43 protein-coding genes, 1 rRNA gene, 1 other RNA gene and 1 pseudogene (1 of these 46 running past the window's edge) are annotated in these 57671 nt (G+C 42.5%); 35 read left to right on the top strand and 11 right to left on the bottom strand.

The features are described 5' to 3' along the window. A partial coding sequence (locus CH376_RS05750; RefSeq protein ID WP_100787943.1) for a sensor histidine kinase occupies positions 1-1569 on the bottom strand: 1569 nt, incomplete at its 3' end. An 18-nt stretch (positions 1570-1587) separates the two neighbouring features. On the opposite strand from CH376_RS05750, the gene rsgA reads away from it, so the two are divergent. The 5 genes from rsgA (at position 1588) to CH376_RS05775 (ending at position 10260) form a co-directional block, all read left to right on the top strand. Then, positions 1588-2544, top strand: a complete 957-nt coding sequence (rsgA, locus tag CH376_RS05755) for a ribosome small subunit-dependent GTPase A (RefSeq protein WP_100787944.1) — start codon at positions 1588-1590, stop codon at positions 2542-2544. Further along, the gene (locus CH376_RS05760; protein WP_100787945.1) at positions 2541-3848 is read left to right on the top strand and encodes a hypothetical protein; all 1308 of its coding nucleotides are present in this window, start codon (positions 2541-2543) and stop codon (positions 3846-3848) included. The genes rsgA and CH376_RS05760 overlap by 4 nt, the downstream gene beginning before the upstream one ends. Positions 3849-3968: 120 nt before the next feature. Next, positions 3969-4898 (top strand): FecR family protein, encoded by a 930-nt coding sequence (locus tag CH376_RS05765; RefSeq protein WP_100787946.1) that lies wholly within the window; start codon positions 3969-3971, stop codon positions 4896-4898. A gap of 152 nt (positions 4899-5050) precedes the next feature. Further along, a complete protein-coding gene (locus tag CH376_RS05770) occupies positions 5051-6670 on the top strand; it encodes an LIC10124 family lipoprotein (RefSeq protein WP_100788016.1) in 1620 nt (539 codons plus the stop codon). Continuing rightward, positions 6667-10260 carry a tetratricopeptide repeat protein gene (locus tag CH376_RS05775; RefSeq protein WP_100787947.1) on the top strand — a complete coding sequence of 1198 codons (3594 nt, stop codon included), beginning with the start codon at positions 6667-6669 and terminating at the stop codon, positions 10258-10260. Before CH376_RS05770 ends, CH376_RS05775 begins: the two co-directional genes overlap by 4 nt. A 15-nt stretch (positions 10261-10275) precedes the next feature. Here CH376_RS05775 and trmB read toward each other — a convergent pair whose 3' ends face one another. Next, on the bottom strand, positions 10276-10929 hold the full coding sequence (gene trmB, locus CH376_RS05780; protein ID WP_100787948.1) for a tRNA (guanine(46)-N(7))-methyltransferase TrmB: 654 nt from the start codon (positions 10927-10929) through the stop codon (positions 10276-10278). Positions 10930-10978: 49 nt separating this feature from the next. On the opposite strand from trmB, the gene CH376_RS05785 reads away from it, so the two are divergent. From CH376_RS05785 to CH376_RS05795, 3 genes are all read left to right on the top strand, one after another. After that, positions 10979-11917 (top strand): MBL fold metallo-hydrolase, encoded by a 939-nt coding sequence (locus tag CH376_RS05785; protein ID WP_100787949.1) that lies wholly within the window; start codon positions 10979-10981, stop codon positions 11915-11917. A gap of 128 nt (positions 11918-12045) precedes the next feature. Continuing rightward, positions 12046-12396: a PilZ domain-containing protein gene (locus CH376_RS05790; protein WP_100787950.1), complete on the top strand. Its 351-nt coding sequence runs from the start codon at positions 12046-12048 to the stop codon at positions 12394-12396. Between the two features lie 117 nt (positions 12397-12513). Then, the gene (locus CH376_RS05795) at positions 12514-13191 is read left to right on the top strand and encodes a hypothetical protein (protein ID WP_100787951.1); all 678 of its coding nucleotides are present in this window, start codon (positions 12514-12516) and stop codon (positions 13189-13191) included. Positions 13192-13199: 8 nt separating this feature from the next. Here the strand turns inward: CH376_RS05795 and yihA are convergent, their stop codons facing one another. The 3 genes and pseudogenes from yihA to CH376_RS05810 form a co-directional block, all read right to left on the bottom strand. Continuing rightward, positions 13200-13865: a ribosome biogenesis GTP-binding protein YihA/YsxC gene (yihA, locus tag CH376_RS05800; RefSeq protein ID WP_100787952.1), complete on the bottom strand. Its 666-nt coding sequence runs from the start codon at positions 13863-13865 to the stop codon at positions 13200-13202. Continuing rightward, positions 13862-15162, bottom strand: a pseudogene (gene tilS / locus CH376_RS05805) (tRNA lysidine(34) synthetase TilS). The gene yihA and the pseudogene tilS overlap by 4 nt, the downstream one beginning before the upstream one ends. A gap of 20 nt (positions 15163-15182) precedes the next feature. Beyond that, positions 15183-17129, bottom strand: coding sequence for a GAF domain-containing SpoIIE family protein phosphatase (locus tag CH376_RS05810; protein ID WP_338066228.1), 1947 nt, complete (start codon positions 17127-17129; stop codon positions 15183-15185). Between the two features lie 287 nt (positions 17130-17416). On the opposite strand from CH376_RS05810, the gene CH376_RS05815 reads away from it, so the two are divergent. Beyond that, a complete protein-coding gene (locus tag CH376_RS05815; protein WP_165783620.1) occupies positions 17417-19459 on the top strand; it encodes a sigma-54-dependent Fis family transcriptional regulator in 2043 nt (680 codons plus the stop codon). 519 nt (positions 19460-19978) lie between these two features. Further along, positions 19979-21202: a DUF3095 domain-containing protein gene (locus CH376_RS05830; RefSeq protein ID WP_100787957.1), complete on the top strand. Its 1224-nt coding sequence runs from the start codon at positions 19979-19981 to the stop codon at positions 21200-21202. Here CH376_RS05830 and CH376_RS05835 read toward each other — a convergent pair. Beyond that, positions 21191-21589, bottom strand: coding sequence for an SET domain-containing protein (locus CH376_RS05835; RefSeq protein WP_100787958.1), 399 nt, complete (start codon positions 21587-21589; stop codon positions 21191-21193). The two genes, CH376_RS05830 and CH376_RS05835, sit on opposite strands and share 12 nt — an antisense overlap. Before the next feature lie 54 nt (positions 21590-21643). Continuing rightward, positions 21644-23473, bottom strand: a complete 1830-nt coding sequence (locus tag CH376_RS05840; protein ID WP_100787959.1) for an ABC transporter ATP-binding protein — start codon at positions 23471-23473, stop codon at positions 21644-21646. 182 nt (positions 23474-23655) lie between these two features. On the opposite strand from CH376_RS05840, the gene CH376_RS05845 reads away from it, so the two are divergent. The 6 genes from CH376_RS05845 to CH376_RS05870 all read left to right on the top strand — a co-directional run bounded on the left by CH376_RS05845 (position 23656) and on the right by CH376_RS05870 (position 31074). Next, positions 23656-24270 carry an ACT domain-containing protein gene (locus tag CH376_RS05845; protein WP_100787960.1) on the top strand — a complete coding sequence of 205 codons (615 nt, stop codon included), beginning with the start codon at positions 23656-23658 and terminating at the stop codon, positions 24268-24270. Between the two features lie 159 nt (positions 24271-24429). Next, positions 24430-25899, top strand: a complete 1470-nt coding sequence (locus CH376_RS05850) for an HD-GYP domain-containing protein (RefSeq protein ID WP_100787961.1) — start codon at positions 24430-24432, stop codon at positions 25897-25899. Between the two features lie 344 nt (positions 25900-26243). Beyond that, on the top strand, positions 26244-27725 hold the full coding sequence (locus CH376_RS05855; protein WP_100787962.1) for an HD-GYP domain-containing protein: 1482 nt from the start codon (positions 26244-26246) through the stop codon (positions 27723-27725). A gap of 65 nt (positions 27726-27790) precedes the next feature. Continuing rightward, positions 27791-28933, top strand: a complete 1143-nt coding sequence (gene aroC / locus CH376_RS05860; protein ID WP_100787963.1) for a chorismate synthase — start codon at positions 27791-27793, stop codon at positions 28931-28933. A gap of 166 nt (positions 28934-29099) precedes the next feature. Then, complete coding sequence (locus CH376_RS05865) at positions 29100-30560, top strand: NADH-quinone oxidoreductase subunit G (protein WP_100787964.1); 1461 nt, start codon at positions 29100-29102, stop codon at positions 30558-30560. Continuing rightward, positions 30547-31074: a NuoI/complex I 23 kDa subunit family protein gene (locus CH376_RS05870; RefSeq protein ID WP_100787965.1), complete on the top strand. Its 528-nt coding sequence runs from the start codon at positions 30547-30549 to the stop codon at positions 31072-31074. The genes CH376_RS05865 and CH376_RS05870 overlap by 14 nt, the downstream gene beginning before the upstream one ends. 64 nt (positions 31075-31138) lie before the next feature. Here the strand turns inward: CH376_RS05870 and CH376_RS05875 are convergent, their stop codons facing one another. Then, the gene (locus CH376_RS05875; RefSeq protein ID WP_100787966.1) at positions 31139-31387 is read right to left on the bottom strand and encodes a DUF433 domain-containing protein; all 249 of its coding nucleotides are present in this window, start codon (positions 31385-31387) and stop codon (positions 31139-31141) included. 633 nt (positions 31388-32020) lie between these two features. Between CH376_RS05875 and CH376_RS05880 the strand changes: the two genes are divergently transcribed. The 3 genes from CH376_RS05880 to CH376_RS05890 all read left to right on the top strand — a co-directional run bounded on the left by CH376_RS05880 (position 32021) and on the right by CH376_RS05890 (position 34914). Continuing rightward, the gene (locus CH376_RS05880) at positions 32021-32545 is read left to right on the top strand and encodes an RNA polymerase sigma factor (protein WP_100787967.1); all 525 of its coding nucleotides are present in this window, start codon (positions 32021-32023) and stop codon (positions 32543-32545) included. A gap of 9 nt (positions 32546-32554) precedes the next feature. Continuing rightward, positions 32555-33925 carry an LIMLP_03685 family anti-sigma factor gene (gene rsx / locus CH376_RS05885; protein WP_100787968.1) on the top strand — a complete coding sequence of 457 codons (1371 nt, stop codon included), beginning with the start codon at positions 32555-32557 and terminating at the stop codon, positions 33923-33925. A gap of 89 nt (positions 33926-34014) precedes the next feature. After that, positions 34015-34914 (top strand): hypothetical protein, encoded by a 900-nt coding sequence (locus CH376_RS05890; RefSeq protein WP_100787969.1) that lies wholly within the window; start codon positions 34015-34017, stop codon positions 34912-34914. A 36-nt stretch (positions 34915-34950) separates the two neighbouring features. On the opposite strand, the gene CH376_RS05895 is transcribed toward CH376_RS05890, so the two are convergent. Next, on the bottom strand, positions 34951-35172 hold the full coding sequence (locus CH376_RS05895) for a hypothetical protein (protein WP_100787970.1): 222 nt from the start codon (positions 35170-35172) through the stop codon (positions 34951-34953). Positions 35173-35344: 172 nt separating this feature from the next. On the opposite strand from CH376_RS05895, the gene ssrA reads away from it, so the two are divergent. Together ssrA and CH376_RS05905 are read left to right on the top strand one after the other, a co-directional pair. Continuing rightward, positions 35345-35695, top strand: a transfer-messenger RNA (tmRNA) gene (gene ssrA, locus CH376_RS05900). Positions 35696-36051: 356 nt separating this feature from the next. Next, the gene (locus tag CH376_RS05905) at positions 36052-36702 is read left to right on the top strand and encodes a DsbA family oxidoreductase (protein WP_100787971.1); all 651 of its coding nucleotides are present in this window, start codon (positions 36052-36054) and stop codon (positions 36700-36702) included. Between the two features lie 21 nt (positions 36703-36723). On the opposite strand, the gene CH376_RS05910 is transcribed toward CH376_RS05905, so the two are convergent. Continuing rightward, complete coding sequence (locus CH376_RS05910; RefSeq protein WP_100787972.1) at positions 36724-38616, bottom strand: adenylate/guanylate cyclase domain-containing protein; 1893 nt, start codon at positions 38614-38616, stop codon at positions 36724-36726. A gap of 194 nt (positions 38617-38810) precedes the next feature. On the opposite strand from CH376_RS05910, the gene CH376_RS05915 reads away from it, so the two are divergent. The 14 genes from CH376_RS05915 (at position 38811) to fumC (ending at position 57200) form a co-directional block, all read left to right on the top strand. After that, on the top strand, positions 38811-40064 hold the full coding sequence (locus CH376_RS05915) for a valine--pyruvate transaminase (protein WP_100788017.1): 1254 nt from the start codon (positions 38811-38813) through the stop codon (positions 40062-40064). Between the two features lie 89 nt (positions 40065-40153). Then, a complete protein-coding gene (locus CH376_RS05920) occupies positions 40154-42493 on the top strand; it encodes a hypothetical protein (RefSeq protein ID WP_100787973.1) in 2340 nt (779 codons plus the stop codon). Between the two features lie 191 nt (positions 42494-42684). After that, the gene (locus CH376_RS05925) at positions 42685-44511 is read left to right on the top strand and encodes an FG-GAP-like repeat-containing protein (RefSeq protein ID WP_100787974.1); all 1827 of its coding nucleotides are present in this window, start codon (positions 42685-42687) and stop codon (positions 44509-44511) included. 210 nt (positions 44512-44721) lie between these two features. Further along, positions 44722-47073, top strand: coding sequence for an LA_2272/LA_2273 family lipoprotein (locus CH376_RS05930; RefSeq protein ID WP_125232014.1), 2352 nt, complete (start codon positions 44722-44724; stop codon positions 47071-47073). A gap of 79 nt (positions 47074-47152) precedes the next feature. After that, a 5S ribosomal RNA gene (rrf, locus tag CH376_RS05935) occupies positions 47153-47269 on the top strand. 239 nt (positions 47270-47508) lie between these two features. Then, positions 47509-47670, top strand: coding sequence for a 50S ribosomal protein L34 (rpmH, locus tag CH376_RS05940; RefSeq protein ID WP_100787976.1), 162 nt, complete (start codon positions 47509-47511; stop codon positions 47668-47670). 40 nt (positions 47671-47710) lie between these two features. Then, positions 47711-48001 carry a ribonuclease P protein component gene (rnpA, locus tag CH376_RS05945; RefSeq protein ID WP_243398241.1) on the top strand — a complete coding sequence of 97 codons (291 nt, stop codon included), beginning with the start codon at positions 47711-47713 and terminating at the stop codon, positions 47999-48001. Beyond that, positions 47998-48228, top strand: a complete 231-nt coding sequence (yidD, locus tag CH376_RS05950; protein WP_083244018.1) for a membrane protein insertion efficiency factor YidD — start codon at positions 47998-48000, stop codon at positions 48226-48228. The genes rnpA and yidD overlap by 4 nt, the downstream gene beginning before the upstream one ends. Beyond that, complete coding sequence (gene yidC / locus CH376_RS05955; RefSeq protein WP_100788018.1) at positions 48228-50111, top strand: membrane protein insertase YidC; 1884 nt, start codon at positions 48228-48230, stop codon at positions 50109-50111. The genes yidD and yidC overlap by 1 nt, the downstream gene beginning before the upstream one ends. Positions 50112-50144: 33 nt before the next feature. Next, positions 50145-50855: an RNA-binding cell elongation regulator Jag/EloR gene (jag, locus tag CH376_RS05960; protein ID WP_100787978.1), complete on the top strand. Its 711-nt coding sequence runs from the start codon at positions 50145-50147 to the stop codon at positions 50853-50855. Further along, a complete protein-coding gene (gene mnmE / locus CH376_RS05965) occupies positions 50848-52218 on the top strand; it encodes a tRNA uridine-5-carboxymethylaminomethyl(34) synthesis GTPase MnmE (RefSeq protein ID WP_100787979.1) in 1371 nt (456 codons plus the stop codon). The genes jag and mnmE overlap by 8 nt, the downstream gene beginning before the upstream one ends. Before the next feature lie 47 nt (positions 52219-52265). Further along, the gene (locus tag CH376_RS05970; RefSeq protein ID WP_100787980.1) at positions 52266-53528 is read left to right on the top strand and encodes a malic enzyme-like NAD(P)-binding protein; all 1263 of its coding nucleotides are present in this window, start codon (positions 52266-52268) and stop codon (positions 53526-53528) included. A gap of 101 nt (positions 53529-53629) precedes the next feature. After that, entirely contained in the window at positions 53630-55705 is a 2076-nt protein-coding gene (locus tag CH376_RS05975; protein WP_100787981.1) for a hypothetical protein, read from the top strand. 100 nt (positions 55706-55805) lie between these two features. Further along, positions 55806-57200, top strand: a complete 1395-nt coding sequence (gene fumC, locus CH376_RS05980; protein ID WP_100787982.1) for a class II fumarate hydratase — start codon at positions 55806-55808, stop codon at positions 57198-57200. 429 nt (positions 57201-57629) lie between these two features. On the opposite strand, the gene CH376_RS05990 is transcribed toward fumC, so the two are convergent. Continuing rightward, positions 57630-57671, bottom strand: partial view of a hypothetical protein gene (locus tag CH376_RS05990; protein WP_100788019.1) — the final stretch only. 399 nt of this gene lie beyond the right edge of the window; 42 of the gene's 441 nt are visible here — the last part of the coding sequence; its start codon lies off the right edge, out of view; the stop codon is at positions 57630-57632.

A 57671-nucleotide genomic window follows, 5' to 3' on the forward strand; every position in this document is an offset into this window, starting at 1 on the left:
ATCGCCCGATGGAAACACCGAGATTTCGATTTTTCCATCGCCTTTAAGCGCTTGAATCGCGTTCTGAATCAAGTTGGTCCAAACTTGATTCAGCTCGTCTTGATTACAGACAACCGCCGGAATTTCGGAAAAATTCCGGACGACCTCGATTCCGTATTTCAACTGATTATGAAGAATGACTAACGTTGTTTCCAGACCTTCGGTGATATTTGCCGGAGACAACGTTTTGGATTGATCCAAGTGAGAATACGACTTCAGCGCCTTTACGATCCTAACCACGTTCCGTATCGCATAACGTATGTTTTTGATGTTTCTATTGATATGAGTCGCGTTCTTGAGCATCAAGTAGCCGCGGTCGTCTTCACCCATAATCACTTTATAGATATATTTTCTTTCTTCGCCGACTTGATTTTCGATGATAAAATTCGAAAGTTCCGAGGAAATCGAATCACTGAAGTTCATTCTTTTCATCTCTTCGCGGAGTTGATTTTTCAAACGAAATTTTTCCCTCGAATCCAGTTCGGATCTTTTTTTATCTCTGAGAAGATGAAGTAGCGCTAATTCGAAATTCTTTCGTAGAACCTTATTTTCGGCTAAGAGAACGATGTCGAAAATATTCCTCACCAGATAATTCATATTCTGATCGAGGTTGTCCGCGGCGCCGTTGATCACACCGGCCGGCGTGTTGATTTCGTGCGCGATCCCGGCGACCATAATACCGAGCGAAGCCATTTTCTCGGACATAATCAACTGAGATTGCGCGTTCTCCAGTTCTCGAGTTCGGATCCGAACCTTTTCTTCCAGAGTTTCCGTCAACTCGATCAACCGTTCGTAGAAGATCGCGTTCGACAAAGACATCACGGAGACGGAACGGATTTCGTTTAGTTTTTCGATCTCTTGGGAAGTGTATTTTTTTTGATTCTTTCTTTCCCCTAAAACGATCATGCCCAATAAACTTTTGTTTAAGATCAACGGGACGACGAGTTCGGCGTTGGTCGTGGAAAAAAAGATAACCGCCGAATTTCGGATTTTACTCAGTTTCGGATCAGTTTCGAATTCTTTAAAATTGTAAATCTTATCGTTTTCGGTGACCCAGAGCAAAAACGGATCGAAAATAAAAAATTGAATTTCGCCCGAGTCCGGAAACGGCGCAAATTTTCCCATCTCCTCCTTCCACAAAAAGATCGTTACCTTTTTGGTCGGAATTACGGTCTCGATGAACTTTAGAATTTTCTCACATACCAGTTCGGTCAGATTGGTCGCGATAAGATCGTTTTTAAATTGATCCAATACGGAAAGATACTTTACGATCTCCACGTTCGAGGATTGAAGAAAAGGAAAAATTCTTCCTAAAAATTTTCCCGAAATTCTTCTTAGAATTCGAACGGAAACGATATAAAGTAAAAATCCTAGAATTGCTCCCGGGATAAGAGTTAAGAATATTCTAAGAATTTCGAAAGAAAAGAAATGGAATGACTGCAAAATTAGGACGGAGATAAGCTGAAAACCGGCTATCAAAAGAATTAGATAAACGATTGGCCCTAAGGCGTTGAGTCGTCGAGTAGGCATAGAAAACGCGTAAGAATCATGTTAGATCAGGATAAATCAGTCAAAGAATTTTTTACTATTTCCCGCGTTTACGGAGCTTACTACGAAATTTATTCGCCGGAACGAGGAACCGTAAGGGCATTTCTGAGAGGTAAGTTGCGTACAATTTCCGCGGAGGAAAGACATCCTTTCGTGGTGGGAGATCGGATTCTCGCCGAACCGTCGTCAGGTCAAGACTGGGTGATTTCGGAAAGAATGGAAAGAAAATCTTTCCTAACACGGAAAAGCCGCGAAGGTGATACTCAGGTTCTTTGTGCGAACGCTGATCAGACCGCGGTTTTGGTTTCCCTTAAATCTCCTGAAACGAAGGACGGGTTTATCGATCGTTGTCTCGCCGCGGTTTATACGTCGGGAACAAAACCGCTGATATTATTTACAAAATTGGATTTAGTTACGAAAGAAGAAGCCGAACTTCGTCTTAAAGTCTATCGAGATTTAGGTTATCAAGTCCTTGGAGTTTCCTGCACCACGAGCGAAGGAATTCCGGAATTGCAGGAATATCTGAAGGGAAAAGCGACGTTTTTAGTCGGAAATTCGGGAGTCGGTAAGTCCACGTTACTCAATTTATTGACTCAAAAACAAATCCAAAAAACTTCCGGGATCAGCATCTCTAAGGATAAGGGAAAACATACGACTACCAATTCCCTTTTGATCGTTTTAAACGACGGAACCACTCTGATCGATTCTCCCGGAATTAAAGAATGGGGAATTCTCCATTTAAAAAAGGAAGAAATAATGGAGAGTTTTCCCGAACTCTTTAGTCAAAAAAAGAATTGTGAAGAATCAAATTGTTGCATACTTTCATCCAATTGCGCGATGATCCAAGCGTTAGAAAGCGATCGTATTACGTCTGAAAGAAAAAAGAGTCTCGAATCTATGCTTGCAAGTCTTGAAAATCCACACAGAGTCACCCGGAGAGATAGAATTTCAAAATGAAAGTGACCCATTCCTGCATTGAGTTTGATTCCATCGATGATCTTATCGATTTTACGAAAGAATTTGAAACCGGATCTATGATTCGTTTTCTTTCCCCGATCGAGGACAATTCGGGAAACGTACTCGTAAAAGAGGAAGTTCAAGTTAAGGAATCCGCACTCGCTCGTTTGAAAGATATCAAAGGGCAATACAATCCCAAATTTGACGTTAAACTGAACAAAGAACTTTTAGAACAGATTCAGAACATCCTCGCCATGAAGGTTGTGGATCAGCTGAAGGCTTCGGACATGAAATTCCTGAAATTCATGTATGAGAATTCCATTTACAATTACAAAGGGATTATTAGAAATTCATTAAATTCTAAAAAAACGGTTCTTACTCTTTTAAAAGCTTATATACAAAACGCGAATTTTTTCAAGTACATCAGCGAGCTGGGACTTTTATCCTTGGGGATCGTGATGATTCCCGATACGATGAAGTTTCGTCTATTGAGAAGATATGCGTTTACTGCGGGAATTCTTATGGATATTCCGAGGATCAACGTGGATAAGTTTACAAAACTTCCATCGGAAGACGGTGAAAAAATCCGTATCGCAAAAGCCTGCGCAGATATATTACAAAAATTAGATCTTCAAGAATTCACTTATCCCGCCATCGCAAGCCACATGCCGTTGGGAATGACGGATAATCCGGACAAACCGATCTCGGTCGAAAAGCTGACACCGGAAACTCCGGACGAAACATTTTTCGACGACATTCTATCCAACGACGGCGAGAGCGATAGCGATCAATCCGCAAAACGGGAAGACGCAATTCCTGAAAAGGCTTATGACTTTTTTCAGGCATTACTTACGGATACTTTGAAGCTCGCTCGATACATTGCAAACGTTAGCCACAATGCGACTGACAAAGATTATGTGATGGAAGAATTGGTTTATTACATCGCTTACAACACTTCCCGAAAATACTTCGACGAACTTCTCGCAAATCCGTTGGTTTCCATTTTTAAGGAATTTGAAACGAATGTAAAAAGGCTGCGAAAGATCGCCGAAGTCGAAATGAAATGCGTATATCCGCCTTCCGCTTGGGCTTATCCGAAACCGAAATCGAGCCAGGTGCTATGTAAAAACAAAGTCTGGGGTTGCCCGAACATTGTGATGGGTTGGGATATTCACGTCATAACGGCGCAAGAAGCCTTCGGTTGGGTGGGAACAAGTCTTCCGATAGACAATTATCCGAAATGCAAACTCGAAGAAGAATTGGACGATATATCGATAGAGCCTGAAAAACCGAAGAAAAAGTAGTTTGTTTCCGATTTTTATGGAATTTAGTTCTATCCGTGGTATAACTAAATTCTAATTCTTGCAATTTTTTTCTTGTAAGTCTGTTAGTAAAGATGCATCCTTTTAATGTTCGGGGGTAATATGAAACGTTCTCTATTAATAACAATTAGCTACGGTCTTTTAGCTTTGCTGATGGCGTGTAGCACAAATAAATCTTCCGGTAGCGACCAGGTTAAGACGGAATCCGATACGGCAGTAGCGAGAATCGTATGGGTTCTTGGAGATGTAAAAATTCTTTCCGAAACGGGAGAGAAAAAAGCCGAGCTGGGAGTCTCTCTCGGAGCTACGGATCGTGTGGTTACCGGTTCTAACGGCGGTGCGGAAATCATGGTCGCTGACAGCGGCATCATCAAAATGTCCAAAAATTCGGACATCGCAATTTCCAACCTTATGAATCCGAACGGATCCGACACCAATGTTCAAGTGAACTACGGTAAGATTGTAACGATGGTAAAAAAAGGTCAGAAGAATACCGAGTTTACCGTTTCCACCCCGACCGCTCTTGCCGGTGTGCGCGGAACTTCTTTCCTGACTTCGGTGGAAAGTCCCGAGGGGTCCAAAGTGAATTGTGCAAAAGAAAGTTGTACGGTGAGATTTGCGGTCATCGAAGGAAGCATCGCAGTTTCCAAAAAAGGAGATTCTTCCGAAGTGATTCTCAGCAAAAATCGTGAGCTTAGAATCGAGAAGAATCAAAAACTTACCGATAAGCTGATTCGTTCTTTGCAAAAAGATTCCTTAACCGAAATGAAGGAACTGATCGTACTTCATAAGAATGAAACTTTTGAATACGGAAAACTTGTGGAAGAGCTGAAATCTTCCAGCGAAGAACTTAAAATTTTAAGTCAATCGGGTTCTGTGGACGAGGTGAAAGCCGAGTTCCAGAAACGGGAAGCTACTCGGAACAATGCGGACGAGGTGACAAAAACCGCAAAGGCTGTGAACGAAACGAAATACGTTCAGCAAGATGTACAAAAGGAAAAGTTGAAATTAAATCCAAAAGAAACCTTTTAGGTTTTCAACTACCCTGAATTAGGCGCAAAACCGGGGATTTTTCCCCGGTTTTTTTATTTTTATTCATTCCTCTAAAATTACGGATGATCCATTCCGTGAAATTTTTTATACTGGATTTCTCATTCAACTTGGTGGAAAATAATTTAATTATTATGAAATTTATTTTTAAACCTTTCAGAGTTCTTTTAGTCTCTTATTCCTTTTTGCTAATCCTTATCGATTGTTCTTCGGTTCAAAAAATTGAAAATTTCAATTCGGTTTTACAAGAACCGAATTATAAGGCGCTCAAAGACGAAGAAGTCGTTCTGGGAAACAGTTCCGATACCGATTATAAAATTCGAAAAGCAGGAAACTCAACGCCGCTTTTTGCGTTTGCTCCTATCAAAGTTCCGAAAGATTTGGACCCGAAGTTGTCCGCATTCTTATCGGATGAGGTCCGATTGATCTGGGCCAAAGTAAAAGGAAAACAAGTTCGAATCTCCGACGCAGTCTGGGAAAATCCGACTCAACTGATCGAAGAGTTTAAAAAGCAGAAGGTGGACGCCGTCGTTCGTACGGATATTCGAGAGTCGGGAGGAAAATGGATCGTTACTCAAAAAATTACGGATCCAGTGAAGGAAATCGTTTACGGAAACGTTAGCGGTTCATTTCAACCTCCTTCCGCACAAACGGAAACTCCGATCAATCAGGTATTTTACTTAAAACACGGATCGGGTGTTCTTGCCTTGGATCCGAAATCTTCTCTGGTTCCGATCTGGGAAAAGTCTCTGAATTCGAGCGAACTCGATTCTATCCTAAAAAAATCGATTCAAGGTTATTTGTCTTTTAGCGCATCCTCCGCGGATACGGAAGTTTTATTCCAAGGGGAGAAAATCGGCGTCGCTTCTTTCCGGAATTTTCCGTTGCCGGAAGGTTTGCAGCAGATTCAAATCACTCGGCCCGGTCAAAAAGATATCAACAAGTCGATTCAAGTTCGGTCCGGACAAACCGTCACAATCTATCAAGAATGGAAAGAAGATAGAACGTTAGGCGGTCTTCGTATTTTGAGTTTTCCGGACGCCCTTCAAGTGGCGCTCGACGGTTTTAGAACGGGGGAGACTCCTTTTTATCGGAGCAATCTAAGTCCCGGCGCCCTACAATTGGAGCTTGTGCGGGATACAGAAAATGGACCGCTCGTTTATTACGAAGGACAGTTGATCGTGGACGCTGATAAGATCACTGAAATTGCGCTTCCTTATAAAACCGGAAATTTGATTTCCGAGCCTGAGTTTTGGAAATTATCGGGTGAAAAGGGATTCCAAGCCATTTCAGGAAATACATTAGATTTTCAGAATGTATCTAGTTTGCCGCCGGGTTGGTTCGGTGTTTTTTCAACGCCCTTCGTTCCGGAAAGTCTTGAGATTCGAGGAATTATTCCTATCGCAGCGGAAGCGGACTCGGGGATTACGGCGATTTCTTTCCATACCGCAAAAAAAACGTTCAGCCTGGAATATGAGAAAGAAAGGCTGAGTCTTTATTCTTTTCCATCTACGGGTTCGAATATCGGAACCTATAAGTTTATCAAAGAAGAAAAAGAAGAGGGCCGTCCGTTTAGAATCGTAACCGATACGAAAGAAGGGAAAATCCGTCTTTATCTCGGTTATTCGAAAATTTTGGAAGACACGATAGAATCTTCAGGTGTTTGGAGAATTTCGATTCTCACGAGAGGCGAAAAATTTTCCAAACGATCTCCGTTAAAAAATCTTCAGATAGAATACAAAGGATATAAATGAAAGGTTTGAATTTCATGAAAAGTAATATTATATCGTTCCTAATTCTCGCATTGATCGGCGGGCAATTTTTCGTAAATTGTTCGAGTAAGGATTTTAGAAAATCGCAGACTCAAGACGGTGTTTTGGAAAAAGACGCCGCAACCCGTGACAAGTTGAAAAGGGTTTCAAAAATTCTGAACGACGGAAATTCTTTTTTCCAAAAAGGTAATTTCGAAAAGTCCTTAGAAAAAGCGAATCTTGCGATCAACACCTATCCGACCGCGCCGGGTTATTACTTGGCCGGTATCTCGGAATATAAACTCGGAAAGAACCAAGAAGCCCTTCTATCTTTGAAAAAAGGAACGGACGTCGATCCGGAGAATGAACAAATTCTTCTTACGTTAGGCATCATCTATACGGCGGAAGGAAAAAACGAAAACGCGATCGAAGTTTACGGAAAATTGGAAACGCTTCCGGTTAAAGATAAATACAACTATTCTTTTAAAAAGGCTGTCCTTTTAAAAAATCAAAACAAATTCGAAGAAGCGTATTCTACGCTGAAAAAAATTCCTTCGAAAGAATTTGCATTTCCCGCACAGTTGAATATGCAGCTCGGCGACGCGGCGGTTCAATTAAAAAAATACGAAGAGGCGGAAGCCTATTTTGAAGAAGCGAGAAAGAACGACCCGGAATTACTTTCCGCAAAAAAATCCGCTTCCGTAACGCGTGTTGCCTCCGCATTGGAAAGCGGTAATCAAGCGATGCGTCGCAAGAATTATAAGGAAGCGGCAAGTCACTTTCAAACCGCGGTCCAGAACGATCCCAAAAATCCCGCTCCGTATATCTTCTTAGGAAATTCAAAAATTCTACTCGGTGAATACGAGGCTGCTCTCAAGGCGTTTGAATCCTCTCTTTCCTTAAAGTCCGATTATCCGGAGGCGATTTCAGGAATCGCAGCGGTTCACTACAAGACCGGAAATTTCCGCAAGTCCGTCGCCGTTTTGGAAAAGGCCACATCTTTGTTTCCGAACAATGCAATCTTTCAAAACCAAATGGGTTTGAATATGAAAGGCTTAGGAGAACCAGCGAAAGCTCTCGTGTATTTTACACGAGCGCAAGAATTGGATCCTACCTTCGCCGAACCGGTTACAAACTTGGTATTTTTGCTGATCGCCGAAAATAGATATAAGGCCGCGAGAAAAGAAGCGGACTCGTTAAAATCGGAAACCGAGAAAAAACAGATCATCGCTTTTATCGACGTCTCGGAACAAATCTATGAAGGGGATCGACATCTCAGAAAAGGTGATACGAAAGGAGCGAAAGTTTTTTATGAGAAAGCTAAGAAGGCTTCCTCCGAAGAACCTTCCGTCTACAACGCGTTTGGTCGATTGCATTTTATTTCGGGAGAACCCAAAGCATCCGAAGAAAATTTCAAAAAGGCTCTTTCCATCGATAAACAAAATATCCCCGCGTTGCAAGGTTTGATCAGACTTCATTCTTCTCAAAAAAATCACAACATGGTGAATCAATATACGAAGGAACTTGAAAATCTTACGGGCAACGACCCTTCCGCGGCGATCGTCTTAGGAAGAACCTATGAGGATAAAAAAGAATACGATAAAGCCGAGACGGTTTATAAGAATCTTCAGAAAAAATTTCCAAACAACGAAGCGGTGAATTTTCGTTTGGCGATGTTGTATTATAAAATCGCTCTCGAAGAAAATGAAAAGAGCAATCACGAATCGGCGCTGAATTGGATCGGAAAAGCGGAGAAGTTATCCAAGGATATTCCGGAGATTTCAGAAACTAGGAAGACGATTCAAGAAAACCAAAAATTTGCCACCGTAATTCCGACCATCCAAAAGGCGAATAAGCTGTTCGACACGGCCCACTATGAAAAAGCGATTCCGCTCTATCAGGAAGCATTTCAGAAAACGGGAAAGTTGACGCTTTATGTTAAGATTGCCGAATGTTATCTTGCTCTCGGAAACGAGGAAAAAGGAATTTCTATGTTGGAAAATCCTCCGCAAGGCACGAGAAATCTGCAGAGCCGCGAGGCGATCTACGCGTTCTTATTGAGAAAGGGCGAAGTTGATAAAGCCGAAGAAGGATTCAAAGAGATTCTCGCAAAAAAACCGGATTCTTATTATAGTCACTATCAGATGGGAATTATCCATCTTCAGAAAAAAAAATACGAAGCCTCGATCGACTCTTTTGATCGTTCGATTCTTCTCAATACTGATTTCGTAGCGGCGAGAATCGGAAAGGGAATTTCAACCTATCATTCCGGAAATAAAAAGCTCGCGAAAGAAGAATTCGAAGCTGCTATGCAGCAGGATTCCGATAACGAGCTCGCTCCTTACAACATCGGAATCATTCTTTTCAATGATAATCTCTACAACGAAGCGGTTACGATTTTCAAAGATATCATCCAGAAGAATCCTGATTTTCCGGACGCGCATTACGAGCTTTCTTATATCTATTATAAGCGCGGAGATTTTGAACTGGCTGAAAAAGAAATTCGCAGGGCCTTGGAATTGGAAAGGAGCGCTCGAAATATCTTCGCTCTGATTCGAATTCTTTCGGAACAAAAGACGAAATTGGCGAGTCCCGCGATTAAAAAAGAAGTTTTGGAATTGGGAAGAGAAATCGCCGAAAAATTTCCGACTTCACCTTACGCAAGTCAGGCGGAAAGATTGGTTATCGCGGACGACGATAATCCTGTCATTCTTCAATCGTATCAAAGCCGCGGGAAATTGATCGGAGTTCCGATTCTAATCAACAACTCCGTCATTTTGAATTACGGAACAAGCGTAGAATCCTTGGACAAAGATCGGGGAATTCGTAACTGGAGAATTCAAACTTCCACTCCACTGAAGTTTATCTTCGCGGACAAAAGATTGGTCGGCATCTCCGAAAAGAAAATCGAAGTATTGGATCTCAAAACCGGAATCGTATTACGAGAATCTAAACTGCCTTCCGGAGAAGTGAGAAAGGCGGTCATTTCGGGAGAAAATATTCTAGTTGAAATCGTTTCCGGAAAGAATTCTAAGATTTATAGTTTTTCGGATCAGTTGGAACAAACCGGTTCCGTCGCGTTTGAAGGCGCGTTTTGGTCCGGAATAAAATCAGGCTCGTTGTTCGTCGTTAACAATAAGAATGGCATCGAAGCTCAGGTTTTTGATTCTTCTTTGAAAGATCTAAACGCCAGAAAAATTCAACAGAAGGGAACCGGTGATCTTCGATATCTCGGTTCCTATGAAACTGGAATTTTCTTTCTTTCCGGAAAAAAAATCGTTTCGATCGACGATAAAAATATCGCGTCGGTCGACCTTCCCGCGGAATCCGCTTCGCTTTTCGTTGTTCGCTCGCCTTATCTCTGGTTTCATTCCGGAAAAACCGTATATCGAGTCGAATCCGGTTCTTTGAAATCGGTTTCGTTTAACGTTGAGGCATCGGATATCGAAGGAATTCTTCCTGGCAAAAAGGATGACAGCATCGTTCTTTTTAGATCTGGAAAAGCGATCCGTTACGGTTTGGACGGAAAGCCGCTCTGGACTTATCCTCTGAAAGACGAAGAGGGAAAGATTTATTCTTTAGTGTATCGCTGATAAGAGGTACACTATTTATTTCCTAATCAGAATCTGATCTATGTAGTAGATTCTTTTCCCTTCTTCCCGTTTCTTTCTTTCAAAGTGAGAAACGGGAATCTCTGATCTTTCCAATCTTAATTCGAATTGTTCCGGTCGGAACGAACTGGAATCACGGAAAAGCCGAATCGCTTTTCTTGCGTAGGGGCCGTAATCGGTCGCGAAGGAAAATTTTCCCCCGATCGGTAGGAGAGTTTCCAGAGAATGAAGAAACTTCGAATTCATTGTTCGTTTTTTATGATGTCTTCTTTTCGGCCAAGGATCGGGGAAGTTTAGTAGAATTTCCGAAAAAACATTTTCTTCGAATACGTCTTCTAAAAACCAATTGAAGTTTACGCAGAGAATTTTTACGTTTTCGAGTTTGTTTCTTTCGATTGCGCGCATCGTATGTCGAATTCGATCGAATTTTTTCTCCATAAGAACAAAGCCCGTGTTAGGTCTTTTCAAGGCCATAGAGATCGCGACTTCTCCCCAGCCGGAACCGAGCTCTAAAAAATATGTCTCGAATTCTTTTGAGAATAAATTTTCTTTTTTCAGTTTCCTTACAGGGCTAGCTTGTAAAAAATATTCAGAAGCGAATGGAATCCCGCCTGCGATCGACCAAAGTTTTTGTTCGAGATCTTGGATCATGGGTTACCGTCAGAGAATTCTACACATTTCGTTTGTCTAATCTAATACAGTGAAAGTAAAACTATACGGCGTAAGGGGTTCCCTTCCCACTCCATTGAGCGAATCCGAATACCGGGAAAAAATCCTCAAAATTCTGAAAGCGGCTCACACTGAAATCAAGTTGAAGAACGGAAGTTTTTCGGAAGAAGAATTCTTGGATTCTTTAGATCCTTCTCTTTCCAGAACCGTCGGCGGAAACACAACCTGTGTTTATATTCAAGCCCAATCCGGAGATCGTTACGTGATCGACTGCGGTTCCGGAATCCGTCAGTTAGGAAACGATCTTCTCGCGGAAGGTCTTAAACCCGGCGATAAAATCCACATTCTTATCACTCACACTCACTGGGATCACATTCAGGGCTGGCCGTTTTTTAAACCCGCATACTTTCCAAATGTGGAAATTCACTTTTATTCTACCATACCCAATCTCGAAGAAAGGTTTGAAAGACAGCAAAACGAGGAAAATTTTCCGCTTCCCTTATCCGGGATGATGTCGAAAAAAATCTTTCATCTTTTAGAAAAGAATCAAGGTAAGGAAATCGGTTCCGTAAAGATTACCCCTTTCCTTCTCAGACATCCAGGAAATTGTACGGGCTTTCGTTTTGAAGAACAGGGAAAAAGCTTTTTGTTTTGTACAGACGTGGAAGTTCAAGAACCTGATTTGGACGAATTTCAGGATCTAAGAAATTCTTTCGGAAAAACGGACATGCTCATCATCGACGCTCAATACAGTACGGAGGAAGCGGAGAAAAAAGTCGGCTGGGGACATACGTCGGGAAGGGTCGCCGTTCGATGCGGCGAAATTTTAGAAGTAGATCGATTGGTTCTGACTCATCACGAGCCGGACCACAAGGATGACGAAATTCTGAAAATTTTTCAGAAAGAATCCGGAGCTTCTCCAAAGATGAACGTTTTTCTGGGACGTGAAAACGATTCTTTTTTTCTTTAGTGGAAATTACTTTATTCATTACATCTTTCGATGTAAGAGCTTTTTAAAAAGGGTTTTACGATCTTATTCTGAAGGCTTTCAAAAAATTTTCTTTTCATTCAATCGATTTGAGTTATCCTGGATGCGCTATGCAAACTGAGATGGGACAACAAAAAAAAACTGCTAGCGATCCTCTGTCCGATAAACGTTTTTATAAACGTTTTCGTAAGAATAACCTAGTGAAGATGATTCTTGGTAAGAACGAGATTCTTGGAAATTTAGAAGATATCAGCATGATAGGGGCGTCAATCAGCTCAAGGGAAGAAATGCTTCTTGGTCAGCGGGTTCGATTTATGTCGCCTATGCTTTCCGTAGAAATCGAAGCGGATATCATTCGAAGGGATTTAGTTCAAGAAACGTATAAGTACGGACTTGTATTTCACGATCTTTCGGATGCTGCCATCGTTGAGATTTTGAATAAGATTGCTTCCTTTGATTGAGAGTCGTTTTAGATTTCCTAACCTTTTTCTCGAAGAATCAGATCGGTTTTAAAATTTAGAAATATTTTATAAGCAAGCCCTTAACTGAGGTTTGTCCAGGCCGACACTAGTATTAGAATGAGAATCGGCGGCGAACACAGAATGCAACTGGGAATTCCCAGAGATGAATCTTTGCATTATATCGGACATGGACAATTGGAAAGTTCTCCTGCGTCTACGTCGGTTCTTCATGTAATCTCGCACGAATTGGGCCACGTCGCCGAATTTCGCTCCGAGGCGATGAGAGATCGCGCCGACATTCGTTCCTTGAACATGAAAATTCACTACGAGTTTCGAAACGGCAAATTGGTTGCGGTTTCCGGGGAAACCGAAGCAGTCACCGTAAAAAAATCCGAAGAAAAATCGAACCCTGAAAAACTATCCGAAACACAGTCACCGAAAGAAAAAGAAGCCGCTGAAAAGGAAAAAAAAGACGAAACTTCCAAGTCGGAATTAGAAGATAAGGAAAAACAAATTCTTTCCGAGATCCGAAGAGTGGAATCGGAACTCAAGGCTTTCGAGTCTGAAAAAGATTCCGAACCCGAAAATAGAATCCGCTCGCCTCGGAAAGCGGAACTGGAAGAGAGAAAGAGAAAATTGGAAATCTCTCTGAATCAGGAAAAACTGAAATCTATTTTGGAAAAAACTCTGGATACGTTCGGCGAGTTGATGGAGAAACAAACTCGAATGAGTTTGAGACTTTTGAACGCGGGCAATTCGGACAAAGTCGGTAAACTTTTGGATACGAAGGCTTAATTTTTTTTTTAGGAAATTTCCTCGATTCTTTCCGTAAAGGACTCCACCGGATTTCCGACCATTCCAATCAGAGAATCCACTATCTTTCTTAACTCGAGAAGTCCCTTTCCGGACTTATTGGAAACAAGAACCGTTTCCAGCATCGGATACAATTCGTGGATGTTTTTCATTTTTTTTCTTAACTTAGAAAGATCACTCTGATTGAGTTTATCGATTTTTGTCCGAATCAATACAGGTTTTATATTTCTTTCAAAACAGGTTCCGATCAATTCTAATTCTTCTTCCGGAAGATCTCTTTGAGCGTCACAAACTAAAAACAAGGATTTCAAATCTTTCGCATGATTCAGATAGTCCATAAGAAGATCCATCATCGCTTCGTGATCTTTGTGAGAATTTGCCGAATAACCGAAACCCGGTAGATCCACCAAGTAGATGGATCGATTTACAAAGAAAAAGTTGAGAAGTTTTGTTTTACCGGGAGTCGCTGAAACTTTCGCTAATGATTTTCTTTCAAGAATTGCGTTGAGAAGAGAGGACTTACCGGCGTTTGAACGACCGGCAAACGCGATCTGCGGGATCCCCTTCGAAGGGATCTTGCTTGCTTCGCCGTAAGACGAGTTGAATTCAACGTCTTTGAAAAACGGCTCGTCCTTTTTTTGAGGATCCTCGTTCATCTTCCGGGCTCCTGGAAGTCAGGTAATATTTCCTTTTCTCTGTCCGCTACGATATCGCTAATTCTCGGATCCCATAGGCTCAGACAGATCACATCAACTTTCCCTTCCCCGTAAAGAATGGGTAGCATTTTTCTAACCGGAACCGGAATCTCTTTCTGTCTAAAGATCTCTGAAATTTCCACGCTCATCCCGTTTTTACGGATTTTTGCACCGATAGGACAAAAATCGGGAACAAATCCAGGCGGAATTTTTTTTTGATTTCCGTTCCAACGCAAGATCATTTCTCTCGGTTCAAATCGAAACTCTTTCAGAGCCAATGAGTTTTTTGGAATTAAATAAAGATCCGAGCTTGTCGATTTCCAAAACCAGGCCTCTTTGTTCTCGAGGCTGAAAGAATTTTCGCGTTGAAGACAATCGTTTAGATCTTCGAAAAAATTGCGGGTCAAAGGATGAAGATCCAAAGAACGAAGATATCGATCCAAGAAGAATTTTCGTTCTCTTAGGGATAAGTCGTTTAACAACCAAACGTCGATCCTTAAAAAGGAAGGATTTTTTTTTCCAGTGAGTTCGGGAGATAGAATTCCCGGAATCGGTTTTTCCATTCGATGAAAATTTTTATAAATTCTATCGGGATCCGCACCTTCTTGGATCAACAATGGAACGATATGATTTCGAATTCGATTTCTTAGGTATTCGTCGCTTTGATTTGATTCATCTTCGAAAACGGGCCAAAACTCGGTTTGTAAGATTGTTTGAATTTCATTTTTAGTGAAAGCGAAGAGGGGACGAAAACGATTCTTCTCATACCATCCTAAAGTGCGAAGTGAATTCCAGCCGCCGCCTCGGATTAGATTGAGGAGAATTGTTTCTAAATAATCGTTAGAATGATGTCCTGTAACGATGTAACCGTCGTATCGATTCGAAATTTTTTCCAAATCCTTATAACGGAACGCTCTTCCGGTTTCTTCGATCGTCTTTCCCAACTTGCGGGATAAAACCGGAACGTTTTTTTTTTAAACACCCTCGGAAATGGGAACGTATTTTCCGCGTAATCTAGAATTTTCTTTTCCTGATCCAAGTTGAATCGGATCGAATGATCCAGATGATAAACGCAGGGTGCGGGAATTTTTTTTTCAATCCAAAGCCAGAAATAAAAATGAAGCAGGATCGAAGAATCTTTTCCGCCCGAGTAGGCGATGATCGCTGGTCGGGTTAGAATCATTTCCTGAAAAGGTTGAATTCTTTTCCAAGCTGATTCGAAAATCTTTCGTGTTGTCTCAGAGATCTTATCTCTCATAGGTAATCGCAAATGCAGTTCTAACGGATCCTTCGGATTGCGGCAAGAGTAATATCGTCCATCTGTTCTTGGTTTCCGGTAAATTTCCTTATTTCGGAAACGATTCCGTCCAACATCGATTGTAACGGTTCTCCATGAAATTGAAGAATCGATTTTTTAAATCGATCCGATTCGAACTGAATTCCTTCCTGATTCGAAGCCTCGAGAACGCCGTCGGTGCACATGATCAATAGATCTCCCGGTAACATTCTAAACTGATTTAAGTTTTCGAATTTGGAAATTTCCGGATCGATTCCTAAGATGATTCCTCCCGTCGGAATCTCTTCGATCTTTTGCGTCGAACTTCTGAGAAGATAGAGCGCGCCTTGACCCGCACCGCTAAAAAGAAATTCATTTCGATTCATTTCCCATTTGATGACGGTCATCGACATAAAGCGGGGAGATGCGGATTCGTTATAGTTCTGAAAGATATACGTATTTACGGTATTTACGATGTCCCAAGGACTGACTTTTTTGCGAACCAAGGAATGAATGATAGTTCTTACCGTCGCCATTACGATTCCGGCGGGAACGCCCTTTCCGCTTACGTCGCCTATGCAGATCACCGTTTCCGTGTTAAACGGATCTGTTATAAAATCATAATAATCCCCGCCGACTCCTCTTGCAGGGACCATCGTTCCGGCAAATTCATAGCCGTCGTGTTCCGGCATTTTTCGAGGAAGCAGGGATTTTTGGAGTTCCTTTGCGATTTCGATCTCCTTATCCAATCTTTCCTTTTGAGCCCTTTGATCGAAGAGATGATAATTCTGAATCGAAATTCCGGCTTGGATCGAAAACGCATTCAAAACTTCTAATTCTTCGGAGTTAAAATGACGGTCTTTTCTTTTTCCTAAAATGATCACTATATCCGATTTGTCCGTGTGAACGACAGGTAGAAGAGCAAGATTTAATCCCCACATTCCGAATTTTTCCAATTCCGGAAAATCCGAGGAAAACGCTAGTTTGGATTCGGTGAGCTCGAAAACTTCCTTTAAAAGAAATTCATATCGTTTGATCGGAATCGACATTTCTCCCGGAATCGGTTCGAGTTCTTTTCGAGAAATTCTTCTTTTATGATCGCCGACGGTTTCTGCGCCTTCGTCCGTCGTCTGAATTCTTATCTTGAACGTGGATTGTCTCGCCATATCGACATCCATTCTAATTTCAGGACTTGTAATGTTTCCGGTAAGAAAATGACCGAAGAGAGTATGATTGTCTTTATTCCATTCGAAAAGAGAATATAAATCGTTTTCCGAAAATTCGGTTAAGGAAAGAAGAATCACTCGAAAGATTTCGACTTTGTATATAAAACCTAAAGAGGAAAGTCGAAGCGCCGCTGAATGAAGCGATCTAAAATTCCGAGACTGAGTTTGAGATACTTCAAATAGAATTCTGTTTTTTAACGTCACCGCGAACTGCGCCGCGAGAAGCTCCAGAAAATACCGATCGTTCTCGGCCTTTTCGGGATCGTCTCGATTGTAATCCACGGTGATGATTCCTAAAACTTCGCCGTTTAAATGAATCGGAACCGCCAGCGCGGATACGGTCCGATTGAGTCTCGCGTATTGTTTGAAGTGTTTGTGTTTTTGATCCGCGAATTTGTAGTAAATCGATTTGCAGTGTTCGATACATTCCGTCAGGGGTCCGTTGTCTTCCCCCTTTTTGATTTCGAAATGTTGAGCGACTCTGGAAAGGGAAGTCTTTTGATTCTTCACTGACATCACAGTCATTCGATCCAAACGCGGTTCGTAGATCATCACGCTCACGCCGGGGATTCCCAACTTGTAAAATGCAAGAGAAGTAAAACTTTCCAAAAGGTGGCTTAGATTGGGGCTCGTATTGAAGAGGGATAAAAACTCGAGAAGAATCTCGTTACTGAAGTTTGTGTCCGTTGGAGGCTGAAGGCGAGGGTTCTTTCTTTTTTCCAAAATCCATTCTCGACCGCAGGATCGACAGAAAAAACGCCCGTTTCGAAATAAACCGTCCGGTGTTTTAAATTCTGAGCAAAATGCACAGGCCATAGACGCAAAATTATAAAAAATACGCTTTGTTATGATACAAATAATTTGCAAATAAACACAAAAAAGACGCTCGAAAATTAAGCGAAGTAAAAAAAATCGATTGACCCCAAATACATCAAATCGCAAAAATTTTAAGCATGTCAGGATATGTGAAGCCAAGTCCCTTAAGATCTATACAAGAAGTTGCAACAGCGATGAATTCCACTTTGGATCCGGACAAACTTCTGGATTTGATTTTGGAACGTTGTATCCAGATCTGCGAAGTTGGGTCCGGATCTTTGATGCTCATCAACGAAAAAGAAAATCTCCTGGATATCGTTACGTTTCGCGGGATGAACCCCTCCATTAGAACCAAGGTAAAACTCAAAGTGGGGGAAGGGATCACCGGCATCGTCGCGGCTTCCGGAGAAGGTATGATCGTAAGCGATGTTACCGCAAATCCGCATTACATTTCTATAAAAGACGATATTATGTCCGAGCTCGCGGTTCCTATGATCGTGGAAGACGTGGTGATCGGAGTTATCTCATTGGATTCGAGCCGCAAAGGCGCGTTCAACGAAGAACATCTTGAAATCATTTCCACGCTCGCAAATCAGGCCGCTCAGATTTTCAAGAACTTACAGATTTTCAGACAACTCGAGCAGAAGAATAAGATCCAGCAAGTGCTCATCGATATTTCGAGAACCGTTACTTCCACTTTGGTTCTTCAGGAAATTTTCGAAGATATTATGGATCGATTGGAAAAATCCCTGAATTTAGAAAGAGGCAGCATCGTTCTCTTTGAACCGGAGAAGGCGATCCTTAAATTGGAAGCGGCTTCGGGTTTGACGGCGGAGGAAATGGAGAAGGGAGTTTATCTTCCGGGGGAAGGTGTGACCGGAAGAGTTTTTGAAACCGGAGAACCGATCATCGTGGAATCAATCGCGAACGACGAAAATTTTTTGAATCGAGTCGGAAACGCCGCGCATTTTAAGAACAATCCCGAGAACGTAAGTTTCCTCGCGGCGCCCATCAAATCCGATACGGACGTTTTAGGAGTCGTCAGCGTTTACTTTGTTCATAAGAAATACATCGACCTAAAAACTTATTTAGACTTTTTGCAAGTAGTTGCGTCGGTCATCTATCAAGCCATTCGGATTCAGAAACTGATCGACGAAGAGAAAAGAGAAATCTCCAGAGAGAACGTACTTCTAAAAAGAGAATTGAAGAACAAATATAAGTTCGGTTCTCTCATCGGAAAATCAAAACCGATGGAGAAATTGTTCGAAATGATTCATCTCGTTTCCGATTCTCGCGCTTCGGTTTTGATTACGGGAGAATCCGGAACCGGTAAGGAAATGATCGCTTCCGCGATCCATTATAATTCTTCGCGCTCCGATAAACCTTTTATCAAAATCAATTGCGCCGCTATTCCGGAGAATCTATTGGAAAGCGAACTTTTTGGTCACAAAAAAGGATCCTTTACGGGAGCCGTCGCGGATAAAAAAGGAAAGTTCGAAATGGCGGATACCGGAACGATTTTTCTGGACGAAATCGGCGAAATGGATTTGAACCTTCAGTCCAAACTTTTAAGAGTTCTTCAGGAAAAAGAAATCGAGGCGGTCGGTTCCGTTAAACCGAAGAAGATCGACGTTCGAATTATCGCTGCGACTAACGCTAACTTAGAAGAATTGATCTCAGAAAAAAAATTCAGACCGGATCTTTTTTACAGACTCAACGTAGTCAATATGGTAACTCCTCCTCTGAGAGAAAGAGCGGACGATATTCCCCTTTTGATCAATCACTTCATCGCAAAATACGCGGAAGAGAATGGAAAGAAAATCAACGGCGTTACCAGGGAAGCTCATAAACTTCTGATGAATTACAGTTGGCCGGGAAACGTTCGTGAACTCGAAAACGTGATCGAGCGCGCCGTTGTTCTTTCTCAATTGGAAATGCTCGATATTCAAGATTTCTCGGAGATCAACGGAAGACTTCTCTACGGGGACGAAGACTTTGATCCGGAAGTGAGCGATCCGGAAGCGTCGGTGGAAATTGCAAATTCTCGATTCTCCTCTTCTCATTTGGACGCTTTGGACGGACGGGCGATCGAAGTCGTCGTAGGAGAAGTGGAAGCGCGTCTGATCAAATATGCGATGAAGAAGTTCAAATATACGAAGACAAGGGTAGCCAAATTTTTAGGAATCAACCGGAACACACTCGATAAGAAAATTAAGGATTTAAAAATCGATTATTGATCGGAGTTCCGTCCACTAGGAACGCATCGATTTTGAAACGATTTTTTCTCATGTCCGAAAAACGAATTGCGCTCCGCTCCGACCGGTTTGTTTTTCGAGTTCTAATTTTCGCTGAAAGAATTCCGTCTTTTCAAAAGTATGAGAATCGTATTTGAATTCCGTTTGTCCGCGAAGATAATTCAATCCTGCTGAGGATAGGTTTTCCGATCCTTCGGAAGCAAAGGAGCGAAGAATTATTTTCCGCTCGCAAGGTCGTCTTTTCACTTTTCGGAAAAGAATCCGATCCTACCGAAACGCTTATGTCTTGCTTGCGAAGCGAAGGATCGCTTCTTCTTGGGCAAAAAAATAAGTGTAATTTTTTCGAGAACGTCTAAGAGTAGTATCCTCTTTTGTTCGGTAGTACGATCGACAGAAGCAAGTTTGGACGAAGGAAGAGTTCGCCTTTGCGATTCTTTTTTGCGGAATTTGCAACCGAGCGAAATCGATTCTAAAAAATAAAACATCAATTAGGTGAAAGAGATGATCGAGACCGCAGATAAAAAAACAAGCGTAAATACTGAAAATTTCTACAAGTATCTTCCGTTCCTTTCTTCTTTTACCGAAATTATAGAACCTTCCAACTACTACACGGTTCCGGACGATTGGAATCTGATTGTCACCGACGTTGTGAATTCTACGGAGGCGATCCGCAATGGAAATTATAAAGACGTAAATATCGCCGGCGGCGTGACTGCGATGGCGGTTTCCAATTTGATGGGCGATATGGATTATCCTTTTTTATTCGGTGGGGACGGAATGACTTTGCTTTTACCGAATAGCGTTCTTCCGGGAGTGAGGGATATTTTATTCTCCATTCGAGAATTGGTGAAAAATAATTTCGGTTTAAAGTTAAGAGCCGGAATCGTAAACGTCGGCGACCTCAAAAGATCCGGAAAAGAATTAAAACTTTGTAAACTTAAAATTTCTGAATTTTACAACCAAGCGATTCTGACAGGAAGCGCTCTGGACTCGGCGGAGGATCTTGTAAAGAACGACGATTCTTCCAATCCTTATATCATACCGTTGACTCATAAACCCAAAATCAAACCGGATTTTACGGGATTTACTTGTCGTTGGCAGGACATTCCGAGTCACCGCGGAGAAACCGTTTCCTTCATCATTAAATTGAATCCGATGCAAAATTCTACGGATCCTAGTTTACTGAAATTGATCTTGGATCAGATCGGAATTCTTCTTGGAAACGATACTCAAATCCATCCTCTCACCGAAGAAGGAATCAAGGTCGATATGAGCGGTAAATATTTTAACAAAGAAGCTACGGTCCATACGAGGAGCAAAAAAGGATTCTTCCATTTTTTAAGATTTCTTAAAATCAAAATGGAAGGTTTTGCGGTCAATCTTGCCGTTAAAACACAATGGAAATTCGGTCCTAAAGTCAACGGTATGGAATTGCGGGAGCTCCGAAAATCTCAGATTATCGCGTCCGATTTTCGAAAATACGACGGAACTCTAAAGATGGTGGTCGCTTGCGATACGAAGTCGAGAGAAGCCTTTATCGATTTTCTAAAAGGGCTTTATAAAGAAGGTAAGTTGTATTTCGGTTATCACGTTTCCGATCGCGCTCTGATGACTTGCGCTTTGCACGAAGGATCAGTAAGAGAAGTGCATTTCGTTGATTCCGCGGACGGCGGTTACGCTCTCGCGGCGATTCAGTTGAAAGAACAAATCCGATTAGGAAGCTGATCCGAGTTTAACGTTCCAATTTTCATCGAAGAGTTTATAATTACAAGTGAGCTCTTCACCCATTCGAATCAATCTTGTCGCTCTGTCTTGTCCCATCGGGTTTGTGTGATCGCTCGTAAAATCTTCTTTCGTATTCGGGTCGTCGCTGTGATTCATGAACTTGGAATTATCGGAACAATAAAACCAGTTCCCGCCGGTTTGATATGAATAAGTGCGGAACATTTCTTGAACGGCGGGCGGAAGGGAATTGAGTTCTTGATCGGTTAGAACCCAGACAGTCTTCGGATGATATTTCCAAACCAATTCTCCTTTTTGAATGTCTCTTCCAGCGAAAAGACCAAAACCTCCAATGGGAGAATCGGCAATGTATGTGGGCACTAAAAGCATTTTGAAAGTCTAAAATAGTCCGGAAAAAAATTGCAAGTAAGAAACGAAGATTCCTCAGAGGACCATCGCTTGTTGCTCCGGTTCCGGTACTGCGAACCTTTCCAGTTTTCCGTTTCGTATTTGAAAGACTTGATCCGCTTCACGAATCGTGGAAAGTCTGTGAGTCACCGAAATTACGGTTCTTCCTTCTCTCAACAACGAAAGTGTTTTCATGATTCTCGCTTCGGTTACCGGATCCAACGAAGAGGTCGCTTCATCCAAAAGAAGAATCTGCGGGTTTCTTAGAAAAGCGCGGGCAATCGCGATTCTTTGTCTTTCGCCTCCCGAAAGTTTTGTCCCTCGATCTCCGGTATTCGTTTCATAACCCATCGGAAGGGAAAGAATCAACTCGTGAATTTCCGCGCGTTTCGCGGCTTCGATCACTTCTTCCAAAGACGCGCTCGGTTTACCGATTCGGATATTCTCGAAGATCGTAGTATTGAAAAGAAAAGTTTCCTGGAAAACGACCCCGACCAAAGATCGAACGGAGCTTCTCGAAACCGAATTCAAATCGATTCCGTCGAAAAAAATTCTTCCTTCGTTGGGTTGTACCATTCCAAGAAGAAGTTTGATAAAAGTACTTTTGCCGACTCCGGAACCGCCGACGATCGCGGTATAACTTCCTTTCGGAATCGTGAGTGAAATATCGCTTAAATTTTTAGATCGGCCTTTGTAACGAAAGTGAACGTTCTCAAAACGTATTTCCTGTTTTAACTCGGGGATGGACGAGTCTTCCGGGTTCGATTCGAATACGGGAGCCCGCAATAATTCTAATATCCTTTTTGCGGATCCGCTTGCATGATTGAGCGCGGGAAGATATTGAGAAAGATAGAGGAGAGAATAACTTAAATTTAGGAACGGAGGTAAGAACGCCGCGAGAGTCCCGATGCTCAGAGTGTTGTTGTAAGCGAACGCGGTACCGGCTAACAAAAGAACTCCTTGTAAAAGAAGAATTCCGGAACCAGCGGAACGTTCCAGATAAGAATTCGTAAGGCCCAGTCTCAGGGAAACCTGAAACAACCTCTCACAATTGTTCTTAAACCGGCCGAAAAAATAATCGCTTAGATCGTAGGCGCGTATGAGATTCTGCGCAGAAATGGATTCTTCGACCATACTCAATACTTGCGCTTCTTCTAATTTTCGCGAATAGCTGATCTCCGTGGATTTTCTCGAAAGAAAACCCGGACCTAAAAAACTGATCGGCCAGATCAACAAAGCGATCAGCGCCAACTTCCAATCCAAAAGAAATAGAAGAATGGTTCCGAAAACCGCTTCCAGTAAAGGACCGAGTCCCCAGGGGATAAAGGCGAGTAACGCGTGTTCCAAAGACGCAAGGTCGTTGAAAAATCGGGAAAGAATATCGCCTAGTTTATTATTCGAGAAAAAATCCAGACTCAGTTGATCCAGATGTTCGTACATTTGTAATCGGAGGTCTTGTATGATCCTGGAAGAAGCCCAGTTGTATAAATAATCTCGAAGCGTTCCCAGAACCGCGAAAGTTACCGTTCCGATCGCCAAATAAGCTCCGATCCAATAGAGAGCGTTTTGATTCCGATTGATCAGCGCTTCGTCTATGAGATATTTAAAACTAAAGGGAATGCTCGCGTAAAATCCTATCTCGAAACAAAGAAGAGCGATGATGAGAAAGATTCTTCCTTTGTATTTTTTTACAAAACGAAAAAGTCCGAAGATCAATAACCCGGGAGCGCCTTCGTTTTCCGAGGACGGTTTTTCCTTTTTAAGATTAGGGGCCTTCCATTTTTTAGAGGTTCCCTTTTCTTTATCAAGAGGCAAGGGTTCCGACTTTTGGATCAGCTCCGGGTTGTATTCGAGAGGTCTTTTCATACCGTTTTGGAAATTACAGTCCTTTTATTTTCGGCAAATATCTTTCATTTCCACTCTACTTTGACTCTTTTTCCGGGAAAGTCCGAGGCAAGAATTTTTCACCGGATAAGAGACAGAATCCCCCCGGAAAAGACTCGTTTTTTTAGAAACCGCCTATTATGGTAGTAAGTAGGCTCAATTCGATGATTAACTTTCACTACAAAGAGGAAAATGGACTCTACACTGTGACCCTCAAAACTTCCGAAACGGCTCCCGGAACTCTTCATAAGATGGTGAAAGCGATGTTCTTTATGGGTTGGGAGATCGTATCCGGAGATATTCAGACGATCGAAGAGAACGGTCAATTATTCAGTTACGACGTTTTTACCTTAAAATCGGAAGAGACAGATTCTAAAATTAAGGCTTCTAAATTGGGAATTCTTATGTCGTCCGTATTTACGGAAGATTCCGCGTTGGAAGAGATCATTCACCATTCCAGTGAAATCGATCTCAGAAATACATACCATCTCAGTAACGATTCTAAACTGGAATTCGAAGACGTTGAAGGCGGCGCTCGGACAAAATTGTATTTGGAAGCCCCCGATCGCAAAGGACTTCTTTATTTTGTTACGGGCGTTCTAAAAGAAAACGGAATTAACATTCATTCAGCGACAATTCGGACGGACCGGACGGGAAATCAAGCTCAGGATACGTTCATTCTTACGGATCCAAAGGGCGGCGGTTTTGCGGGTTCTTCTTTGGAAGAAAGGGTGAGCAGGAATATTCTTGAAATCAGTTTGAATTCTTCCTGGAAGTAGTTTGGAAAATATTTTTTTCGTCGCATAAGAAAATATTCGGTGCAAACGGTGCATTCCTGCCTTTTATTGGATTAAGAATGGAATTTCTCATAGAGAATTTTTCCACGTTATGTAACCTTAACCGCTTCTAAAAATAAATTTCAATTTCTCGAAGATTGCATGGACGCACAAAAAGATTTACAGAAATTCGATTTCACTGAAGAAATCATCCAACATTTTAAGATTAACAGCGTCATTCCTGTGGACTTTTATAACAGGAACGGTCAGATTCTAATTCATAAAAAAGAAAATGCAAACGGGGAAGATATAACAAAACTTCTTAAGTTTGAAAGCCAAGGAATTTATTTCCTCAAATCGGAATTTGAAAAAATCTCCGGTGGAAAACAATCTTCCGGTCCGAACAGCGTCAACGGTCGTGAAGTCAGTTTTTCCAAATTAGTAAACTCAGAATTAACCGTGGATCTCGCGAAAAACGCCGCGGGCTTTTTATCCGAACTAAAAAAATTCCCGTTAAACGGCGGACAAGTTCGACAACTCAATAAATCCATCGATGGAATTTTAGAGGACTTCCGTTCCACTCCCGATATGGAAAACGGCCTGGTCAATATCATCGAAGTTATGAGCGCCGCCGGGGTTCCGATGGATTCGGAAGTTTTGACAAAGAGAACCGTCATATCCATGGCGATGAAGGTGAGAGCCGGAAAGGCTTTTACAAAAGTCGACATGGAGCAAAAAAAACTCGATCAGATGAATCTGATGATGTCTTCTTATTTGGCCGACGTCGGTTATACTCAGATGAAGATTCCGGTTCAGAAAGATCTGAAGACGGAAGAATTCGAATACATCAAAAATCATCCTATCATCAGTTATCTCATGGTCGCGAATATTCCCGACCTCGACGACAATATCAAAACGTTGGTCCTCAATCACCATCGTCCCCACAAAGGCGAAGGTATGAACAACAATTATCCGCAGCCGAAAACTCTCGTGCAGAAACTCAATCTTTATAAAGAGAAATACAAAGATGATCCGAAACGAACGGTCTTGGTTGCGGATATTCAAAAACAGATTCGTAATATTCTTACAAACAATCTTCCGATGGATGATATCGGCGTGATCTCCATCGCTGGGGAGTTCGCGTCCTTGACCACAAAACAAGAGTGGCGCGACGCTTACGAACCTTTGGTTGCTATGAAGCTGATTTTGAATAACAGTTTTTTTGCATATAATGAGAAAACTTTGCGGGATTTCTACGATCATATCGGGTTGTCCCTCTGCAATAACCAGCCTTTTATTAGGGAAGGCGATTTTGTAATCGTCGTAACGCAGGATTCCAATCAGAAAGTCTTCTTCGAAGTTTGTATCATCCGCGAAATGTATCGAACTCAAATTCGTCCTATGCTGGAAAGGATCGGGACGATTCGTCCGAATTTCAGCAATATGGGAAAATTAAGAATTTCGGGCTTCGACCTAAATTCATTCAAGCTCGATCGAAGAAAGGCGATCTTTAATTTGGAGAAGAATCAAGACCCAAGAAGAATCGTTTACGTTCTGGACGCGGAGATGGACGGATATCTCTATGAGGAATTGGTCAAACAAACCGGAGAAATTCCGAAAGAAAGCGCGTGAAACTTTCCTAACGTTGTTTTGAAACCTTGAACTTTTTCGTATTTTGATCTCCTCGGTCGGCGGTTTTTAGGAGTGAAACGGATCAATCGTTATGCGACACGGCGATCCTTAGTCGCGCTTAAAGATTAAACATTTGACTTTGATTTGAAATATTACAAAAGAATTTTATCCGAAATGAATTTTTATTTCCTAAATCGGAAATAAATTGTAAATCGAAGTCTCTTAAATAATTTTTTTCCAGTCGTATGTTCTATTCGCAAAGAATAGGATTGCTTTGTTCTTCCATAGTACGCAATTCTCTTCCAAAACGAGGCCTACGGGCAATTTAAAAGAAGAGCTGTAATATGAGCGTTAACTCACATTCTGTAAATAAGGAACTCCTGGAGAAGTTTGAATTTACTTCCGAGGTTATTAAGAGTTTTATTAGTCAGAACGAAATCCCCGTAGATTTTTATAATAAGAACGGTCAAATTCTAATCCATAAAAAGTCGGACGCCTCGGAAGACGATATCACGAAACTGCAAAAGTTCGAAAGCCAAGGTATCTTTTTTCTAATCTCCGAAAAAGAAAAAATAATTAAGAATAAAAAACCGGACTCGGTCCATGGTCGTGAAGTCTCCTTTACGAAGTTGATCAATACGGATCTTACCGTCGCTTTAGCAAGAGAGGCTTCGGATCTTTTGGAGGAGTTGAAACACTTTCCTCTCAATAACAATCACATTAGAAAAGTGCAAAAAGGAATCGATGACATCCTTGTGGACTTTAAGTCTAGTTCTGATATGGAACTCGGACTCGTCAACGTCATCGAAGTGATGAGACAAGCCGGAGTAAAAGCGGACTCGGAGATAATGACAAAGAGAACCGTCATCTCCATGGCGATGAAACTCCGAGGTATGAAAGCTCTGAGCAAAGCCGAAAACGAACTTCAAAAAGCAAAACAGCTGAACGTTATGCTCGCTTCTTATATGGTCGATATAGGAAAGTCCAGAATGAAACTTCCGAATCATTCGAACCTAAGGCCGGAAGAATTCGATTATATCAAAAATCATCCTATCATCAGTTATCTTATGATAGGAAATCTTACCGGAATCGATTCCGAAGTTAAGTCCGCGGTCTTAAACAGCCATAGAACGTTTCGAGGAGAGGGCCTAAACAATAATTATCCTTCTACCAATATGTTGATTAGAAAGTTGACCGAGTATCTTCAGAAATACAAAGACGATAAAACGAAACAGACTCTTATCGAGGACATACAAAGACAAATTCATCATTTGTTGAACAGTACTTATACGGACGAGGATCCCGGAATCATTTCGATCTCGGGGGAATTTGCTTCTTTGAGTTCCGATCAGGATTGGCGTCCTGCGTACGATCCGCTTACCTCGATGAAACTTATCCTGAACAATAGTTTCTTCTCTTACAACGAAAAGATCGTTCGGGACTTCTTCGATTTAATGGCTTTGAGTCTCTGCGAAAACCAAAGCGTTCTCAATCCTGGGGATTATATCATCGTAGTTTCTATGGATTCTCAGAGAAAGGTGCATTTCGAAACCTGCGTCATCAAAGAGATCTACAGACATCAAACAAGACCGCTTTTGGAAAGAATCGGAACGATTCGCCCTTTGATCACCAACAAGGGAAAAATTAAGATCGAAGGATACGATCCTCATTCTTTCCGTGAAGATAAAAGAAAGGCCGTTTTCAATCTGAACAATAGCATGGATCCGAGAAGAGTCATCTACATTATCGATCCTGAATTAGAACCGAATCTTTTCGAAAAGGTGGATCAGAATTTTAGAGGAAGCGCTCCTCGTTCCGTGGCCTGATAAAACCAAAGGATTCTCCCAGAAACGCGCTTTATCCCTGAGCTTTACCTTGTTTTCTTGGTATTATGCCTTCAAGTTGGGGAAAAATTTTTAAAGTCAGTACGTTTGGAGAATCTCACGGAGAATCTGTGGGGGTTGTCGTGGAAGGAGTTCCCGCGGGAATCCCCATTCGTTTAGAAGAAATTCAAAAAGACTTAAATCGAAGGAGACCGGGCCAGAGCAAATTGACCACTCCTCGAGACGAATCGGACACGGTTCGAGTTGTCTCCGGTGTTTTTGAAGGAAAGACGATCGGAGCTCCGATCGCGTTGATCGTAAACAATCAAAACACGATTTCAAAAGATTACGAAAATTTAAGAACTACATTTCGTCCTTCCCACGCGGATTATACTTACCAAGTGAAATACGGATTTCGCGCGCACGTAGGCGGAGGCCGTTCCTCCGTAAGAGAGACGATCGGAAGAGTTGCCGCGGCGGCCATCGCAAGAATGATACTCAAGGACGATTTAGGAATCGAAACCGTAGCTTGGGTGGATTCGATCGGACCTGTTCAGTCGAAGATCGGCGAAAATTATCCGAAGTCCCGGGAAGACGTCGATCAAAACGAAGTCCGTTGTCCGGAACCGTCCAGCGCGGATACGATGAGAGATCTGATTCTTAAAATGAAAGAAGCCGGCGATAGCGTGGGAGGAACGATCAAATGTGTTTCCTACAATCTTCCCCCGGGTTTGGGCGATCCGGTTTACGATAAGCTGGACGGGGATCTGGCGAAAGCGATTCTTTCGATTCCCGCTTGCAAGGGTTTCGAGGTCGGTTCCGGTTTTTCAGGAACACTTCTCACAGGAAGCTCGCATAACGATGAATTTTATGTCGAAGAAGGGACGGGTCGAGTTCGAACCAAGACGAACAATTCGGGCGGACTTCAAGGCGGAATATCGAACGGGGAAGAACTCGTGATTCGCGCCGCGTTTAAACCGACATCCACCATTTTTAAAAAGCAAAATACGGTAACTCTCAAAGGAGAGGAAACGACGTTGGAAGCAAAGGGTCGTCACGATCCTTGCGTGCTGCCGCGTGCGGTTCCAATCATCGAGGCGGTTGTAAATTTGGTTCTTGTCGACGCTTATCTCTACCAAAGGGCGATCAATCCGCTCTGGTTTCAGAAATGGGCCCGCGTTCCCGATTATTACAAGGACTTAGAACTTTAAGAATCAGTCTCAAAATGGAAGAAAGATTTTCATCACGATCTTCCAAAGAAACGGAAAGCAAAAGAGCGAAAACCGTGAACTTTTAGAAACGGGTTGCCAGAATGAGAATGGTACGTTTCTATAGAATTGTTTCCCAATACCCGGGTTTAATCAAAAGGATGATTCCATGGTAAAAATCAAAATCGACGGAATCGAGTATGAGGTAGATGAAAAGAAAAACCTTATCTCTGCGGCGAAAGACGTCGGAATAGAAATTCCATTCTTCTGTTATCACCCTAAACTTTCCATCGTAGGTATGTGTAGAATGTGCCTCATCGAAATCGAAGGGGTTCCAAGACTTCAGGCCGCCTGCAATACCAAGGTCACAGAAGGACTTTCCGTATTTACTAAGAATGATCGAATCAAAGAAGCGCGCGAGGGAACGATGGAGTTTCTTCTCGCAAATCACCCTCTGGATTGTCCCGTTTGCGACAAAGCCGGTGAATGCCAGCTTCAGGACAATGCTTTTAAAGAAGGCAAAGGAAATTCCCGTTTTACATTACAAAAACGGAATGTTCCTCAAGAAGAAATCGGATCCAATCTGATTATCAATCACAACCGTTGTATCGTTTGTTATCGTTGTGTTCGTTTTGAAGAAGAGATCGTGGGAGAATCCAATCTCGGACTTTTTGAAAGGGGATATCATTCGATCATAGGTCTCGCAAAGAATGAACCGATTCAGCACAACTTTCAAGGAGCGCTTGCCGATCTTTGTCCCACCGGAGCGCTTCTTAACAATAAGACCTTATTCAAGTCGAGAGTTTGGTGGTATAAAAACGCGGAGTCGATCTGCCACGGCTGCAGCACGGGATGTAATATCACTACCAACGTAAGAGACAACAAAATGTATCGTTATATGCCTCGAATCGACGAGGAAAAAGACATGTATTTTCTATGCGACAAAGGCCGTTTCGACGTGGACTGGCTGAACGAAAATCGTCTTTTCGCATATTATCAAAACGGAAACTCTTCCGAAAGCGGAATTGTTTTGCCGGCGATCGCCGAAAAAATAATAGCCGCGAATCAAATCGCAATCTTGGGTGGAGCATCCGAATCCAATGAGAATTTAAAGTCGATTCTACAATACGTAGAATCTTTCGGAAAATCGGCGATTTTCGAAGTTCGAGTGGAATCGGTTCAATCAAAACCGCCGGAACAGAAGGATTTTTTAATGACCACCGATTTAAGGCCGAACACAAGAGGTGGAGTGGACGCCGGGTTCGTTTCTTCTCAAGGGATCGAATCGATTCGTAAGTCCGTCGAATCAGGCGCGATCGATCTGGTCTTTATAGTCAAAGAAAATGTAAAGGATGTATTGCCGTCCATATCCCCTAAAACTACGGTCGTCGTTCTCGATACGAATTTGACTTCGGATATTGCGGACGCCTCTTACGGAGTTCCAATTCAAACCTTCACGGAACAAGCAGGTTCTTTTACGAATAAGAACGGATTGAATCAACGTTTTCAAAAAGCTATGGATCCGCCGAAGGGATTGCTGAACTCAGGTTCCGTATTTCAGAGGTTAGCGGAATTGGTGAAGGAATTGTCTTCTTCTCGGAAGGAGGTTAGCTCAATTGGGAACGGTTAATGTAATCCATGTCGCAAGTCGGCATAAACTCACTTGGTATGAGAAGTTCTATTTTTATTCCGTCGGAAAGGGACTCTGGATCACTCTTAAACATTTTATCAAAGCCTCGCTTCTGAGAGGAGCGGTTACGATAGAATTTCCCGAAAAGAAAAGAAAGTATTCCACTCGTTTTCGCGGAATGCACACGATGAAACGCGACGAGCAGGGAAGAGAAAGATGTACGAGTTGTTTTTGTTGTATGTGGATTTGCCCGGCTGACGCGATTTATATCGAAGCGGCGGAAGTGACTCCGGAAATTCAGCATCTTCATCCCGAAGATAAGTTTGCCAAGAAATTTGAAATCAATCTTTTGCGTTGTATTTTTTGCGGGCTTTGCGAGGAAGCCTGTCCCAAGGGTGCAATTTATTTGGACGGACCGGGAGAGATGGCGGCGGATAACCGGGACGATCTGATTCTTACAAAAGAAAGAATGATGCAAAAAGTGGGCGGACCGATCATAGGAGAAAGAGTTTAGAAAACTTTCTCCTATTTTTGATTTGAATCGTATGCAGGATTCCTAATGGAGAAATTCTAAATTTTCAGACTACTTTCCGTTTCAGATATTCGTTCTGTCTCGCGATATCCAACTTTGATTCTAAATATGCAACGGAAGCGTCGATATCGTCGTTCGAAATTCCGGGATATTCCCTAAGAATTCCTTTTCTCGACATTCCCGATAAGAGTAAATCCAAGATTTCTAAAACGCGTACTCCGGTTCCTTTGATGAAGGGTTTTCCCCCCAAATATCCTGGAATCATTTCGATAGAAGTAAACTCATCGTCACTCATATATATTCAATAACATTGAGACCCACCGAAATTTGTAACGGATTTGTTTTTTTCGAAATTGTTTTCGAGAAATTCTTTAAGTATACTGTGTTTCAATAAATAAAATTCGGAAAAGAATTCTAACTATTATTTTAAATTCGGAACTCGGTCGCCCTTCTTGGAAATCGAATTCTTTTCTATTTCGAAGAGCTGCTCGAAGAAGACGAAGATTCGGATGGACATTCGGGAAATAGATTGCTGCAGGCAAGCAGCAGAATCAACCCTGAATTCGATGTGCAATAGTTCGTAAATGGTTTGTCCGTACTTACAGCGTTGAATGCACAATAGAAAAAAAGTCTTTCATAACATTCGTTTCTCTTCTTGGTTTTTCCGGCACAACTGGAACTTTTCGGTTCGAAATCGTGGGCCGCACATTGAAGGAGAAAAATGCAGATTAAGAATAGGAATATCCAAATAAACTTTTTCACCAACATTCTTGAAAGCGTTCGATTTCGGCCGTTTTTAGGCTGATATGACATAGTTTTTAATACACTGGGGCCCTTGGAAGTTAGGATTTAATTTCTTTTTTGTGCTTTTAGGATCGCAATTTCTTTGAAAAACTGCAAAAAACCCTGTTTTCACAGCATTTTATAAATGGTTCGATCCGATTCTACAGATTTTTCAACGCTTTATGAAGAAAACCATCGGACGGTTTACCACTTTCTTCTCAAAATATCCGGAGATCCGGAAGTTTCCGAAGATCTAACGCAAGAAGCCTTTTTAAAAGCATTCACTTTTTTTGCAAAGTTTGATCCAAAGATCGCGTCCTTCAGTACATGGACCTGCTCCATTGCAAAAAACCTGTATTTTAAACATTATAATAAACAGAAAAAGGAATTTGGAAATCTGAGCATCGGTGATCTGGTCGTAGATATAGAAGTAAATCCGGAAATCCCCGAAAATTTAGAGAAAGCTTTTTTGGAAAAAGCGATAAAAGATTCAATTGAGAGTCTTCCCGAACCCGAAAAGAGTATAATACTGTTTAAGGAATTAGAGAGAAAAACTCTGAAAGAGACGGCGCTCGCGCTCGGAATTTCAGAAAGAACAGTCAGCAGACGACTGATTTCCGCCGTCTCTTTACTTAGAGAAAAAATGGAAAGTCAAGGTTTGCAATTCTAAAAATACACAATGAAGTTGAAGGCTGATAACATAGAACACTTTGAAGACCTATTGGGGAAATACCTCTATGGTGAATTGAATACAGAAGGTAAGAAAGAATTACTCAATTTCGTACTCAAAAACGACAAGGCCCGTTCTATGTACCAGTCGGCTACACAAACAAATTCCATTGTATCCTTTGGTCTTTCGGAATCGAAGGAAAGAAAAAATTCCGGCGGCGGTGACAATCCCTTCGGAAAGTTATTGGAATTTAAGAATTCGATTTTTCAGTCCGGTTGGGTTGTTTCCGGTTTAGCCGCGGCAGTTCTTCTTGTATCCGGAATTTCAATTTGGCTTGGCTTTTCATTGGATCAAGATGCAAAGTTAGACCAAGCGTTTATCCATTCTTACGGAGATTGCAAGATCGACGGAGTCGCTTCTCAACCCGGCGCGAATCTTCTAAACCGGAAACTGGTTTCCGGAAATTATTCGATTTGCGAATTCCAAGTAGAAGGTTCAAAGAGCGTGGCCGTTCGGGTTCTTCCCGGTTCGGAAGTCTCCGTTACGGGAAACCGAAAAAATTCTTCCGTGAATGTGGATCACGGTTCGATTCTCGTTGATTCAGTCAAAAACGAGTCCGTTGATTCGGATGGATTGCTCTCGATTCTTTCTCCGGACGTGCGCGCGTTGCTGGTCGGTACAAGAGTCGTTTATTCTCGAAAGGTCGGAGATTCTCATTCCGAGTTGGATCTCAATGTTTTGGACGGTACTGTCGAAGTTGAAACAGGACCTTCCGTTGCTTTCGAAAAAACCGCGAACACTCTCACCGAAGAAGAGCGAGAATTTTTAAAACTCAACTTTCCAATTCTATTTCAAAGTAAAAAAGTCGAAATCAATCGGGGGCAGTCCTTGTCATGGAAAGGAATTCCTGAATCCGGTCTTAAAAAAATTCGATCTCTGGAAAAGAGCATTGAAGAAGCAAAAGCCAAAGGCATCAAAGTGGAAGGCGATTTTGTTTTCGCTCTTTCCTCCGACGTTCAAAAATTAAACGGGGATCAGATTTTTGCGTTCGATCAGAATCTAAATAAAAAGATTAAAAATCTGCTTCCAAGCGAGGAAAAGGATTTAACCGCTAAATTTAATTCTATGGTTCGTTTTCCGCCGAGCGATCTGCGCGAAGTTGAAAAACTCAAATCCTTGGTGGCTAAGTTGGACAATACTCCTTTGATTGAAATCTTGAAGGATAAGAATCAGCCGGATATTGAAAGAGTAATTTATTTTAAAGACGGTTCCAAAGTGAAGGGTTTCGTCTATCAACACGATAGTTTTTACATTCTTTTAAAATCGGATGGAAATCTGTTGTTTCCGATCGACGCCGTCGATTCGATCGATTTCGAATAAGGAAAAAAAATCGGATTATTTTTTATTGTACGCGGAAATTTTGTAAGTTCGATTCGTATCTACTAGATTGGACGGATATGCGGCCCCTTTTGAAACCATTCTTCTCAGATTCAAAGAAAGATAAAATTTGTTCCGTATTCTTCAAATTTTCTTTTTGGCTCGTTTTCTTTTGCTTTTGGAAAGATCTTTCCGCCGACACGCTCATTCTGAGAAACGGGATCGAATACAAAAACGTTAAGACCACTTTGGGAAAAGCCGCGGTTACGATAGAATCCGAATCCGGTTCCATTATTAACATACCGATCAGTTCGATCAAATCCATTAAATCGATTCCAGTTCAGTGGGGCAGCGGATCTAAGAATTCTTTGACGCCGGAAGAGGAAAATCGAACGTCGGAAAACGACGCGTCTAAGGATCTTTCGAAAAACAATCGGGATCAATCTTCTTCCAGTCCTTTGAAAAACTCGGAAATCGCCAAACTTTCGTTTCGAGACGCATTTCCGAGTTTGATACCTGGATGGTCCAATCTGTATCGATTGGGATATCCTACGTTAGGCGCTTTCTTTTCCATTAGCGAACTCTATCTGATTCATCTCATCTCACTTTATTCGAAACCGACCGTTCGTTTTTACGACGATCCGTTGAATCTCCTTTCCTCTTATGCGAATCTTGATCCGAACGTTTCCTCGCAGAATCCGAAATTCATCAGCTTAGTATTTTCCTATGAAAACGCCTCTTTGGTGAAAGATCCGATTTCCGGCGGTTATACGACGCCGGAAAAAATTAAAGAAGGAAGAGAAAGAGCGGTAACGGGTTTGATTTCGGTTTTGATCTTGGATTTTTCAATTACCCAAGTGATTTCGATGACGATCAAAAAAAAGGAGATGGTTTCGAAGGAGAGTGGTTCTTTCGAAATAAAATTCGGGAGTCGCTTTCGGCCGGAGGTCGGGGAATCGGAATCTAAAATTTCTTTGGTTTATTATTTTTAAAAGGGCCACTTTTGTTCGAGCGGCCCTTCCTTTCGGTTACGCAGTTGCGGAATCTCTTCCTATCTTTCCTAAGAAATATAAAATTACGCCGCCCGCAATCAAACCCGCTCTAATTGCCCAGCCGGTGGAAACTCCCCAATTGTCGATCCACATAAGAATCTTTAAGTTATAGTTAAAAAAACTCAAAGCTCCAGAAACGATTCCTGCAAAAGAAAGAAAAGCTCCAAATGAGGAAATCTTATCCTTGATTTGATCCATAGTACTGCACCTCTTTAAATGAATTAGTTATCTGGTTAACAGATGAAATCTTCTTTTTTCTCCTTTTTTAGCGGTAGGATTTCTTTCTTTCCCATAAAATTCTTATTTTGATAAAAAACTTGCGACCGCTTCTAAGTTTTTAAATTCTGACAGTCTAATTGAAAGATAATTCGGGGACGAAATTGGTTTCGACTGTTGTTGTCAGGGATTATGTGGCGTGTAGAGGTTGTAGGCTCCTCTCAAAACCTTCAAACAATAACCGCTAATAACGAATTAGCCCTAGCAGCTTAATCACTGCTACGGAACCTTGGTTCTTTCTCCTGAGGGCCAAACGTTCTGACACTTTTCGGGAGGCGTCTCTTTTGGTTTTCGGTTCCTGAGAGAGATCGTATTCGAGCTGAATAGGAAAGAGAGTCCTGTCTGTGGGTTAAACTCGATCCGACAACTTTATACATAGACTACACACGTAGAGGCTAATCTGGGGCGCAATAGGACGCGGGTTCGAACCCCGCCGTCTCCATCGCATTCATTGGTTCTATTTTCGATCTAAGAATTTATTAAAATTCTTCGGTCCGATTGTTTCGGTTCCCGCATAATTAAGGTTCGTTTTAAGAGCGAAAGCTGAGATTTTTTTCTAAGAAGAATTCTTCAGACTTTAAATTTAAACTATAACTGTAGATCCGCAGTCTGAACTGTATAAGAAACTTTCCCAAAATCGGGACGGCTTTTTGGAGCTTGGTCTTTCAGCAAAAATAAAGCTTTGGTCAAGCTGCAATAAACATCGGCAAGTAAAGTAAGAGAATCTTTCTGCATTCTTACGCAAATATCCGCAATCATTGAATTGGATTTTCTCCTCTTTAGGAGTTTAGGAGATAGGAATTGGAAACAAAAATTTCAATTTATTCGGACGTGGTTTGTCCTTGGTGTTACATCGGAAAAAAAAGAATAGAGGACGCGATCGAACTTCGTAAAAAGTCTCACCCCGATGATAAGATTGAAATAGAATGGAAAGCCTTTCAGTTAAATCCCGATCTTGCGCCGGAAGGTGAAGACAGGGTTCTACACATGACGCGCAAGTTCGGTTCTTTGGATCGGGTTAAAATGATGGTGCAAAGAGTCGCCGATATTGCCGTCGCCGAAGGACTTCCGTTTTCAACTGAGCAGCAAGGTCATCAGCCGAATACGTTTTTGCTGCACGCTCTGATTCGAAGGGCAAAGGAAAAAGGAAAGGCCTCCGAACTCGCCGAAATCTTTTTTAAAAACTTCTTTGCAGAAGGCAAAAATCTATCAGATCCTTTGACTATTTTGGAAAGTTTGAAACAGGTCGGTCTCGATGAAGGGGATTTAAACTACGTAAAGGAAAACGAAACTTTTTTAAAAGAAGTTCAAGAGGAGGAGTTGAGAGGCAGACAACTCGGCGTTTCCGGAGTTCCATTTTTTGTCTTTAATGAGAAGTATGCGGTTTCCGGCGCGCAAGAATCGAATCTCTTCTTACAAGTCTTTGATCAATTGGAAAAAGAAGCGCCTTAAACAGAACGCTTCTTTTCGTTTTCATTTGAGATCGTATACGAGTTTGTATGCGGTCTCTTCTTCTTTTGACCAAGGCAATTGAAAAGGAACCTTCCTCACTTTCGAACCGGTTTCCCTTAGAAAATTCCGAATCTCACTGTCTCTAAAAATTGCTTCCGAAAAAGCGATTTCGCCGGCGTCCGTGATTCCTTGTAATTTTGAAGCGTAGTTTACTGTGTTACCGAAATAATCGATATTGCTGTTCAGATTCACCGCCAAACACGGACCTGTATGAACGCTGATTCGGATTTGAATTCTGTTTTCGGGAGAGATTTGGAATATCTTCTGCAATTCAATCGACGCCCGAATGGAGTCCAACGGACTTGAAAACGACGCCATGACCGCGTCTCCGATCGTTTTTACAACGGCGCCTTTGTTTTCTTTGATGATTCTAAACACTTGGACGAAATGTTCTCTGACTTCTTTAAACGCGCCGGTATCTCCTTCCGAAATGTAGAATCTCGTGGAGCCGACAATGTCGGTAAAAAGAATCGTTTGAACTCCGATGTCCAGTTGAAGATCGGATGCGATCGCTTGTTCCGTAAAAAGGTCGCGAAAATCCTGAAAGTTGAATAATTCCGCGGGACGCAGACTGTAAGCGTCCTCTTTTTTTTCCTCGATTACGAAAGTTCTCGGCGAAAGTCCGCTGTTGTAAATTTGAACGGTAGGTCCGGGTTTTGCGACGAGTTCTTGTTCCGATTGATCCGCGGTCCAACGGATCGTTTCGTTCGAAGAAGGTTGTAATTCCAGAAGATTATATTTTTTTTCTCCCGCGATCCTCAGACGATAGATTCCGTCGTTCAATAATAAATTTGTAATGTACTCTGATCCGGGCGGAATCGTTCTTTGAAAACGAATATGAGATTTCGTCGCGGGTTCGGCGGCGCAGAAATATCTTTTTTGAACCTCTCGTACCGACGGATGAATGTGAAAGGTGATTTCGATCGTATTGAGCTTAGAGGATTCAAAATCGATTCCGCAGACGTCGCAGGAATCTTGAGAAGGAACGTCTCCCAAGTTATTGAGTTCGGATCGAACACCTCTGCAATGAGGACAGATAACGTCCCAAGAAAGCGTAAAAAGTCCCTGTCTGCATCCGTGTAAAAAAAGGAGAAGAAGACTTTCCTGCGGAACTTTCCATTCCAAGGCCAATTTTTTAATCCGAATTCGGTAGAGTTCGTTCTCGTCTTCCGAAAGAATATAATGAATCACTCGATCGATCAGAGTCTCTTCGATACCCTCACGAACTAAATTATTTCTGATTTGTTTTAGCTTGAGGCTTTCGGCAACCGGTTCCGATTCTTTCAGAGTATTCTTAAAATTGATAATCGAATCGTTTCTTTTTCTGGTTTCAATGTCTTCCAGAACTCCCAAAAGTCCTTTCTGATAGTCTTTAAAAAGTTGTTTCATTCCCACGGGAAGGATCAGCTTACCCAGAATACCTCTGGGGATCCAACCGAAGTAAACCGTGAGTTTGGTCCTTTCCGGTGAAAGTTTTTCCACGATATAACGACATCTAACGTATTTACCGAGTCCTTTGCTGTAGATTCTCGCGTTGTTCAAACCTTTGCAGTATTCCCATTCCCAAGGAACTTCTTCCCATTCCATAAGAATTCCTGCGTTTCTGGAGCGTCCGAACAACCTGCCTTCTTTCTCAACGTATTTCATTTCGGGAATGCCGATCCTTTTGTTAAACGAAGATGTGTCGATAAGCCAAGGCCAAAGGGATTCCAAGTCGATATCCAATTCGAACTCCCAGAGTACATCCAAAGGTTTTCCCGATCGGGTCCATTCTTCGTCCCAAGGATATTGTTTTAAGAATTCTCCGAGGTCTGAAATTTCCTTGGATCTGAGTTTGTTCTGATTTATTTCCATGTCGATTCTCTGGTTCCCGTACGAAACATATTTTATTTATAATCCTAAATTCTGCGAGGTAGCGTTAGAAAATTCTCACCATCATAAAAGGAATGGGAAAACGATCCGATTCTTTCCAAAAAGAATCTACAAAATTTCTCTTTTCGTTTAGATTCTGTTTCCTGCTATTGAGTTCGGAAGAAATTTGGTACGGTATGCAATATTCTCAATTCGGTCAAAAATTCAAGAAGCAAACGGGGATCGGACAACTTATGGAGGATCTGGGGAGTCCTCCGCCCGGCGCTTGTATGTTGGGCGGCGGCAATCCTGCACTGATTTCGGAAGTCGCCCAGGTTTGGAAAGAGATCGTATCGAAACAGATCGAATCGGGAAGTTTCAAAAGAATTCTAGGGAGTTACGAATCTCCGGCCGGGATTCAAGAACTTAGGGAACGCGTTGCGTCCATTTTATCGGAAGAATCGGGAACCGCGATTTCCGAAAATCAGATTGCGATCACCAATGGAAGTCAGAACGCGTTTTATCTTTTGTTGAATTTTTTCTCGGGTAAATTTGAAAATGCGAGGAGTAAAAAAATTCTATTTCCGATTCTTCCCGAATACATAGGTTATACGGATCAAACTTTGGAAACGGATTCTTTTCTTTCGTTTCTTCCTAAAATTCAGGAAATCGATTCGCATTATTATAAATATTATATCGACAAGGAAAATTTTGAAATCGTTTCCGATTGGAAAGAGCAAGCGGGCTGTATCTGCGTTTCCCGGCCCACGAATCCTACGGGAAACGTAATTACGGAAGCGGAGCTGGAGTTCCTGATTTCAAAATCGAGGGAGGCCGACATACCGTTGTTAGTCGACAATGCCTACGGTTATCCGTTTCCGGGCGTCGTTTTCGAAAAAACTTCGTTTATCCACAGGCCGGGAATGATTCAAGGATTTAGCCTTTCTAAGCTGGGTCTTCCGGGTGTTAGAACCGGTTTCGTTTTGGGGGATTCCGAGACGATCGAACTTTTGCAAAAAGCAAATTCGGTTATCAATCTCACGAGCGCAAGTCCGGGACAATATATCGCTCTGGATCTTTTCCGCTCGGGGGAATGGAAAAATTTGTGCGAGAACGTTATTCGACCTTACTATCAAAAAAAGTCCGAATTTGCAAGGAACGCGATTCTTCAAAATTGGAGTTCGGCATTGGATTATAGAATTCATCAAAGTGAAGGCGCCTTTTTTCTTTGGGTCTGGGTAAAGAATTTAAAACTTACGGTTTCGGAGTTATATCCGATCCTAAAAGAAGCGGGTGTGATCGTAGTTCCCGGAAAAACTTTTTTCCCCGGCGCGGATCGGAGTTGGTCTCATAGAGAAGAATGTTTTCGTTTGAGCTTTGTGAAAGAAGAAAAGGAAATAGAAGAAGGAATCGTAAGAATCGGTCGAGTATTGGAAAAATTCTCCAAATAAAAAGGTTTCGTCCAGTCATTCGGAATGGAAGACTGGATACTTAGAAAGATTCAATTTACCGGAATTACCTTGTTACATTGATAGGAAAAATGGAAAGTACTGAACAGGACATAAGCTTTGAAGAACTGGCGGCGAGTAAGCCGGTGGAAATCCAGTCTCTTATGCCGGATTATATTTTTTTAAACGAGGGAGCAGTCGGGCTTTCCGCTACCGCGCGTTGTATTTTAGACGAACTACGGGACTGGCATAAAAAAACTGAAAAACACGGTTCGAAAGGAATTCATCCATCTTATTTGCTCACGTTAGACAAGCTTTCCGAACTTCTCAATAAATATAGAAATTTAAGCGAACAATCCAAGTCGCCTCAAAGCGTGGACTTTGCCCTGCGGCAATTGGTGGACTATGAGAAAAAAGGAAAAAATAAATCCGCTTATATATATCCATTCCTCGTTCGTAACGGAGCCAAGGTCTTAGCTCGTATCGCGATTGCAAGTCCGCAAAAAGAGACCAAAACCGACGTGACTCCGTTTCGAGTCGCTTGTTTCGAATTTTCGGAGGAGATGATCGATCTGATCCTTCAGAACCGAGCCAAAAAACCGAAACTTCCGGACGAGGATAGCCCGGGCGCTTTTTTACTTCATAAGAATAAAGCCGGAAAGACCTGGTTATTTCCGAAACTCGCTTCGATCGAGGCGGAGTTTTCCACCCTGTTGAAACGAGGATTTCAGCCTTACAGTTATATTCCGATGACGGACTTCTTGCGGGACTTCTTAACCTATTCGCTTAAGAAGAATTATGTGATGAAGATTCTCCCGGATTATCATATCATACTGGACGATCTACAGCTCAATCCCGACGGTTCGTACGTCAATCAACCGGAAGTGATCGCGCATTATCGTTGTCAGGCGGACGCACTTGAAAAATTCGCGATCCCTTATCTGAAGGAACTCAGCGAAAGAGCGGGTTATAGTCTATTTAGGACGAGAATCGCCGAATTTGAACAAACTCATATTCAACTAGCGGAACCGGGAAGAAGACAAAACAGCGAAAAGGTCAAAGCCCTCATTTCGCTTATCAATGATTATCCGTTCGATCGGGAAACGGACGAACTCGGGAAAAAAGTCTCCGAAACCTGCAGAGCGTCGATTCAAATTCTTTCCAGACTGATCGAAGAAAAAGACAAGCTGGTCCAGAGAAAAGAAGAGAACGTTTTTAAATCGTTAAAAACAAGAATATTGAGTAAGATCTCTGAGACAACCCTGCAAGATCAAACGCTCTACCGGTTTTCACCCGAACAAAAGCTGAAGTCTTCGGGGTTGCTTGACGAAACGCGTTATCCGTCATTGGTAGAGGAATTGAAAAAGGATATCGCGGCGCAATTCGGAATGAAAGTGATCGAAAAACCGGATCAGACTTCCGAGATTTACGCCGTGGATCCGGGTTATATGGCGGCCGTTTTACACAAGTTAAGCGGAATGGCGACGAACAATCCTTCTTACCAAAAAGATTTGGACATTGCGAGAGAAATCAACGCGACTCTCAGTAATCCTAAGCATCCCGGTCTGAACGCCAAGTTGAAAGCGGATAGCATCGTCAAATTGCAACAGGGAATCCAGGCGTTGGAACAACTTGAAGCGGAAAAACAACGCTCTCAGGAATTTGCAAAGAAGTTCAATCTTCCGATGGGAATGCTCGGTTTTGTCGCGAGTATGATTCTTTTTTTGATAGCTTCCGTTCACTTTAAAACGACTGGAGTTTTGTTCGTGGGAATTCCTGTAAGTTTGTTCTTAGGTTTGATGCTCGCATTTTATTTTAGAGATAAGGACAAGTCGGATATTCTCGGCAACGGCGGCGGCGCTTCACTCGGATCCGGTTTTAAGGGAGAATACGGAGCGGCCACTTCTTCTTCGTCGGACGGATTTTATTCCGGAGGCGACGATTCCGAGGATGAGCACGCGTATACAAAAGGAGAAACGCCGAAAGAGAAAAAAGTAAGTCTGATCGCAAAAGGAGCCGAAAGATTCGTCTTTCCGAGCCGATTTACAAAGATCACCGACAAAATTCACGATTCACGTTCACTTCGTAAAAAAATCTATGAGAATCTGGACAACATTCGAAACAACGTGGCTCATCTTAAGGGTGAGAAAGACGACGACAAGGTGGCGTCTACGATCGAATACGCGTTGTTGCAAAATTCGTCTACGATTCTCATTCCGGACGATTTGGTTCCTCAGGGAATGCCCGGTTCTATCATCCTAAGTCACAACGACTTGAAAGCGCCGTTGATTCGGGATCAGATTTCCGAATTCTTACGCAACGAGGCTCAAAAGAAAAAATACGATAAGAAGCTGGTAAAATATTACACATTCTTAATCAACACGATTGAAGTGGAATATTATAAGTATCTGCCGAGCCGGAAAAAGAAATAAATTTACCTCTTTCGAATCTTAATCGTAGAACTTATTCCGGCGTCTTTCCCGTAGAATTAGAATTGACTCGGATGTCCTATTTTACCTAATTTGAAACTATCGATCGATTTCCCGAGTCTTCGTTTTGATATTGATAAAATAAGAATTCCATCGAAGTTAAATTCCGTTTTTTAGTTATAGATTCTAAACTTATGCGTTCTTTTCAAAAGAGTTTTCTGATCGTTTTCATTTTTTTTATTTTTTTCGAATGTGCAAGAATTCAAAGTTTGAATCCGGGCGACGTTAGTTCTTATCCATATTACGAAAATTTAATTATTCAATGTATGCTGGGGCAGACTTCTAATTGTTTGTCGCCTTCGATTCGAAACGTGCGGAACTCCGGAGTCATCCAATCCGGTTTTTTGACGGGAGACACCGCCCCCTTCGCTTCGACCGTAGAGGTCTCGTTAGACGGAGGTTTTTTCCAAGGCGCTTCGGTTGTCGGAAACACTTGGTCTTTTCCGTTACCTACCGGCATTTACGCTTGGAAACAAAATTCTTTGCATAAGGTTTCCGTTCGATCGGGCCCTCTTTCCTCCCAGTATTCTATTCAAATTAGAAAAGGAAACAATCACGACGTAAACGGCGACGGTTTTCCGGATATGATCGTCGGGGCCAACCAGTTCGGAGCCGGAACGGGGAAGGCGTATATATTTCATGGAGGTCCTCTGGGAATTCTTTCGCAAGCCGCAACTTCGGCTAACACGAGTATTGTGGGCGTTCCCTCGGGTCAATTTGGATGGTCGGTTGTGTTGGGTGACGTAAACGGGGACGGCTATGCGGATGCGATGGTCGGAGCTCCGGGTTCGGGTGTTGATTCCGTTTTTATCTATCATTCTTCGGGAAGAGGGGGCGTTCCAAACGGCGCGGCGCCGAATTCCATTCTTAGCGCGGGTTCCATCGTATTTTTTGGAGGCGCCCTCGCGACGGGGGACATCAATGGGGACGGGTTTGAAGATCTTGTCGTCGGATCCTACGGTTATTCGACTTCTACCGGCAGAGTTGACGTTTTTTATTCTTCCGGAACGTCCGGAGTTCCGACCGGAGGTTTTTCTTCGGCCAAATCGACTCTCATCGGACCAACTTTGAACGGAAGATTTGGAATCTCGGTTGCGACCGGAGATTCGAATGGAGATGGATTTACCGATATCTTAATCGGAGCCGATGGAATTTCTAAATCTTACCTATTTCATTCCGGCGGAATCGGTGGAATCTTGGGACAGGACCTTTCCGCGGGCGGATCCGTGAATACGCTTTTGAGCGGAGAAACCGCGAGCCAATTTGGAATTTCGGTTTCAATGGGCGACGTCAATGCGGACGGTTTTCAAGACGCTCTGATCGGCGCCCGATCCTACTCCGGAAACCAAGGACGCGCATACATTTTTCATTCCGGTGGAAACTTTGGGATTTCCAGTCAGGATTTATCCGCTTCCGGAATCGCAAATACGATCTTAACCGGTCAAGCCGCTTCGAGCTTTTTTGGAATTTCAGTTTCTTTGGGAGATGTAAATGGGGACGGATTTTTGGACGCTCTCGTCGGAGCTTACGGAGTCGGGCAAGGAAATTCATTCCTATTTCTTTCCACGGGATCTTCGGGAATCGTCAGCCAAAATCTTTTGAGCGGCGGCGCCGCTCATACGACATTTATCGGTGAAACGGCCGGAGACCAATTCGGAATTTTCTTAAACTTTATAGATGTAAACGGAGACGGATGTTCTGACGCGTCGATCGGGGCTTATGGATATTCGGCCGGAGGAAACACGGGGAGGACTTATATTTTTTCCGGTTCTTCTTCGGGAATTTTAATCGGAACTGCTCTCAGTGCGAATTCGATTCTTACGGGAGAGCCAGCCAGCCAGTTCGGTTATTCGATTGCTTTCAATGAATATAAGAGTTTATTATTGTTTCCTAAAGATTCAAAATCCATATTTAGACCGATTCTTTATAGAGAAGAAGAAACTGAAATATCTTATCTTTGATTTTTATACCTTCCTTAAAGTATATTCGTATTTTTGAATTCTCAAAGATCTAAGAATTTGTTTCCTTTTTCCGTTGTTAGACCACTCGAAGTTTTCTGATGAATTATAATTTGGGTCCTTTCCTTTGATGCATTCTTTGAAAAAGAATTGAAAATAGAAAAGTTAAATTGTAATCAATGCATCGTCCTTTGATAAAGAGAGGAGATCGTCTTGACCCGATTCTACATTTTGATTCTGCTGCATCTGCTTTCATCTAATTTGATCGCCGAAACCATTACTCCTCTACAAGTCGCCTTATTCAATCCCATACAATTGACAGAGGAAGAATCGGACGTTTTTGGACTTCGTTTGAATTTTATTTACGGAAAGAATCGGAACCTATACGGACTCGATTTGGGGCTCGTCAATTCGGTTGCTGAGAATTCGGGCGGTCTTGCGTTGGGAATGGTCAACTATAGCGGAAGTCACAGCGGCTTACAAACGGGTGTTGTCAATTTAAGCAAACGCAGGTTATATGGCATTCAGTTCGGGATCGCAAATTACTGCGACTCGCCGTTCGGATTGCAGCTTGGTTTGGTGAATGTCGGCAATGAAGCCTATCTCCCTATGCTTGGAATTTTTACAAACGTGGCGAGAAAGCCGTATCTAGGTCAATTCACCGTAGGCTTTAATCAGGCCAGGGAAAGTTTTTTTCAAGTCGGCGGTATTTTAAACAATTCGAATGAAGGACTCATTCAACTCGCGGGCGGCTTAAATTTCAGCGAAAACTCTATCCTTCAAATTTCAGGACTTTCTAATCTATCGGAGAACGGCGTTTTTCAACTTACCCTCGGAGTCAATCGAGGCGCCGACACAAAATCGCAGTTCGCCGGTTTATTGAATATTTCCGGAAATTCTTTGTTACAGATGGCGTTCATCGGAAATTCGATCTTGAGCGAGGGGTTTTTGCAATTCGCGCTTCTTGGAAATCACGCTCGCAAGAACCAAATTCAAATCGCGGTTTTGGGTAACTACGCGCAATCAAGTTATTTGCAATTTTCGAGCCTTCTGAATATCAATACCTGTCCTGACGGATGCAAGGCGAACGCTCAGATATCGACGTTCCTAAACTATTCGGATCAAGTAAACAGCCAATTCGGTTTAATAAATATTGCGAATCAATCAAATCTTCAAATCGGAATTCTAAATCTAAGCGATTCGAGCAAAAAAGGACAGGCGGGTATTTTTAATCGATCTCCCAAAACAGAAGGATTTATGATCGGATTGATAAACGAAAGTCACGAGCTTTTCGGTTATCAAATCGGTCTTATTAATATCGCGAAAAACGCTTTTTTTCCGTTCACTCTATTCTTTAACTCCAATTATGAAAATAGAAACGTTAAGCGGAACACAGGTTTGCTTGAAGGACGCTATTCTCTTTTTCAGTTGAGTCTTTATTCTCCATTACAATTTTTCACCTATGAAACGCCTATCAATGGGGTTCGATTAAATCTTTTCTATGGAAAGAGTGTTTCGATTTTTGGACTAGATTTGGGTCTGTTCAATCTCGCCTCGGAAGTGAGAGGTGTTGAAATCGGAGCGTTCAATCTCATCCGCAAAGACTTCGGAGGCGTTCAGATCGGCCTATTCAATTCTTTAGTCGAAGATTTTTACGGAATGCAGATCGGTGCATTGGGTCATTACAATCGAAAATCATTATATGGTTTTTCGATCTCACCGATTGCCGTTACAAAAGGAAACGTATATGGGATGCAGATAGGACTTCTTCTAAATTCAGGGCAGAACTTTCCGTTGCCTCAGTTTAGTTTCGGTTTCAATATCGCAAATTTTTCCGCCGGGCAAATCGGAGGAATCGGTAACTATGCTTCCAACAACGTAAAAGGGGCGCAGATCTCGACCGGGTTCAATTACGCGAAAGGGAATGTCTACGGGCAGATTGCGGGAATTTTTAACTATGCAGAAGGAAACGTCGTTCCGGGACAAATATCTTTATTCTTCAATCGTGCGCTTTATACTCCGTTTCAACTTTCTTTGTTCGGAAACCATGCAGTTGAAGAAAGCGACATTCAGCTTGCCGGTCTATTTAACATCGTAGCAAGGGATATTCGTTCCGCACCTTTCGGACGAGGCGCCGATCCGTATGCTCAAGTATCCTTGGTCTTCAATCTTTCGCGAAAAACATACTTTCAAGCGTCGGCATTCAACATCGATAGAGGTCATAACTACGTTCAAATCGGCGGAATCAATTTTGCAAGGGACGGTCATTTTCAAGCTGGAGGAATCAATATAAGCGTAGGCATGCAAGGTGTTCAAACGGGACCAATTAATTTTGCTGACGACGGAGCAGGGACTCAAATCGGAATGGTGAACATTTCCAATCGATTCGAAGGCGTATCGGTCGGAGCTTGGAACCTCAGCCATTCTTTTAAGGGATTGAGCGTTGGTATCTTTAACTTTGCCGAATACTTGACAGGGGCTCAAGTCGGTCTTATCAACATTCACCTTCGCGGAAAAATTCCCGTGATGGTAGGGGTCAACGCCGGAGCGACCGGCGAGGATTGATCATTTCAAAATAATTTTCACCATTTTAATAATTTTAGATTGACCGTACAAACCGGTACGCGACTGTGACTTCAAGATTCCTGGTGACTATAGAGAGAGGGCCACACCCGTTCCCATCCCGAACACGGAAGTTAAGCCTCTCATCGCTGATGGTACTGTGTGGTTCGCTGCATGGGAGAGTAGGACGTTGCCGGGTTTTTTTATTTTAGGACAGAGAATTGATTCTGACAATTCTCCTCCGGTCGTTCGGGCCTTCCTCAGGGATTTTCTTTTTCCTGAAATTCCACAAAGAATAGAATCCCGACGGACAAACTCACACTGAATCAGTGTGAAATGGTTGACTTAGACCTTTTTCAGAAAGCTTCTGTTAGAAAGAGTGTTGGATTCTTCTAAATAGAAAAGAAACGCAATCATTAACGCCAATCAGGGATAATTATGAAAAGAAATTACCAGCCCAGCCGAGTAAAAAGAGCGAGAACACACGGATTTCGCGCGAGAATGGCTACTTCCGGAGGAAGAAAAGTTCTTTCCCGTAGAAGGAAGAAGGGCAGACACAAGCTCACCGTTTCCGACGAAAAACTCGGTAAAAAATACTAAGAACTAAGTCATCGAAGAGACATTAAAATCCAGGAAGGAGATACAATCTCTTTTTAAGGCTGGAAAAAGAGTCTCCCGCTTCCCGATCGTTCTTGTATATTCTCCTAACTCCTTATCTAAGAACCGTTTTTTGTACTGTCCGGAACGTACGGTAAAGACGGCGGTTCAAAGAAACCGGATCAAAAGGAAACTACGTTCGGTCATACACGAGGAAGAGAAGAACTTTCTAAAAGGCTTTGACATCGCAATATTAGCCAAAAAAGAAATTTTGGATCTAAACCACGGGGAGCTGGTTAAGATTCTGGTCTCTCTGATCAACCGAATCTTATGAACCAACTTGCAATCAAACTGATTCAGCTTTACAAACGGCTAATCTCTCCTTTACTCCCGCCAGCCTGTCGATTCACTCCAACTTGTTCCGAATATGCCGCACAAGCATTTCAAGAATACGGATTTTTCCGCGCATTGCAGCTGAGTACTTGGAGAATTTTGAGATGCAACCCTCTCTCTCGGGGATTCGAAGATCCCTTACCACCTAACATTAAAAGGACGAAATGATGGAAGATAGACAAAGTAGATTATTTTTAGCTCTGATTCTAAGTATGGGAATTTGGATGGGAGTGAATTATTTTTTCTTCCCTTCCGCTCCTCCCAAAAAAAATCCTGAAACCAAGGAAGCTACTTCGGATAAACCTTCGGACAATAAAAAGGAAAACAAAACTCAAACCGAAAAGACGAAAGAAGCTCAGATCACCGCTCCAGTAAAAGAAGCAAAGGTTGCGCTTTCGGATGCAAAGAAAACGAATATCGTCACGGATTCTTATATCGTAGAATTTAGTTCCCTGGGTGGAAGAATCTCCAAATTCTACGTAAAAGATTACGTGGGACCTAACGGCGATTTGATGCAAGTCGCTCGTAAGAATCCTGAGACCGTAACGGTAGACGGTAAATCGTATCAGGCAGTAGAACTTTCCAGAGAGAAGGGATTTGACTTTAACTTTGCAAATTCCTTAACCGAGCTTCCCGAATCCGATTGGAACGAAATTCTTTTTACATTAGAGGAAGATAAAGCGAATTCTTCCTTGATTTTCAGCGCCGTTTCTCCGGACAAAACTTTTCAACTTAAAAAACATTATCGCTTTTATCCGGGTGAGAATTATTTTAAAATTTCTCTTTCCATCGTAAATCTAACGAAGGAAAAACTTTCCTTTGCTTCACAAAAGAACACAAGATATCTCAGGACTTTTGGAAGTCTCGGACCTCTTCCGAAAGACCGAGCGCTCAACGATCGCGATACGGCGAACTTCTTTCGTTTCTATCATATAGGCGGTTCCTTTAACGATACTCTGGACGGAAGCTCTTCTCTCGGTTTTTGGTCTTCCGTAGGAAATTTCTTTACAGGGAATTCCGGTGCGGACGAAACCTTTAGCGTGAAATCAAACGCGGAATCCGGAGTCGATTTTGCTGGAACGGGTTCGCGTTACTTTATCGCGGTCGCGGATCCTCTCGATCATAAACCGCAAGGCATCGTTTTGGATAACAGAGCGAAAAATGAAACCGGCGCCGTATTATTGTACGATAATATTTCCTTAACTCCCGGTGAAACTTACAATCTCGATTTCGGAACTTATGTCGGAGTTCGCGAGAGCGAAGGAATGGTTTTTAGAAATCCGGAACTTGATCCGAATCAAGCGAAGAATAGTCCTTTTGCAGGTTTGAGCGCAGACTTAAATAAATCTTTCAACCAAGGGATGACGACACCTTTTAGAAATGGAATCATCTGGGTTCTGAAAAAAATCTATCAGTTCACGGTTCCTAACTACGGCTGGAGCATCATCATTTTCGCGATTCTTTTCAAACTCGTATTCTATCCTCTCAACCAAAAACAAGCGGATAGTATGAAGAAGATGCAGGAACTCAGTCCGCAACTCAAGACGATCAACGAGAAGTTTGCGAACGATCCTAAGATGCGTCAGCAAAAGACTATGGAACTCTATAAGAAGAACAACGTAAACCCGGTCGGCGGTTGTCTTCCTATGGTGATTCAAATCCCGATTTTTATCGCTCTTTATACCGCTTTCTCTGATACAATCGATCTTTGGAACTCTCCGTTCTTATGGGTGAAAGATCTCAGCGAGCCGGACGTTATTTGGACTTCTCCTGCGATTCCATATTTCACTCAAACCGGACTCGGTTTGAATCTTCTCGCTCTTCTGATGGTTGGAACTCAGATCTTCCAAACAAGAATGACTTCGGTTTCCATGGATCCGAATCAGAAAATGCTAATGTATGTAATGCCCGTTATGATGCTCTACATCTTCTGGAACATGCCTTCCGGCGTTACTCTCTATTGGACTTTTCAAAACATTCTTTCCATCGGACAACAGTGGATTACGAACCACCTAAAAAAGACCGAGGAAAAGAAAAAGGCAAAGGCCTGATCGCGCAACGAACTCATTATCGAGGATAAACACATGGAAAATTACATCTTTGAAGCCGAGGCCAAATCGAAGTCCGAGGCGGAAGATTACACTCTCAAAACTCTCCGACTGAGTTCGGATGAGGTTCGTTTTGAAACCGTTGATTCCGGAAAAGGCGGCTTTTTCGGAATCTCTCAAAAAAAGCCGGCCGTTGTCCGGGCTTACGTTACTTCTCGGGATCTTCCCGCGGAGAAAATCATCCACGGGGTAGTTCTTACCGTTCTTAAAAAAATGGGGATCGAAGCCGAAGTGGTCGGAATGGGCGACGTGGATGGAAAAATTTACGTCGAAATCGCAAGCAAAGAATCCGGTTTGGTGATCGGAAAAAGAGGCGCTACGTTAGACGCTCTTCAGTTCATCTTCAACTTGATGGTGGATTCTAAAATCAGGCACGGAAGAAAAATCGTTTTGGATATCGAGTCCTATAGAGACAAAAGGGAATTATCTCTTGTACGTTTGGGAAAATCCGTCGCAGCGACCGTCGCAAAAACCGGAAAATCCAAACTTTTAGAACCTATGAACCCTTTTGAAAGGAGAATCATTCACATGGCTCTTCAGGAAAACGAAAAGGTCTTCACGAGATCCGAAGGGAACGGCACTTACAAAAAAGTAAGAATCATCCCTATGAAAGACAAGCACAAGTACAAAGACGTTGCTGAGAAAGGTCCTAACAACGACCTCCTCGAAGAAGCGAACTTTGAATGATACGATAGCAGCTATTTCAACCGCTTCCGGATCCGGGGCCATCGGTATCATCCGAATCTCCGGGCCGGAAGCCCTCACGATTTCTTCTTCATTTCTTTTTTCAAAAAATACTTTTCTTTCTCCGGACAAAATCCAGCCCCGAATCGCGATCCAATGCGTATTTCAAGTCGGGGACAGAAAAGTAGATCAGATTTTATTCTTCTTTTTCAAGGCTCCCAACTCTTACACGGGCGAAGATCTTTGTGAATTTCATTTTCACGGAAATCCGATTTTGTTAAGAGAAGCGTTAGACGCCATCTTCAGAGCGGGCGCCCGTCCTGCGAAACAGGGAGAATTTTCTCGTAGAGCATTCTTAAATGAAAAGTTGGATCTAACCGAAGCGGAGGCGATCGGCAGATTGATTTCCGCTCGTTCCCGTTTCGAACTCGAGTTGGCTCAGAAAAACGTTTTCGGAGAAGTTTCCCGTTTTACTTCGAATCTCAGAAGCCAACTCATTTCTCTCAAAGCGGAATGCGAAGCGGAGATCGATTTTTCCACCGAAGATCTTACGTATGAATCTCTGGAAGAGAGAAAGGCTCGGATCGAAAAAGTCAGGACGTTGTGTCAAACGGTGATTTCCAAATCCGACTCCGCGGAAAAACTCATTCAACAACTTAGAATCGTTCTCTACGGAGAACCTAACACCGGCAAATCCAGTCTGATGAATTTGATCCTAGGAAAAGATCGTTCCATCATTTCCGAAATTCCGGGAACCACCAGAGATTATATCAGCGAAGAAATTTTGCTCGAAGGAATCCCGGTTCGACTCGTCGACACGGCCGGCGTGCGCGAAACGGAAGACAAGATCGAAAAATTAGGAATCGAAAGAAGCGAGAAAGAATTTCAGTCCGCCGATATCAGACTCGTTTTGGTTGACACTTCCAAAGAAGAGGATTGGAAACAATATGTTGATAAGAATCGTGTCCGACTTTCGGGTTCGATTCTTGTCGCGAACAAGATCGACATCCGTGATTCTTCCTGGAATCCGAATCTTTTTTCAAACATAGAAGACCTTACTCTTTGCGAAATTTCTTGTAAGACCAAGGACGGCATTTCCATTCTTCTCGGAGCGATCAAGGAGAGGGCGGGAAGCCTCGGTCACTCGGAAGATTATGTCCTCTTGGAAGAAAGACAACGCTATCATTTTGAAAGCATCGTCCGTTGCCTAAACAACACGCTGCATCTGATCGCTGAAGGCGCACCCGCGGAAATTTATATCAAAGAAATCGACTACGCGCTTTCCGAAATCGGCGAAGTCAACGGCCGCGTGGACACCGAAGAAATTTTAGGGAGAATCTTCAGCAAGTTCTGTGTTGGCAAATGAATTGTTATCGTCTCACGGTCTGAATTCAAAAATATGGGAAATATCGTATGAGGGAAAAATCACTACAGTATCACTCGCTCCATCCAAAGGGAAAAATAGAAGTGGTTCCAACGAAACCAACTCTGGATTCTTATGATCTTTCCCTCGCGTATTCTCCCGGCGTCGCATATCCTTGTTTGGAAATCAAAGACGTCCCCGACCTCGTTTACGAATATACAAACAAAGGGAATCTAGTCGGAATCATCACCAACGGAACCGCGGTTCTCGGTCTCGGCGATATCGGCGCGTTAGCCGGTAAGCCCGTGATGGAAGGCAAGGCGGTGCTTTTTAAAAAATTTGCGGGGATCGACGTCTTTGATATCGAAGTGAACACAAAAGACCCCGACGAATTTATCAACGCCGTTAAACTTCTCGAACCGACCTTCGGCGGCATCAACCTCGAAGATATCAAAGCTCCGGAAAGTTTTTATATCGAAGAAGAACTGATAAAAAAAATGGAAATCCCCGTGTTTCATGATGATCAACACGGGACCGCGATCATTACGGTCGCAGGTCTTCTTAATTCTTTCGAAATCACCGGTAAAAAACCGGGAGACGTGAAAGTAGTTATTTGCGGAGCCGGCGCCGCTGGAATCGCGATCGCCGAACTCATACAACATATCGGAATTAAAAAAGAACAAATTTTCTTAGTCGATACGAAAGGTGTGATTCATCACGCTCGTACCGATCTGAACGAATCTAAAAAAAGATACGTTCAAAAAACGGATTCTACAACTCTCAAAGAAGTGATGAAAGGAGCCGATATTTTCGTCGGTGTTTCCGTTCAGGACATGGTTGACGAGGATATGGTTCGCTCCATGGCAAAGAATCCTGTGATCTTCGCATTAGCAAATCCTGATCCTGAAATTCCGTATCAAGTCGCCAAAGCCGTTCGCTCCGATCTAATTATGGGAACGGGAAGAAGCGATAATCCGAATCAGGTTAATAACGTATTAGGTTTTCCTTTTATATTCCGCGGAGCTCTTGATGTAAGAGCGCGTCACATTACTCTGGAAATGAAATTGGCGGCCGCGCGTTCGCTTGCCGAATTGGCTCGTCTGGAAGTTCCGGACGCGGTCAGTCAAGCCTACGGCGGAGTTAAATTTCAGTTCGGTCCGGAGTATTTGATTCCGAAACCCTTCGATAAACGAGTTCTTTTCCACGTGGCCCCTGCTGTTGCCGAAGCTGCGGTCGCAAGCGGAACCGCGCGAATTCCGTATCCCGGAAGAGAAAAATATCTCGGTTTTCTGGAAGGAATTATTCGGAGCTGATTTTTTTTCCCGCTTTCGAAATCCGATATTCATAAAGACGCGAGGCTTTTGCGAATTTCTAAAGTCTCTTATCAATATACCCTAATCGGGTACGTAATATTATGTCCAAATCTGAAAATCAAGTTCCCACACCCGAAACCTCCGCCGTAAGTACGGAAGATACTCAGGACATGATCACGGATCAGGAACTTAAAGTCTTGATGCTTCAATTCAATCCGGGTGCATTTAAAGATATTGATTTGGTTGAGAAGGGTGTGGAGAATTATTTTCTTTTCAACCATTCTCCTTTTGCTCTTACAAAGATTGAACAGCTTCAGCATCTCAAACTTCAAGATATGAAATTTCTCGAGGAAAGAAGAGGAATCCAATCCTATCAGTATCTTCACTTCCAAAAGGAAATCAGAGAACTTCAAATCGCAAACGTCATCATAAGACCTGCGTCCTTAAAAGCGGATCAGATCATAAAGGTAAAAAGAGGATGTCTTTTACAAAGTGTCGCCGCGATTTTAGAAATGCTTCACGCGAGAGATCAGTTTATTTTAAACGTTTCTAAGAATTCTGAAATCGAGGATTGGGTTCATCAGAATTATATCAACGTGGACGAGAAGGGAACGCCGATCAATCTTTCCGATTCTAAATTCCTCGAAAAGTCCATGCAGAATTTGGAATCTCTTTCTCTGGAATCTCTCTTGAGTAGATTACAAGTAAGAGGCGATCTTTTCAGTCATATTTTTCAATTATTGGATCATAAGCCCGGAGAAATTTTAAATCAACTTTCCGTTATCAAAGTCGAAGTCGAGGTTTTACCGGTTCTTGAGAAAAGAGGATCTCGTTCTCCGCTCTTGCAGCTTCATCCGCGCTTCCATCTCTTTCAACCTTCCCTGGACGAACTTTTGAGTTTTAGACACGCGAAAGAAAAGGACGAAGAAGGAAGGACCACCGAGTTAGAAGTCATATTCGAATTATTCACGGTGATTGCCCGTAAAATTCTTTTACAAATCCTTCCAACCGAAGAATCTTCTTGGATCGAACTTACCGGAAACGCGCAGGCTGAAAGATACGCACAAGAATTGAAAAAACATCCCGCGTTTGTGTCCGGAAAAAATTGGGTCGGGGGCGGAGATTTCATCAAAGCCTATGAAATTTTGATTCAAACCATTCGAACTCTTTCCAATCTAAAAAAAGAATCTTTGATCAATCTTATCACCGGCGAAAATTTATTTCGTTTTAAAGAATCCAAGGAACCCGTTCAATTCGATCTTTCCAATTTTGAAGTCGACGAAGTTGCGCTTAAATCGGTGGGAATGAGCCGTAACGAATTATTTCGAGAGGTTTTGGAACGGATTCGCGCGCGAGAAGATTTTTTAAAGAAAGAACGTAAAGGTCAAGGCGGCGATGTCATCGGTCTACAGATTTTGGCGAAGAGTATGATCTTACGCGCGTTCACCGAGATTCGTCCAAGACGAACTTCGATTCACAATCTCGTAAGACAAAACGGATATTCGAGAGGAATTTACGAATTCTTACGAGAAGTTTCAGATGTGAAAGACGGACAAGCGGCCGTGGACGAACAGATTCGACTCAGCAAAGCGATCGCAGAATGGGAAGAGGACACTGAAAAAGAAAGGATCCGATCCGAGCGCGCTTCTAAATCGATCTTGGAAAGACTCATCGAATTCATTCTCAGCCTTTTTGGAATTTCAGTAGCCCCTAAAGAAAGGGAAGTTTCAAACAAAGGGTTTGTTAAAAAAGATCAAAAGGTTTCCGATTCAGAAAATTCTTCGCAAGAATCCGCTAAACCGAAAAAGAAACTTTCCCTGGGCGTAATCGTTGGTCCGAAAGAAAAGGAAATGATCGTTCCCGCGAGACTTCAAAAAGCGATCGATTACGTGGATCGCAAAAACAACGGTTTGATTTGGCTTGATGAAGTGGTGGTTGCCGTTGCGTCTCCTGAATTCGGAAAAGACAAAGTGGCCGACCTCATTTACTATGACCAGAAGCGGAGATATCTCGAAATCAGAGCGATGAACCAGGTTCGTCACGTTTTTATTCGCAGAGAATTAGAATCGGATCCCACTTGGATTCAATCCACTCTGGATTACCTTGATAACGTTTCCGCAAAGAAACCAGAGTTTTCCGCTCTTGCGGATACTCTGAGACGATTCAGAGAAGAGTAACGATCTCTTTTTGATTCTAAAGTATATTAGAATTTTATAAAGAATCATTTTTCTTTTTTGGAAAACTTATATTCTAATTAATTACCTATTCGGAGGCTTCATGAAGACCAGGATCGAAACGGATTCAATGGGAGAAATCGCTGTAGACGACTCGAAATATTGGGGTGCACAAACGGAACGTTCCCTTCACCACTTTCATATCGGAAACGACAGATTTCCAAGGGAAATGATTCGCGCGTTAGGCGTCTTAAAAAAATCAGCAGCGATTGTAAACGCTGAACTTGGATTGTTAACCGAAGAGAAAAAAAATCTTATCGTTCAAGCCGCCGACGAAGTGATCTCAGGAAAATTAGACGAACACTTTCCTCTGTCCGTTTGGCAAACCGGGTCCGGCACTCAAACGAATATGAACTCAAACGAGGTCATTTCCAATCGAGCTATTGAAATCGCCGGGGGAGTTATGGGTTCGAAAAAACCTATTCACCCCAATGACGACGTAAACAAAGCCCAGTCTTCCAACGATACGTTCCCCACTGCGATGCACATCGCCGCCGCGGAACAGTTAAATCAGAAATTGATACCGGCCCTCGTTCAACTGAAAGATACCTTGAAAAAGAAAACGGTAGAGTTTCAGAATATTATAAAAATCGGAAGAACTCATCTTCAAGACGCGACTCCGCTGACTTTGGGGCAGGAATTCTCCGGATACGTTCAACAATTAGAATACAACATCTCAAGAGTCAAAGCCGTTCTTCCTTCGGTTTATCGACTTGCGTTAGGCGGAACGGCCGTTGGAACAGGCTTGAATACTCATCCTCAGTTCGCTGTAAAAGCCGCGGCGCAGATTTCAAAGGAAACCGGACTTCCATTTATAAGCGCCGAAAATAAATTCGAAGCGTTAGCCGCTCATGATTCTCTCGTCGAAGTAAGCGGGGTGTTAAAGACTATTGCGGCTTCGTTGATGAAAATCGCAAACGACGTACGCTGGCTTTCTTCCGGTCCTCGATGCGGAATCGGTGAAATCAGCATTCCGGAAAACGAGCCGGGTTCTTCGATTATGCCGGGAAAGGTGAACCCGACTCAATCGGAACAGATGACGATGGTTTCCGCGCAAGTGATTGCGAACGACGTGGCTGTCAATATTGGCGGGGCTTCCGGCAATTTCGAGTTGAACGTTTTTAAACCGTTGATTATTCACAATGTTTTGAATTCGATCCGACTCCTCTCCGATTCCTGCCTATCTTTCGAAGAACACTGTGCTCGTGGAATCGAACCGAATAAAGAAAAACTCAACGAACACTTGAACAATTCTTTGATGTTAGTGACCGCTCTTAACCCGCATATCGGTTATGACAATGCGGCTAAAATCGCTAAGAACGCGCACAAAAAAGGAAGCACACTCAAGGAATCGGGGATCGAATTGGGACTTTTGACCAGCGAACAGTTCGACCAATGGGTTCTCCCGGAGAAGATGATTTCCCCTTCCGTGGACTAGGATTTAAATCGTCCGCTTTTGCGAAGACCCGTTTTGAAAGAACGGGTCTTTTTATTTCTTCTCTTTATTCAGAACTAGAATCTAAAATGCAAAAACGAAAATTAGAATTAGAAAGTAGGGAAAACAAAAATCGCAGATTGTTTGAGACAAAGTAGAAAACATACGGAAATTTATCTTCAAAAACCGGAATTCCGAAAGCAATAAAAATTAAGTATATTATATAAATATTATATATCAATGCGCTGCCCCGTAGAGATTGTCCTAATTCTCCCGAGGCGTATTCAGTCCCAAGTTTTCCTTATTAATGATCCTTATACAGACGGTTTATGAAAAGCCAAAGACAGGCGGCAAAGGCTCCGATAAAAAACCAAACAAAGAATGTCCAAAAGACCGAATATCCGAATACTAAGGTCACGATCTCAAGCGTTTTCACGGAGCGACTTCCCACTCTTTTGTTTCATCTCTACGCTT

The organism is Leptospira adleri, from assembly GCF_002811985.1.
GTDB lineage: Bacteria > Spirochaetota > Leptospiria > Leptospirales > Leptospiraceae > Leptospira > Leptospira adleri.

What these genes read in the sequence shown, in the direction of transcription:
- CH376_RS05925 (WP_100787974.1), top strand. Translation starts at nt 42,685, where the DNA reads ATGCGTTCTTTTCAAAAGAGTTTTCTGATCGTTTTCATTTTTTTTATT.
- CH376_RS05895 (WP_100787970.1), bottom strand. Translation starts at nt 35,172, where the DNA reads ATGGATCAAATCAAGGATAAGATTTCCTCATTTGGAGCTTTTCTTTCT.
- CH376_RS05915 (WP_100788017.1), top strand. Translation starts at nt 38,811, where the DNA reads ATGCAATATTCTCAATTCGGTCAAAAATTCAAGAAGCAAACGGGGATC.
- yidD (WP_083244018.1), top strand. Translation starts at nt 47,998, where the DNA reads ATGAACCAACTTGCAATCAAACTGATTCAGCTTTACAAACGGCTAATC.
- CH376_RS05770 (WP_100788016.1), top strand. Translation starts at nt 5,051, where the DNA reads ATGAAATTTATTTTTAAACCTTTCAGAGTTCTTTTAGTCTCTTATTCC.
- CH376_RS05875 (WP_100787966.1), bottom strand. Translation starts at nt 31,387, where the DNA reads ATGAGTGACGATGAGTTTACTTCTATCGAAATGATTCCAGGATATTTG.
- CH376_RS05855 (WP_100787962.1), top strand. Translation starts at nt 26,244, where the DNA reads ATGAGCGTTAACTCACATTCTGTAAATAAGGAACTCCTGGAGAAGTTT.
- CH376_RS05845 (WP_100787960.1), top strand. Translation starts at nt 23,656, where the DNA reads ATGATTAACTTTCACTACAAAGAGGAAAATGGACTCTACACTGTGACC.
- CH376_RS05840 (WP_100787959.1), bottom strand. Translation starts at nt 23,473, where the DNA reads ATGAAAAGACCTCTCGAATACAACCCGGAGCTGATCCAAAAGTCGGAA.
- yidC (WP_100788018.1), top strand. Translation starts at nt 48,228, where the DNA reads ATGGAAGATAGACAAAGTAGATTATTTTTAGCTCTGATTCTAAGTATG.
- CH376_RS05790 (WP_100787950.1), top strand. Translation starts at nt 12,046, where the DNA reads ATGCAAACTGAGATGGGACAACAAAAAAAAACTGCTAGCGATCCTCTG.
- CH376_RS05910 (WP_100787972.1), bottom strand. Translation starts at nt 38,616, where the DNA reads ATGGAAATAAATCAGAACAAACTCAGATCCAAGGAAATTTCAGACCTC.
- CH376_RS05880 (WP_100787967.1), top strand. Translation starts at nt 32,021, where the DNA reads ATGGTTCGATCCGATTCTACAGATTTTTCAACGCTTTATGAAGAAAAC.
- fumC (WP_100787982.1), top strand. Translation starts at nt 55,806, where the DNA reads ATGAAGACCAGGATCGAAACGGATTCAATGGGAGAAATCGCTGTAGAC.
- jag (WP_100787978.1), top strand. Translation starts at nt 50,145, where the DNA reads ATGGAAAATTACATCTTTGAAGCCGAGGCCAAATCGAAGTCCGAGGCG.
- rpmH (WP_100787976.1), top strand. Translation starts at nt 47,509, where the DNA reads ATGAAAAGAAATTACCAGCCCAGCCGAGTAAAAAGAGCGAGAACACAC.
- CH376_RS05795 (WP_100787951.1), top strand. Translation starts at nt 12,514, where the DNA reads ATGAGAATCGGCGGCGAACACAGAATGCAACTGGGAATTCCCAGAGAT.
- CH376_RS05920 (WP_100787973.1), top strand. Translation starts at nt 40,154, where the DNA reads ATGGAAAGTACTGAACAGGACATAAGCTTTGAAGAACTGGCGGCGAGT.
- yihA (WP_100787952.1), bottom strand. Translation starts at nt 13,865, where the DNA reads ATGAACGAGGATCCTCAAAAAAAGGACGAGCCGTTTTTCAAAGACGTT.
- CH376_RS05975 (WP_100787981.1), top strand. Translation starts at nt 53,630, where the DNA reads ATGTCCAAATCTGAAAATCAAGTTCCCACACCCGAAACCTCCGCCGTA.
- CH376_RS05865 (WP_100787964.1), top strand. Translation starts at nt 29,100, where the DNA reads ATGGTAAAAATCAAAATCGACGGAATCGAGTATGAGGTAGATGAAAAG.
- CH376_RS05850 (WP_100787961.1), top strand. Translation starts at nt 24,430, where the DNA reads ATGGACGCACAAAAAGATTTACAGAAATTCGATTTCACTGAAGAAATC.
- CH376_RS05760 (WP_100787945.1), top strand. Translation starts at nt 2,541, where the DNA reads ATGAAAGTGACCCATTCCTGCATTGAGTTTGATTCCATCGATGATCTT.
- CH376_RS05835 (WP_100787958.1), bottom strand. Translation starts at nt 21,589, where the DNA reads ATGCTTTTAGTGCCCACATACATTGCCGATTCTCCCATTGGAGGTTTT.
- CH376_RS05830 (WP_100787957.1), top strand. Translation starts at nt 19,979, where the DNA reads ATGATCGAGACCGCAGATAAAAAAACAAGCGTAAATACTGAAAATTTC.
- trmB (WP_100787948.1), bottom strand. Translation starts at nt 10,929, where the DNA reads ATGATCCAAGATCTCGAACAAAAACTTTGGTCGATCGCAGGCGGGATT.
- CH376_RS05775 (WP_100787947.1), top strand. Translation starts at nt 6,667, where the DNA reads ATGAAAGGTTTGAATTTCATGAAAAGTAATATTATATCGTTCCTAATT.
- CH376_RS05765 (WP_100787946.1), top strand. Translation starts at nt 3,969, where the DNA reads ATGAAACGTTCTCTATTAATAACAATTAGCTACGGTCTTTTAGCTTTG.
- rsx (WP_100787968.1), top strand. Translation starts at nt 32,555, where the DNA reads ATGAAGTTGAAGGCTGATAACATAGAACACTTTGAAGACCTATTGGGG.
- CH376_RS05815 (WP_165783620.1), top strand. Translation starts at nt 17,417, where the DNA reads ATGAATTCCACTTTGGATCCGGACAAACTTCTGGATTTGATTTTGGAA.
- aroC (WP_100787963.1), top strand. Translation starts at nt 27,791, where the DNA reads ATGCCTTCAAGTTGGGGAAAAATTTTTAAAGTCAGTACGTTTGGAGAA.
- rsgA (WP_100787944.1), top strand. Translation starts at nt 1,588, where the DNA reads ATGTTAGATCAGGATAAATCAGTCAAAGAATTTTTTACTATTTCCCGC.
- CH376_RS05970 (WP_100787980.1), top strand. Translation starts at nt 52,266, where the DNA reads ATGAGGGAAAAATCACTACAGTATCACTCGCTCCATCCAAAGGGAAAA.